The organism is Actinomadura kijaniata NBRC 14229, from assembly GCF_001552175.1.
Classification (GTDB): Bacteria; Actinomycetota; Actinomycetes; order Streptosporangiales; family Streptosporangiaceae; genus Spirillospora; species Spirillospora kijaniata.
The window spans coordinates 1-55,220 of the sequence record NZ_BCQR01000057.1; the positions used below are offsets into that span (position 1 = coordinate 1).

52 protein-coding genes, 1 tRNA gene and 2 pseudogenes (1 of these 55 running past the window's edge) are annotated in these 55,220 nt (G+C 74.7%); 27 read left to right on the forward strand and 28 right to left on the reverse strand.

Features of this window, described 5'->3' with window-relative positions; translation table 11 throughout:
- Positions 1-255 precede the first annotated feature (255 nt).
- A tRNA-Pro gene (locus tag AKI01S_RS18835) sits at positions 256-329 on the reverse strand.
- Positions 330-434: 105 nt separating this feature from the next.
- Between AKI01S_RS18835 and AKI01S_RS18840 the strand changes: the two genes are divergently transcribed.
- Positions 435-1,340, forward strand: coding sequence for a serine hydrolase (locus tag AKI01S_RS18840; RefSeq protein WP_245681689.1), 906 nt, complete (start codon positions 435-437; stop codon positions 1,338-1,340).
- Here AKI01S_RS18840 and AKI01S_RS18845 read toward each other — a convergent pair whose 3' ends face one another.
- Both AKI01S_RS18845 and AKI01S_RS18850 read right to left on the reverse strand, forming a co-directional pair.
- A complete protein-coding gene (locus tag AKI01S_RS18845; protein WP_067819167.1) occupies positions 1,341-1,838 on the reverse strand; it encodes a GNAT family N-acetyltransferase in 498 nt (165 codons plus the stop codon).
- Positions 1,839-1,842: 4 nt separating this feature from the next.
- Positions 1,843-3,228, reverse strand: coding sequence for a pyridoxal phosphate-dependent decarboxylase family protein (locus AKI01S_RS18850; RefSeq protein WP_067819170.1), 1,386 nt, complete (start codon positions 3,226-3,228; stop codon positions 1,843-1,845).
- Between the two features lie 214 nt (positions 3,229-3,442).
- Between AKI01S_RS18850 and AKI01S_RS18855 the strand changes: the two genes are divergently transcribed.
- From AKI01S_RS18855 to AKI01S_RS18895, 9 genes are all read left to right on the forward strand, one after another.
- Positions 3,443-5,320, forward strand: a complete 1,878-nt coding sequence (locus tag AKI01S_RS18855) for a PP2C family protein-serine/threonine phosphatase (protein WP_067819172.1) — start codon at positions 3,443-3,445, stop codon at positions 5,318-5,320.
- Positions 5,321-5,394: 74 nt separating this feature from the next.
- Positions 5,395-6,576 (forward strand): acyl-CoA dehydrogenase family protein, encoded by a 1,182-nt coding sequence (locus AKI01S_RS18860; RefSeq protein WP_067819175.1) that lies wholly within the window; start codon positions 5,395-5,397, stop codon positions 6,574-6,576.
- Entirely contained in the window at positions 6,573-7,352 is a 780-nt protein-coding gene (locus AKI01S_RS18865) for an SDR family oxidoreductase (protein WP_067819178.1), read from the forward strand. The genes AKI01S_RS18860 and AKI01S_RS18865 overlap by 4 nt, the downstream gene beginning before the upstream one ends.
- Before the next feature lie 30 nt (positions 7,353-7,382).
- Positions 7,383-8,012 carry a TetR/AcrR family transcriptional regulator gene (locus tag AKI01S_RS18870; RefSeq protein WP_067819180.1) on the forward strand — a complete coding sequence of 210 codons (630 nt, stop codon included), beginning with the start codon at positions 7,383-7,385 and terminating at the stop codon, positions 8,010-8,012.
- Between the two features lie 10 nt (positions 8,013-8,022).
- The gene (locus AKI01S_RS18875; protein WP_067819184.1) at positions 8,023-9,177 is read left to right on the forward strand and encodes an acetyl-CoA C-acetyltransferase; all 1,155 of its coding nucleotides are present in this window, start codon (positions 8,023-8,025) and stop codon (positions 9,175-9,177) included.
- A 148-nt stretch (positions 9,178-9,325) separates the two neighbouring features.
- Positions 9,326-10,483 carry a CoA transferase gene (locus AKI01S_RS18880; RefSeq protein ID WP_067819187.1) on the forward strand — a complete coding sequence of 386 codons (1,158 nt, stop codon included), beginning with the start codon at positions 9,326-9,328 and terminating at the stop codon, positions 10,481-10,483.
- Positions 10,480-11,286 (forward strand): HTD2 family dehydratase, encoded by an 807-nt coding sequence (locus tag AKI01S_RS18885; protein ID WP_067819189.1) that lies wholly within the window; start codon positions 10,480-10,482, stop codon positions 11,284-11,286. The genes AKI01S_RS18880 and AKI01S_RS18885 overlap by 4 nt, the downstream gene beginning before the upstream one ends.
- Before the next feature lie 19 nt (positions 11,287-11,305).
- The gene (locus AKI01S_RS18890; protein ID WP_067819192.1) at positions 11,306-12,226 is read left to right on the forward strand and encodes an aminoglycoside phosphotransferase family protein; all 921 of its coding nucleotides are present in this window, start codon (positions 11,306-11,308) and stop codon (positions 12,224-12,226) included.
- Positions 12,227-12,287: 61 nt separating this feature from the next.
- Positions 12,288-13,463: an acyl-CoA dehydrogenase family protein gene (locus tag AKI01S_RS18895; protein ID WP_067819194.1), complete on the forward strand. Its 1,176-nt coding sequence runs from the start codon at positions 12,288-12,290 to the stop codon at positions 13,461-13,463.
- A 15-nt stretch (positions 13,464-13,478) separates the two neighbouring features.
- Here AKI01S_RS18895 and AKI01S_RS18900 read toward each other — a convergent pair whose 3' ends face one another.
- The 4 genes from AKI01S_RS18900 to AKI01S_RS18915 all read right to left on the reverse strand — a co-directional run bounded on the left by AKI01S_RS18900 (position 13,479) and on the right by AKI01S_RS18915 (position 17,008).
- Positions 13,479-14,243, reverse strand: coding sequence for an ABC transporter ATP-binding protein (locus AKI01S_RS18900; RefSeq protein ID WP_067819197.1), 765 nt, complete (start codon positions 14,241-14,243; stop codon positions 13,479-13,481).
- Positions 14,243-15,289 (reverse strand): FecCD family ABC transporter permease, encoded by a 1,047-nt coding sequence (locus tag AKI01S_RS18905; RefSeq protein WP_083999815.1) that lies wholly within the window; start codon positions 15,287-15,289, stop codon positions 14,243-14,245. The genes AKI01S_RS18900 and AKI01S_RS18905 overlap by 1 nt, the downstream gene beginning before the upstream one ends.
- Entirely contained in the window at positions 15,282-16,352 is a 1,071-nt protein-coding gene (locus AKI01S_RS18910; protein WP_067819200.1) for an ABC transporter substrate-binding protein, read from the reverse strand. The genes AKI01S_RS18905 and AKI01S_RS18910 overlap by 8 nt, the downstream gene beginning before the upstream one ends.
- A gap of 77 nt (positions 16,353-16,429) precedes the next feature.
- Positions 16,430-17,008, reverse strand: coding sequence for a hypothetical protein (locus tag AKI01S_RS18915; RefSeq protein ID WP_067819203.1), 579 nt, complete (start codon positions 17,006-17,008; stop codon positions 16,430-16,432).
- An 88-nt stretch (positions 17,009-17,096) separates the two neighbouring features.
- Between AKI01S_RS18915 and AKI01S_RS18920 the strand changes: the two genes are divergently transcribed.
- From AKI01S_RS18920 to AKI01S_RS54275, 4 genes are all read left to right on the forward strand, one after another.
- Positions 17,097-17,948: a helix-turn-helix transcriptional regulator gene (locus AKI01S_RS18920; RefSeq protein WP_067819206.1), complete on the forward strand. Its 852-nt coding sequence runs from the start codon at positions 17,097-17,099 to the stop codon at positions 17,946-17,948.
- Between the two features lie 86 nt (positions 17,949-18,034).
- Positions 18,035-18,787 (forward strand): SDR family NAD(P)-dependent oxidoreductase, encoded by a 753-nt coding sequence (locus AKI01S_RS18925; protein ID WP_067819209.1) that lies wholly within the window; start codon positions 18,035-18,037, stop codon positions 18,785-18,787.
- Positions 18,788-18,818: 31 nt separating this feature from the next.
- On the forward strand, positions 18,819-19,832 hold the full coding sequence (locus AKI01S_RS18930; protein WP_067819212.1) for an aldo/keto reductase: 1,014 nt from the start codon (positions 18,819-18,821) through the stop codon (positions 19,830-19,832).
- On the forward strand, positions 19,832-20,782 hold the full coding sequence (locus AKI01S_RS54275; protein WP_067819215.1) for a quinone oxidoreductase family protein: 951 nt from the start codon (positions 19,832-19,834) through the stop codon (positions 20,780-20,782). The genes AKI01S_RS18930 and AKI01S_RS54275 overlap by 1 nt, the downstream gene beginning before the upstream one ends.
- A gap of 23 nt (positions 20,783-20,805) precedes the next feature.
- Here the strand turns inward: AKI01S_RS54275 and AKI01S_RS18940 are convergent, their stop codons facing one another.
- On the reverse strand, positions 20,806-21,402 hold the full coding sequence (locus AKI01S_RS18940) for a peroxiredoxin-like family protein (protein WP_067819218.1): 597 nt from the start codon (positions 21,400-21,402) through the stop codon (positions 20,806-20,808).
- 79 nt (positions 21,403-21,481) lie between these two features.
- Here AKI01S_RS18940 and AKI01S_RS18945 point away from each other — a divergent pair, with 79 nt between their 5' ends.
- Together AKI01S_RS18945 and AKI01S_RS53545 are read left to right on the forward strand one after the other, a co-directional pair.
- Positions 21,482-22,126 (forward strand): TetR/AcrR family transcriptional regulator C-terminal domain-containing protein, encoded by a 645-nt coding sequence (locus tag AKI01S_RS18945; protein ID WP_067819318.1) that lies wholly within the window; start codon positions 21,482-21,484, stop codon positions 22,124-22,126.
- 46 nt (positions 22,127-22,172) lie between these two features.
- Positions 22,173-22,541: pseudogene (locus AKI01S_RS53545) on the forward strand (SAM-dependent methyltransferase); the annotation flags it as partial.
- 120 nt (positions 22,542-22,661) lie between these two features.
- Here the strand turns inward: AKI01S_RS53545 and AKI01S_RS18955 are convergent.
- From AKI01S_RS18955 to AKI01S_RS18970, 4 genes are all read right to left on the reverse strand, one after another.
- Positions 22,662-23,651 (reverse strand): NAD(P)H-dependent flavin oxidoreductase, encoded by a 990-nt coding sequence (locus tag AKI01S_RS18955; RefSeq protein ID WP_439951676.1) that lies wholly within the window; start codon positions 23,649-23,651, stop codon positions 22,662-22,664.
- Between the two features lie 68 nt (positions 23,652-23,719).
- A complete protein-coding gene (locus AKI01S_RS18960) occupies positions 23,720-24,490 on the reverse strand; it encodes a CoA-transferase subunit beta (protein ID WP_067819221.1) in 771 nt (256 codons plus the stop codon).
- Positions 24,487-25,353 (reverse strand): CoA transferase subunit A, encoded by an 867-nt coding sequence (locus tag AKI01S_RS18965; protein ID WP_067819224.1) that lies wholly within the window; start codon positions 25,351-25,353, stop codon positions 24,487-24,489. The genes AKI01S_RS18960 and AKI01S_RS18965 overlap by 4 nt, the downstream gene beginning before the upstream one ends.
- Positions 25,350-26,102: an enoyl-CoA hydratase family protein gene (locus AKI01S_RS18970; protein ID WP_067819227.1), complete on the reverse strand. Its 753-nt coding sequence runs from the start codon at positions 26,100-26,102 to the stop codon at positions 25,350-25,352. The genes AKI01S_RS18965 and AKI01S_RS18970 overlap by 4 nt, the downstream gene beginning before the upstream one ends.
- A gap of 65 nt (positions 26,103-26,167) precedes the next feature.
- Between AKI01S_RS18970 and AKI01S_RS18975 the strand changes: the two genes are divergently transcribed.
- Together AKI01S_RS18975 and AKI01S_RS18980 are read left to right on the forward strand one after the other, a co-directional pair.
- Positions 26,168-26,974, forward strand: a complete 807-nt coding sequence (locus AKI01S_RS18975) for an SDR family oxidoreductase (protein WP_067819230.1) — start codon at positions 26,168-26,170, stop codon at positions 26,972-26,974.
- The gene (locus tag AKI01S_RS18980) at positions 26,971-27,879 is read left to right on the forward strand and encodes an SDR family oxidoreductase (protein ID WP_067819233.1); all 909 of its coding nucleotides are present in this window, start codon (positions 26,971-26,973) and stop codon (positions 27,877-27,879) included. The genes AKI01S_RS18975 and AKI01S_RS18980 overlap by 4 nt, the downstream gene beginning before the upstream one ends.
- Here the strand turns inward: AKI01S_RS18980 and AKI01S_RS49295 are convergent.
- Positions 27,862-28,695, reverse strand: a pseudogene (locus AKI01S_RS49295) (AraC family transcriptional regulator); the annotation flags it as partial. The gene AKI01S_RS18980 and the pseudogene AKI01S_RS49295 sit on opposite strands and share 18 nt — an antisense overlap.
- 329 nt (positions 28,696-29,024) lie before the next feature.
- Here AKI01S_RS49295 and AKI01S_RS18990 point away from each other — a divergent pair.
- Both AKI01S_RS18990 and AKI01S_RS18995 read left to right on the forward strand, forming a co-directional pair.
- Positions 29,025-29,699 (forward strand): ferric reductase-like transmembrane domain-containing protein, encoded by a 675-nt coding sequence (locus tag AKI01S_RS18990; protein ID WP_218009725.1) that lies wholly within the window; start codon positions 29,025-29,027, stop codon positions 29,697-29,699.
- Positions 29,696-31,183, forward strand: coding sequence for an NADH-quinone oxidoreductase subunit NuoF family protein (locus tag AKI01S_RS18995; protein ID WP_067819242.1), 1,488 nt, complete (start codon positions 29,696-29,698; stop codon positions 31,181-31,183). Before AKI01S_RS18990 ends, AKI01S_RS18995 begins: the two co-directional genes overlap by 4 nt.
- On the opposite strand, the gene AKI01S_RS54280 is transcribed toward AKI01S_RS18995, so the two are convergent.
- Positions 31,168-32,658 (reverse strand): serine/threonine-protein kinase, encoded by a 1,491-nt coding sequence (locus AKI01S_RS54280; RefSeq protein WP_169813976.1) that lies wholly within the window; start codon positions 32,656-32,658, stop codon positions 31,168-31,170. The genes AKI01S_RS18995 and AKI01S_RS54280 overlap by 16 nt on opposite strands.
- 252 nt (positions 32,659-32,910) lie before the next feature.
- On the opposite strand from AKI01S_RS54280, the gene hrpA reads away from it, so the two are divergent.
- Both hrpA and pip read left to right on the forward strand, forming a co-directional pair.
- Entirely contained in the window at positions 32,911-36,870 is a 3,960-nt protein-coding gene (gene hrpA, locus AKI01S_RS19005; RefSeq protein WP_067819250.1) for an ATP-dependent RNA helicase HrpA, read from the forward strand.
- Positions 36,871-36,893: 23 nt separating this feature from the next.
- Positions 36,894-37,850: a prolyl aminopeptidase gene (gene pip, locus AKI01S_RS19010; RefSeq protein WP_067819253.1), complete on the forward strand. Its 957-nt coding sequence runs from the start codon at positions 36,894-36,896 to the stop codon at positions 37,848-37,850.
- Here the strand turns inward: pip and AKI01S_RS19015 are convergent.
- Together AKI01S_RS19015 and AKI01S_RS19020 are read right to left on the reverse strand one after the other, a co-directional pair.
- Entirely contained in the window at positions 37,845-39,437 is a 1,593-nt protein-coding gene (locus tag AKI01S_RS19015; RefSeq protein WP_067819256.1) for an ABC transporter permease, read from the reverse strand. The two genes, pip and AKI01S_RS19015, sit on opposite strands and share 6 nt — an antisense overlap.
- The gene (locus AKI01S_RS19020; protein ID WP_067819259.1) at positions 39,434-40,357 is read right to left on the reverse strand and encodes an ABC transporter ATP-binding protein; all 924 of its coding nucleotides are present in this window, start codon (positions 40,355-40,357) and stop codon (positions 39,434-39,436) included. The genes AKI01S_RS19015 and AKI01S_RS19020 overlap by 4 nt, the downstream gene beginning before the upstream one ends.
- A gap of 101 nt (positions 40,358-40,458) precedes the next feature.
- Between AKI01S_RS19020 and AKI01S_RS19025 the strand changes: the two genes are divergently transcribed.
- Positions 40,459-40,965: a GbsR/MarR family transcriptional regulator gene (locus tag AKI01S_RS19025; RefSeq protein ID WP_218009726.1), complete on the forward strand. Its 507-nt coding sequence runs from the start codon at positions 40,459-40,461 to the stop codon at positions 40,963-40,965.
- A 75-nt stretch (positions 40,966-41,040) separates the two neighbouring features.
- Complete coding sequence (locus AKI01S_RS19030; protein WP_245681692.1) at positions 41,041-42,660, forward strand: coiled-coil domain-containing protein; 1,620 nt, start codon at positions 41,041-41,043, stop codon at positions 42,658-42,660.
- A 30-nt stretch (positions 42,661-42,690) separates the two neighbouring features.
- Here the strand turns inward: AKI01S_RS19030 and AKI01S_RS19035 are convergent, their stop codons facing one another.
- The 3 genes from AKI01S_RS19035 to AKI01S_RS19045 form a co-directional block, all read right to left on the reverse strand.
- On the reverse strand, positions 42,691-42,954 hold the full coding sequence (locus AKI01S_RS19035) for a hypothetical protein (RefSeq protein WP_067819265.1): 264 nt from the start codon (positions 42,952-42,954) through the stop codon (positions 42,691-42,693).
- Between the two features lie 88 nt (positions 42,955-43,042).
- Entirely contained in the window at positions 43,043-43,732 is a 690-nt protein-coding gene (locus tag AKI01S_RS19040) for a hypothetical protein (RefSeq protein ID WP_067819268.1), read from the reverse strand.
- A 149-nt stretch (positions 43,733-43,881) separates the two neighbouring features.
- Positions 43,882-44,397 carry a hypothetical protein gene (locus AKI01S_RS19045; RefSeq protein WP_067819271.1) on the reverse strand — a complete coding sequence of 172 codons (516 nt, stop codon included), beginning with the start codon at positions 44,395-44,397 and terminating at the stop codon, positions 43,882-43,884.
- A 136-nt stretch (positions 44,398-44,533) separates the two neighbouring features.
- Between AKI01S_RS19045 and AKI01S_RS19050 the strand changes: the two genes are divergently transcribed.
- Entirely contained in the window at positions 44,534-45,328 is a 795-nt protein-coding gene (locus AKI01S_RS19050; protein ID WP_174567395.1) for an ABC transporter ATP-binding protein, read from the forward strand.
- Positions 45,329-45,331: 3 nt separating this feature from the next.
- On the opposite strand, the gene AKI01S_RS19055 is transcribed toward AKI01S_RS19050, so the two are convergent.
- The 4 genes from AKI01S_RS19055 to AKI01S_RS19070 form a co-directional block, all read right to left on the reverse strand.
- Entirely contained in the window at positions 45,332-46,642 is a 1,311-nt protein-coding gene (locus AKI01S_RS19055) for an AAA family ATPase (RefSeq protein ID WP_067819274.1), read from the reverse strand.
- Entirely contained in the window at positions 46,639-48,120 is a 1,482-nt protein-coding gene (locus AKI01S_RS19060) for a hypothetical protein (RefSeq protein ID WP_067819277.1), read from the reverse strand. Before AKI01S_RS19060 ends, AKI01S_RS19055 begins: the two co-directional genes overlap by 4 nt.
- Before the next feature lie 274 nt (positions 48,121-48,394).
- Entirely contained in the window at positions 48,395-49,492 is a 1,098-nt protein-coding gene (locus AKI01S_RS19065) for a hypothetical protein (protein WP_067819280.1), read from the reverse strand.
- A complete protein-coding gene (locus AKI01S_RS19070) occupies positions 49,489-50,406 on the reverse strand; it encodes a hypothetical protein (RefSeq protein WP_067819283.1) in 918 nt (305 codons plus the stop codon). The genes AKI01S_RS19065 and AKI01S_RS19070 overlap by 4 nt, the downstream gene beginning before the upstream one ends.
- Before the next feature lie 136 nt (positions 50,407-50,542).
- Here AKI01S_RS19070 and AKI01S_RS19075 point away from each other — a divergent pair, with 136 nt between their 5' ends.
- Entirely contained in the window at positions 50,543-50,959 is a 417-nt protein-coding gene (locus AKI01S_RS19075; protein WP_067819286.1) for a CBS domain-containing protein, read from the forward strand.
- A gap of 24 nt (positions 50,960-50,983) precedes the next feature.
- Here the strand turns inward: AKI01S_RS19075 and AKI01S_RS19080 are convergent, their stop codons facing one another.
- A complete protein-coding gene (locus AKI01S_RS19080; protein ID WP_067819289.1) occupies positions 50,984-51,373 on the reverse strand; it encodes a VOC family protein in 390 nt (129 codons plus the stop codon).
- Positions 51,374-51,470: 97 nt separating this feature from the next.
- Between AKI01S_RS19080 and AKI01S_RS19085 the strand changes: the two genes are divergently transcribed.
- Positions 51,471-52,154 (forward strand): histidine phosphatase family protein, encoded by a 684-nt coding sequence (locus AKI01S_RS19085; protein WP_067819330.1) that lies wholly within the window; start codon positions 51,471-51,473, stop codon positions 52,152-52,154.
- A 4-nt stretch (positions 52,155-52,158) separates the two neighbouring features.
- On the opposite strand, the gene AKI01S_RS19090 is transcribed toward AKI01S_RS19085, so the two are convergent.
- From AKI01S_RS19090 to AKI01S_RS19105, 4 genes are all read right to left on the reverse strand, one after another.
- Entirely contained in the window at positions 52,159-53,025 is an 867-nt protein-coding gene (locus tag AKI01S_RS19090; RefSeq protein WP_067819291.1) for an NAD(P)-dependent oxidoreductase, read from the reverse strand.
- A gap of 45 nt (positions 53,026-53,070) precedes the next feature.
- Positions 53,071-53,664: a TetR/AcrR family transcriptional regulator gene (locus AKI01S_RS19095; RefSeq protein WP_067819294.1), complete on the reverse strand. Its 594-nt coding sequence runs from the start codon at positions 53,662-53,664 to the stop codon at positions 53,071-53,073.
- Positions 53,665-53,705: 41 nt separating this feature from the next.
- Positions 53,706-54,773 (reverse strand): phosphotransferase enzyme family protein, encoded by a 1,068-nt coding sequence (locus AKI01S_RS19100; RefSeq protein ID WP_067819297.1) that lies wholly within the window; start codon positions 54,771-54,773, stop codon positions 53,706-53,708.
- Positions 54,774-54,875: 102 nt separating this feature from the next.
- Positions 54,876-55,220, reverse strand: partial view of a Sco1979 family transcriptional regulator gene (locus AKI01S_RS19105; protein ID WP_067819300.1) — the final stretch only. The gene runs 522 nt beyond the window's last position; 345 of the gene's 867 nt are visible here — the last part of the coding sequence; its start codon lies off the right edge, out of view — the gene reads right to left on this strand; its stop codon occupies positions 54,876-54,878.

The window sequence follows — 55,220 nt, forward strand, 5'->3', positions numbered from 1 at the left end:
AGCCCAGGAGGCCCCGGCCGTCACAGGCCGGGGCCTCCGCTGCGCGGCTCACGGCGCTCACCCGCCCCAGCACTGACCGGTTCCGCGCGGGTGGGGCGACGAACGAGAGGAGGCACCAGCGACCGAACCGGAGGACCGCACGTTCAGGCCCGGCCTTGCCGCACGACCGACCGGGGCGCCGCCGACGAGGAGGCGTCCGTGGGAAAAGCGAAAGCCCCGTCTCGTGATCGAGATCAGGGCTCTGGCCTTACCGTGTCGGGACGGCGGGATTTGAACCCACGACCCCTTGACCCCCAGTCAAGTGCGCTGCCAAACTGCGCTACGTCCCGGTAGCCCGCTCGCTGAGCGGGCGTGACAACTCTAGCGCAGTCCCGGTGGCGATGCGTACTCGGTTATCGCGGACCCGGGCGGGGTCATCTGGTAGGCATGGCCGGGTGTTGACTTCAGTGGTGCGGGCCGGGGCCGTCGTGGGGCTCCTGCTGGCCGTGTGCGCGTGCGAGTCCGGGAACGGGCCCGCCGTGGCGCCCTCGGACGGGGCGGGGACGGAGACGCGGCCGTCCCCTCGGCCGTCGCGGTCCGCGGCGGCCGCGCCCCGGGCGCCGAAGGGGACGCTGGCCTCGTTCGTCGTGTTCGACCGGGGGACCGGGCGGACGCTCCTGTCGCACCGGCCCCGGGAGGTCTTCCGGTCGGCCTCGGTCGTGAAGATCCTCATCGCGCTCGACCATCTGGAGCGGAACGGCCTGCGGGCGGCGGACCGGCCCCTGTTGCAGGTGATGCTCCGGTCCAGCGACGACAGGGCGGCCACCGCGTTCTGGAAGCGGGGCGGGCAGGGCGAGATCGTGCGGCGGACGGCGCGGAGGCTCGGGCTGACCGAGACCGCGCCGCCGCCCGCCGACAAGCCCGGGTTCTGGGGCTACACCGCGCTCAGCGCCGGGGATCTCGTGAAGACCTACCGGTACCTGCTGGACCGGGCGCCCAGGGGGCACCGGGACTTCGTCATGGGGCAGCTGCGGCGGGCCACGCGGTGCGGGACCGACCGGTTCGACCAGTCGTTCGGGATCCCGCGGGCGCTGCCCAGGCCGTGGGCGGTGAAGCAGGGGTGGTCCGGGTTCGGGCTGCGGCCCGCCGAGCCGTGCCGGGCCGGAGCGGCGAGCGGCGCCTCCTTCCGGAACGTCGATCTCGGGATCGGCCGGCCCGTGCTGCACACGACGGGGGTGGTGGGCCGGAACGACCGGCGGATCGTCGTGGTGCTGACCCTGCACCCCGCCGGGACGTCGTTCCGGACGGCCACGGCCCGGCTGACCGCGCTGACCCGCGAGGTCCACCGGGCCGCCGGGTGATCAGGTCTCGGTGTCCCGTTCCTCGACGCGGTACGGACGCAGGCCCCGCTTGCGGTAGTTGGGCAGCGCGTTCGGGTGGTCGAGGGTGGAGGTGTGCAGCCACACGCGGGTGACGCCGGGGAGCAGCTCCCAGGCGCGGCGCAGCGTCAGCGTCAGGGCGTGGCCGCCGATGCCGGTGCCCACGTGCTCGGGGAGCAGCCCGAACGTGAGCACCTCCACCTCGGTGGGGGAGTGGACCTTGTGGACCGCGACCCCGGCGGGCTCGTCCCCCTTGGCGATCAGCCAGGGGTGGACGGCGGGATCGCTCAGGTGCGCGGCCCACCGGTCGTCGGACCAGTGGTTGGTGCCCCAGTGGTAGGGGCCGCCGACGCGCTCGATGACGTCGCGGGCCAGCGCCGGGTCGTCGGCCAGGGAGGTCAGGACGACGTCGGGGCGCGGGTCCGCCGGGACCAGGTCGGCGGGGGAGGTCATCTCCAGATAGGTGGCGGTGTGTCTCATCCCCCTACAAGATCACTTTGGTGTGGGCGTCGGCCAGTGCCGCCGCGACGCGGGGGACGTCGGCGTCGGTGGTGCGCCAGTTGCTGAACGCCGCCCGGATCGCCGGGACGCCGTCGTGGACGGTCGCCGTGAGGAACGTCGTGCCGGTGGCGGCCACCTCGCGCAGCAGCGCCGCGATCCGCCCGGGGTCCGGGTCGTCGGCGAGGGTGAAGCAGACGATGTTGAGGCGGACGGGCGCCAGCAGGCGCCAGCGGGCGTCGGCCGCCAGCAGGTCGCCCAGCAGGCGGGCCTGGGCGATGTTGCGTTCGACGATGGCGCGGTGGCCGGGCGCCCCGTAGGCCCGCAGGGCGAACCAGGCCGGCAGGGCCCGCAGGCGGCGGGAGTTCTCCGGGGTGAGGTGCACGAAGTCCGGGTCGCCGGCAGGGTCGGTCAGGTAGGCGGCGTTGTTGCGGAAGACCCGTAGTTGCAGGTCGCGGCGGCGCGTGAACTGGACCGCCGAGTCGTAGGGGACGTTCAGCCACTTGTGCAGGTCCACGCACACCGAGTCGGCCTCGGCCAGGCCCGCCACCAGCGGGGCGTGGGCGGGGGAGAGCGCCGCCAGGCCCCCGAACGCCGCGTCCACGTGCAGCCAGAACGGGTGCCGCTCGCGCAGCGCCACCAGGGCTTGGAGATCGTCGAAGTCGCCGGTGTTCACCGTGCCCGCGTTGGCCACGACGACCGTGGGGCGGCCGTCCAGCAGGCGCGCCAGGGCGGCGACGTCGACCGCCTCGCGGCCGGGGAGCGTGGGCACGGCGCGCAGCGCGTCGCGCCCCAGCCCGAGCACCGACAGGGCCTTGAGGACGCTGGAGTGCGCGGTCCCCGACAGGACCTGGACGTCGCCGAGCGCCGCCACGCCCGCGTCCGACACCCGGACGCCGGCGCGCTCGCCCAGCCACTCGCGGGCGATCGCCAGGCCCACGGTGTTGGACTGCGTCGCGCCCGACACGAACGCGCCGGTGTGGGCGCCGCCGAGGCCGAGCAGGTCGCGCAGCCAGGCGAGGGTCTCGCGTTCCAGGGCGGGGGCGGTGGAGTCCAGGTCGACGGCCGGGTTCTGGTCCAGCACGGGGGTCAGCCAGTCCCCGGCCAGGGCCGCCGGGGTCGTGCCGCCGGTCACGAACCCCAGGTAGCGGGGCCCGGCGCTGCCGGAGAACCCCGGCTCCCACCGTTCGGCGAACTCGGCGAGCGCGCCCTCCAGCCCGACGCCCTCGGCCGGTGGCCGCGGCTCCACCGGGTCCGGCGGGACGGCCGCGGGCCGCTCGTCCAGGCCCGCGAGCAGGTCCGCCGCGTAACGGCGGATCCGGTCGAGGCGGTCGGACAGGTGAGAAAGATCATTTTCTGGACGGTGGTCCACGCGCGTCTCCCCAGGGTCGGCTGTCTCGCACGCTAGGACGCCCGCCGCGCACGGGTCTCGGGCCAATCGCGGGAAGTGGCCCGCGACACACCCCGCCGTCGGGAAAGTCAGGGCAAAGAGATGGCCGGTGAAAGAAATGGCCGCCCTTCGGCGTTCATGACGCTATGTACCTTTTCATGGATGAGGTCATGAAAAGCCGAGGGGGAGACGACGGGTGACGGAGGTCGACGGCGCGGCGCTGCCGACGGAACTGGCCGGTCTGCGGGACGCCGCGCGGGACCGGGCGCTGCTGGCCGAGGCGCGGGCCGCGCTGGCCGCGCGCCTCGGCTGCCCGTCCGGGGAGGCGTTGCAGCACCTCATCTGGCTGGCCCGGGACCTGGACGTGGAGCTGCCGGAGGCGGCGGCCGTCCTGGTCGGCGAGGTCGGCGCCCCCGAGGACGGGGAGGCGGCCGTGCCCGCCCGCAGCCGCCGGGCCGCCCGCGCCACGCTCGCCGCGCCGCCGTCGGACTCGGCGCGCGCCGAGGTCCTGCGCCGGGTCAACGCGGTGGACACCCCCGACGACGCCGAGATCCTCGACACGCTGCCCGACGACCCGCAGGCGCGGGCCGCCATGGACGCGTCCCTGGACGGCGCGGCCCACCTGGTGCCGGTCCGGTCCCCCGACGGGCGGGTGGTCGACTTCCTGTACGCCGCGCTGAACGACTCCGCCCGCGACCTGTTCGGGCGGGGCGCGGCCGACCTGGCGGGGCGGCGGCTGCTGCACACCGACCCCGGCTCGGCCCTGTCGGGCCTGTTCGACGCCTACGTGGCCGTGCTGGAGACCGGCGAGCCCTACGCGCGCGGGCCGTTCGCCTACTCCACCGCCCAGGACGGCGTCCCGCGCTCGTCCCGGATGACCCTGCGGTGCGTACGGGTGCCCACCGGCGTGGTGGTGGCCTGGCACTACCACCGCGAGGAGGACCGGATCCGCTACCGGCACGACAGCGTCGAGCGCCTGGCGCAGATCGGGTTCGGGGAGTGGGACCTGGTCACCGGTGAGGCGTTCTGGTCGCCCCGGATGCTCGCCAACTACGAGCTGGCGGAGGCCCCCGGCTCCCCGTCCGACCTGCCCAAGACCGTGGCCGAGGAGGACGTCCCGCTGGTCGAGGACGCGATCTCCACGCTGCTGTCGCGCCGCGAGTCGGTCGAGTTCGAGCACCGCGTCGCCACCCCCGGGGGCCGCCACCGCCACCTGTGGGTGTTCGCCGAGCCGGTCGTGGACGGCGCGGGCCTGCCGGTCGCGGTCAACATCGTCTCCCAGGACATCACCCGGCGGCGCGGCATGGAGCGCGCCCTGGCCGAGACCCGCCGCGCCATGCTGCGCCAGCAGCTGCGCACCGCGCAGGAGCACCGGGTCGCGGCCACACTGCGCCGCGCGATCCTGCCCGACCCCGGGGACCTGGAGCGCCTGCCGGGCCTGCGGGTCACGGTGCGGAGCCTGGCCGCCGAGAGCGCCGCGCGGATCGGCGGCGACTGGTTCGCCACCCGCGCGCTGGCCGACGGGCGCGGCCTGTTCGCCGTCGGCGACGCCGCCGGGCACGGCCTGCCCGCCGCCGCCGCGATGGCCCGGACCCGGGGCGGCCTGCTGGGGCTCGCCTACACCGGACGGCCCCCGGGCCGCCTGGTCGCCTGGCTGAACGAGCTGGTCGGCGATCTGGAGCCCGCCGCCACCGGCACCGCCGTGGTCGCCCGGTTCGACCCGGAGAGCCGGATCCTGGAGTGGACCAGCGCCGGGCACCCGCCGCCGATCCTGGTGCGCGACGGCCAGGCGGTCTCCCTGGAACACGACCCCGACCCCATCCTGGGCGCGCTGCCGGGCCTGGAGTACACCACCCACACCGTGCAGCTGCGCTCGGGCGACCACGTGCTCCTCTACACCGACGGCCTGGTGGAGCGGCGCGGCGTGGACCTGGACGAGGGCATCGCGCGGCTGGTCGGCATCCTGGGCCGCTCCGCCGCCGGCTCGGGGCCCGACCTGGACCGGATCCTGGCGGAGATGGGGCACGACCGCGCCGCCGACGACACCACCCTGTTCTGCCTGCGCGTCGAGTAGCCACCGGCGCGCGGCTCCCCTCCGGGGGAGTCCGCGCCCATTCTTTCTAACAACCGTTTGGTAGAGTCCGGGGCGTGAACCACAACGAGTCCCCTGCGGACCGGGACTTCCGGTCCGAGGTCCGCGACTGGCTGGAGACGCACCTGTCGGGAGAGTTCGCGCACGCGCGCGGGCTGGGCGGGCCGGGACGCGAGCACGAGGCGTTCGAGGAGCGGCTGGCCTGGGAACGGCACATGGCCGCCGCCGGCTGGACGTGCCTGGGCTGGCCGGCCGAGCACGGCGGGCGCGGCGCGACCGTCGGGCAGCAGGTCATCTTCCACGAGGAGTACGCCCTCGCCGACGCCCCCGCGCGGGTCAACCACATCGGCGAGAACCTCCTCGGCCCCACGATCATCGCGTTCGGCACCGACGAGCAGCGCCGCCGCTTCCTGCCGCCGATCGTCGCGGTGGAGGAGCTGTGGTGCCAGGGCTACTCCGAGCCCGACGCCGGGTCCGACCTGGCCAACGTGCAGACCCGCGCCGAGCTCGTCGACGGCGGGTGGCGGATCACCGGCCAGAAGGTGTGGACGTCCCTGGCGACGGAGGCCGACTGGTGCTTCGCGGTCTGCCGCACCGAGCCCGGCTCCGCCCGCCACCACGGCCTGTCCTACCTGCTGGTCCCCATGCGGCAGGAGGGCGTGGACGTCCGCCCGATCGTCCAGATGACCGGCACCTCGGAGTTCAACGAGGTGTTCTTCGACGGCGCCCGCACCGACGCCGCCAACATCGTCGGCGCGCCCGGCGACGGCTGGCGGATCGCGATGGCGACCCTGGGGTTCGAACGCGGCGTCGCCACCCTCGGCCAGCAGGTCGGGTTCCGCCGCGAGCTGGAGGGCGTGATCGCCCTGGCGCGGGAGACCGGTGCGATCGACGACCCGCTGCTGCGCGACCGCCTCACCCGGTCCTGGACGGGCCTGGAGATCATGCGGCTGAACGCCCTGCGCACCATGGCCGGGGTCGCCGCCGGGGCGCCCGGCCCCGAGTCGTCGATCTCCAAGCTGGTGTGGGGCACCTGGCACCGCGAGCTCGGCGAGCTCGCCATGGACGTGCTCGGCGCGGCCGGGCTGGTCGCCGACGGCGCGCCCTACGACCTGTCGGACTGGCAGCGGCTGTTCCTGTTCTCCCGCTCCGACACCATCTACGCCGGATCCAACGAGATCCAGCGCAACATCATCGCCGAGCGCGTGCTCGGGCTGCCGAGGGAGGCACGCGGATGACCCCACCCCCCTACGTTCCGGGCCACGGGCTGCTGCGCGACCGCGTCGTCGTGATCACCGCCGCCGCCGGGGCCGGGATCGGCGGCGCGACCGCCCGCCGCTGCCTGGAGGAGGGCGCGGCCGTGCTGGTCTCCGACACGCACGAGCGCCGCCTGGCCGCCTCCGCCGCGGAGCTGGAGAAGGAGTTCGGGGCGGACCGCGTGGCCGCGCGGGTGTGCGACGTCACCGTCGAGGAGCAGGTCCAAGCCCTGTACGCCCTCGCCCTGGAACGCTTCGGCCGCCTCGACGTCGCGGTCAACAACGCAGGTCTCGGCGGCACCGCCGACCTGGCCGACATGACCGACGAGCAGTGGACGCGGGTCCTGGACGTCACCCTCAACGGCACGATGCGCTGCACCCGCGCCGCCCTGCGGATCATGCGCGGGCGGGGCGGCGGGGTCATCGTCAACAACGCCTCGGTGATCGGCTGGCGCGCCCAGCGGGGGCAGTCCCACTACGCCGCCGCCAAGGCCGGGGTGATGGCCCTCACCCGGTGCGCCGCGCTGGAGGCCGCCGAGCACGGCGTGCGGATCAACGCGGTGTCGCCGTCGCTGGCGATGCACCCCCACCTGGTGAAGGTCACCTCGCGGGAGCTGCTGGAGGAGCTGACACGGCGCGAGGCCCAGGGCCGCTACGCGGAACCGTGGGAGGTCGCCAACGTTATCGTCTTCCTGGCCAGCGACTACTCGTCCTACATGACGGGCGAGGTCGTCTCGGTCTCCTCACAACACCCGTGACGCAGCATTCCCGGAAAGAGCCACCACACCATGAGTCCACGACGGCGTGACGCCGAGGGCACCGCCGCCGCCCGTGCCGAACGGCGGGCCGAACTGCTCGCCACCGCCGCCGAGGTGTTCGCCTCGCAGGGCTACGCGGCCACCACGATCCGCCAGGTCGCCGACGCCGCCGGGATCCTCGGCGGGAGCCTCTACTACCACTTCGACTCCAAGGAGTCGATGGCCGACGAGATCCTGTCGACGTTCCTGAACGACATGTGGGCGGCCTACGACCGCGTGCTGGCCGCCGGGCTCGGCGCGCGCGACACCCTGGAGGCGCTGGTCGTGGAGTCGTTCCGGTCGATCGACCGGCACCGGCCCGCCGTCGTGGTCTACCAGAACGAGTCCAAGCACCTGGCCACCAGCGAGCGCTTCCGCTACCTGCTCGACTCGCACCGCCGCTTCGAGGAGATGTGGACCTCGCTGCTGGAGCGGGGCGTGGCCGAGGGCGCGTTCCGGGCGGACCTGGACCGCGGCCTCGTCTACCGGTTCATCCGCGACACCGTGTGGGTCGCGGCCAACTGGTACCAGCGCGGCGGACGGCTGTCCGCCGAGGAGATCGCCAAGCAGTACCTCGCGATGGTCCTGGAAGGGATCCAGGCGAGCCGACCCCCCGAATGAGGAGACCCCCATGGCCGAGGCGTACATCGTCGAAGCGGTCCGCGCGCCGGTCGGCAGGCGCGGCGGCGGCCTGTCCGGCGCCCACCCCGCCGACCTGGGCGCGCACGTGCTGACCGCGCTGATGGACCGGACGGGGATCGATCCGGCGGCGGTGGAGGACGTGGTGTTCGGCTGCGTGGACGCCGTCGGCCCGCAGGCCGGGGACATCGCCCGCACCTGCTGGCTGGCCGCCGGGCTGCCCGAGGAGGTGCCCGGCGTGACCGTGGACCGGCAGTGCGGCTCCTCCCAGCAGGCCGTCCACTTCGCCGCGCAGGCCGTGCTGGCGGGAACGTCCGACCTGGTCGTGGCGGGCGGCGTGCAGAACATGTCGCAGATCCCGATCGCCTACGCGATGACCGCCGCCGAGCCCCTCGGCTTCGACCGGGGGCCGTTCGCCGGGTCCAGGGGGTGGGTGCGGCGGTACGGCGACGGCGAGGTGTCGCAGTTCGCCGGGGCCGAGATGATCGCCAGGGACTGGGACATCTCCCGCGAGGAGATGGAGGCGTTCGCCTACGAGTCGCACCGGCGGGCGATCCGCGCGATCGACGAGGGCCGCTTCGAACGGGAGATCGTGCCGTTCGAGGGCGTCACCACCGACGAGGGGCCGCGCCGCGACACCAGCCCCGGGAAGATGGCGGGCCTGAGGACCCTCGTGGAGGGCGGCCGCCTCACCGCGGCGGTGGCCTCGCAGATCTCCGACGGCGCGGCGGCGCTGCTCATCGCCTCCGAGCGGGCCGTCCGCGACCACGGCCTGACGCCGCGCGCCCGCGTCCACCACCTGTCGGCGCGCGGCGAGGACCCGATCCGGATGCTGTCGGCCCCGATCCCGGCGACCGCGCACGCGCTGAAGAAGACCGGCATGCGCATAGACGACATGGACGCGATCGAGATCAACGAGGCGTTCGCGTCGGTCGTGCTGGCCTGGCTGAAGGAGACCGGCGCCGACCCGGCCCGCACCAACCCCAACGGCGGCGCGATCGCCCTCGGCCACCCGCTCGGCGCGACCGGCGCGCGGCTGATGACGACGCTGCTGCACGAGCTGGAGCGCACCGGCGGCCGGTACGGATTGCAGACGATGTGCGAGGGCGGAGGCCAGGCCAACGTGACCGTCATCGAATGCCTCTGACCGCGTCGTCGCAGGTCCGCGGCGCACACCCGGGCCGGCCGTCCCCGCCCCCCGCCCGCCCCCTCCCGGCCGGTACCCGCCGCCCTCTGACCGCGGCGCGGTGAACGTCCGGCATACTCGGGCGAAATCGCCGACAACGGGATGGTCGATGCTCGAAGGACTGCGGATCGTCGAGATCTCCAGTTTCGTCGCCGCGCCGCTGGGCGGCATGACCCTCGCCCAGCTGGGCGCGGAGGTGATCCGCGTCGATCCGGTCGGCGGGGCCGCCGACCTCGGACGCTGGCCCCTGGCGCCGTCCGGGGCGAGCCTGCTGTGGACCGGCATGAACAAGGGCAAGAAGTCGGTCACCGTCGACTTCCGGTCGCCCGAGGGCCGCGAGGTGGTGACGCGCCTGGCCGCCGACGCCGGGATCGTCCTCACCAACGCCGTCGGCCGCGACTGGCTCACCCACGAGGCGCTCTCGGCGGTCCGCCCCGACCTGATCCACCTCCAGATCGAGGGCCGCCACGACGGGACGCCCGCCGTCGACTACACCGTCAACGCCGAGCTCGGCTTCCCCCTGGTCACCGGCCCCGCCGACCACGCCGCACCCGTCAACCACGTCCTGCCCGCCTGGGACGTGGCCTGCGGCCTGTACGCGGCGGTGGGCCTGCTGGCCGCCGAACGCCGCCGGTCCCGCACCGGCGAGGGCGCCCGCATCCGCCTGCCGCTCCACGACGTCGCCCTGGCCACCGCCGGCAACCTCGGCTTCCTCGCCGAGGCCCAGCTCGGCGGGCGGCGCCCCCGCATCGGCAACCACCTGTACGGCGGCTTCGCCCGCGACTTCACGCTCGCCGACGACACGCGGATCATGGTCGTCGCCCTCACCGGACGCCACTTCGCCGACCTGTGCCGGGTCACCGGCCACACCGGGACCGTGGCCGAGCTGGCCCGCCTCCTCAACGCCGACTTCGCCGCCGACGGCGACCGCTACCGCCACCGCGAGGCGCTCGCCGCGCTGTTCGCGCCGTGGTTCGCCGGCCGCGCGCTGCCCGACGTGGAGCGGGAGTTCACCGGAACCTCGGTCCTGTGGGCCCCCTACCGGCGCTTCCACGAGATCGACCTGACCGGCAACCCGATGCTGGGGGAGATCGACCAGCCCGGCGTCGGCCGGCTGCGCGCCCCCGCCAGCCCCCTGGACACCGGGGACCGCGCGGCACGGCGAGCGCCCGTGCCCGCGCCCCGGCTCGGCGAGCACACCGACGCCGTTCTCACCCGACTCGGCCTCGACGCCGGGTCCCTGCGCGCGAAGGGAGTCGTGGCGTGATCGATATCGAGGGGTGGAGCCCCGCGCCGCACGAGACCACCGAGACCATCGACGCGGCCCCCGCCGCGGCCCTGGCCGGACTGCTCGACACCGACCCGCCCGGGCCCGAACTGCCGCCGCTGTGGCAGTGGCTCCACTTCCTGGACCGCCCGCCGCAGCGCGACCTCGGCCCCGACGGGCACCCGCTGGCCGGGCGCCACCTGCCGCCGATCCCCGACCGCCGCCGCATGTTCGCCGGGGGCCGCCTCATCGTGCGCGAGCCGCTGCGGATCGGCGACACCGTCACCCGCCGCGCCGAACTGGTCTCCACCGCCGTCAAGGAGGGCCGCAGCGGCGAGCTGCTGTTCGTCACCGTCCGGCACACGTTCCTGCGCGACGGCACGAAGATCGCGGTGGAGGAGCAGGACCTGGTCTACCGCTGCGGCGACCAGGTCGGCCGCCCGGCGCGGCCGTCGTTCAAGATCCCCGAGACGGACGCGCCCTGGACGCTGCGCATGACCGCCGACCCGGTGCTGCTGTTCCGCTTCAGCGCCCTGACCTACAACGCCCACCGCATCCACTACGACGAGACCTACGCGACCCAGGTGGAGGGGCACCCCGGCCTGGTCGTCCACGGTCCCCTGCTGGCGATCCTGTGCCTGGAGCTGCCGCGCCGCGAGGGCCACAAGGTGACGGAGCTGTCGTTCCGCTCCCGCCGCCCGGTCTACGCCGACCAGCCGTTCGCGGTGACGGGCTCGCCGGACGGGGAGCTGGCGGTGGTGGCCCCGGGCGGGGTGACGGCGATGACGGCCACGTTCTCCTGACCCTCTAGCCTGTACGGCGATGATCGACTACATCGACGTTCCCGACGCGTTCGCCGCGTCCTACGGCACGAACGGCGCCGGGGCGCGCGCCTGGCTGGCCGGGCTGCCCCGGCTGGGCGGCGACCTGATGGACCGCTGGCGGCTGCGGCCCGACGGCCCGGCCGCCCACGGCATGGCCTCGCTGGTCCTGCCGGTGCTCCGGGAGGACGGGACGCCCGCCGTCCTCAGGCTCCAGGAGGTCCGCGAGGAGTCCGCCGGCGTCGTCCCCGGCCTGCGGGCGTGGCGGGGCGAGGGCGCCGTGCGGCTGCTCGACCACGACGAGGAGGGCGGCGCGCAGCTCCTGGAACGGCTGGACGCGACCCGGACCCTGGCCTCGATCGCCGACGACGACGCCGCCATGCGGGTCCTGGCCGGGATCATGGCCCGCCTGACCTCGGTGCCCGCCCCCGAGGGAGTGCGGCGGCTGGCCGACATCGCCGCCGCCATGCTCGACCAGGTCCCGGCGGCGGTCCCGGCCCTGCGCGATCCCGACGAGCGGCGGCTGGTGCGCACCTGCGCGTCGGCCGTGGCCGAGCTGGCGGGCGAGCCCGGCGACCGCCTGCTGCACTGGGACCTGCACTACGGCAACGTCCTGGCCGGGGAGCGGGAACCCTGGCTGGCCATCGACCCCGAGCCGCTGGCGGGCGACCCCGCGTTCGAGCTGTGGCCCGCGCTGGACAGCGAGTGGGAGCGAGTGGAGGCCACCGGCGACGTGGCCCGCGCGGTGCTGCGCCGCTTCGACCTGCTGACCGAGGCCCTCGGCCTGGACCGCGGGCGGGCGGTCGGCTGGACCCTCGGCCGCGTGCTGCAGAACGCGCTGTGGGACGTCGAGGACGGCAAGGCGGCGCTGGAGCCCGCCCAGGTCGCGCTCGCCACGGTCCTGCTGCGTCACCGGGGATAGCGAGCCGTAGGGTGGCCGCAGGGTTGTAAGCGGGCACTTGCCCCGTGCGCGGAGGTGGTCGATGAGCAGGCTGCAGCAGACCTACGGGCTCAGCGAGGAACAGCGGGAGATCGTCGCGGCGGTGCGGGCGTTCGTGGACAAGGAGATCCTCCCCGTCGCCACCGAGCTGGAGCACGCCGACGAGTACCCGCAGGCCATCGTGGACGGGATGCGGGACCTCGGGCTGTTCGGGCTGATGATCGGCACCGAGTACGGCGGGCTGGGGGAGTCGCTGCTGACCTACGCGCTGGCGGTGGAGGAGCTGTCGCGCGGCTGGATGAGCGTGTCGGGGATCGTCAACACGCACTTCATCGTCGCCTGGATGCTCACCCACCACGGGACCGAGGAGCAGAGGGCCCGCTACCTGCCGAGGATGGCCGCCGGGGAGATCCGGGGCGCGTTCTCCATGTCGGAGCCGGGGTGCGGGTCGGACGTGGCGGCGATCCGGACGCGGGCCGTGCCCGACGGCGACGACTACGTGATCGACGGCCAGAAGATGTGGCTGACCAACGGCGGCACCGCGCACCTGGTCGCCACGCTGGTGAAGACCGACCCGGACGCCGGGCACCGGGGGATGACGACGTTCCTGGTGGACAAGACGCCCGGGTTCGGGGAGGTCGCGCCGGGCCTGACCGTCCCCGGGAAGATCGACAAGATGGGGTACAAGGGCGTCGACACCACCGAGCTGGTCTTCGACGGGTACCGGATCCCCGCCACCCAGATCCTCGGCGGCGCGCCGGGCCGGGGCTTCTACCAGATGATGGACGGCATCGAGGTCGGGCGCGTCAACGTCGCCGCGCGCGGCTGCGGGGTCGCGCGCCGCGCCTACGAGCTGGCGGTGGGGTACGCGCGGCGGCGGGAGACGTTCGGCAGGCCGATCGCCGAGCACCAGGCCGTGCTGTTCCGGCTGGCGGAGATGGCCACCAAGGTCGAGGCCGCGCACCAGATGATGGTGATGGCCGCGCGCCGCAAGGACGGCGGCGACCGCAACGACCTGGAGGCGGGGATGGCCAAGTACCTGGCCAGCGAGTACTGCAAGGAGGTCGTGGAGGACTCCTTCCGCATCCACGGCGGCTACGGCTACTCCAGGGAGTACGAGATCGAGCGGCTGTACCGGGAGGCCCCGATGCTGCTGATCGGCGAGGGCACCGCCGACATCCAGAAGATGATCATCGGGCGGCGGCTGCTGGAGGAGTGAGCCGCCGCCCGACGCTCACAGCGACGCGACCGCGATGTGCGGGCGCCCGGTGAGGGGGTGCTCGCCGACGTGGGCGCGCACCCCGAACACCTCGGCGATGAACGCCGGGGTCAGCACCTCCAGCGGCGGCCCCGCGGCGCGGACCCGGCCGCGTTCCAGCACCACCACCTCGTCGCAGTAGGCCGCCGCGTGGTCCAGGTCGTGCAGCGCGGCCAGCAGCGTCAGGCCGAGCGAACGCACCAGGTCCAGCAGGTCGAGCTGGGCGCGCACGTCCAGGTGGTTGGTGGGCTCGTCCAGGACCAGCAGCGGGGCCCGCTGCGCCAGGGCGCGGGCGACCAGCGCCCGCTGGCGCTCCCCGCCCGACAGCGTGCCGAACAGCCGGCCGGCCGCCCACGCCAGGTCCACGCGCTCCAGCGCCTCGGCGACGGCGGCCCGGTCGGCGGCGCTCTCCCGGTCCAGCGGCCCCTGGTGCGGGGCGCGGCCCATCGCGACGACCTCCCGGACGGAGAACTCGCCGCCGACGTCGCCGTGCTGGGTCACCACCGCCCGGCGCCGCGCCGCCCGCCGGGGCGGCATCCGCCACAGGTCCTCGCCGTCCAGCGACACCACGCCCGCCGAGGGCCGCAGCGAACGGTAGACGGTGCGCAGCAGCGTCGACTTGCCGCTGCCGTTGGGCCCGATCAGCCCCACGAACCGGCCCGGGGCCGCGGCCAGGTCCACCCCGCGCAGGATCGGCGTCCCGTCGATGGCGGCGGAGACTCCCGCCAGGTCCAGCCGCATCAGCGCGCACCTCCCCGCCGCCGCAGCAGCCACAGGAAGAACGGCACCCCGAGCGCGGTGGTGAACACCCCGACCGGCAGCTCGTCGGGCCGGTCCACCGTGCGGGTCGCCACATCCACCACGACCAGGAACACCGCGCCCATCAGCAGCGCCACCGGCAGCACCCGGCGGTGGTCGGAGCCGACCAGGAACCGCGCCGCGTGCGGCACCATCAGCCCCACGAACCCGATGCCGCCGACCACGCTGACCGCGGTCGCCGTCAGCAGCGACCCGGCCAGCAGCAGCCAGATCCGCAGCGCCGCGACCGAGGTGCCGAGGCCCGCCGCCGCGTCCTCCCCGGCCAGCAGCGCGTTCATGTCCCGGCCCCGCAGCAGCAGGAACGCCGTGCACACCGTGATCACCGCGGCGGGCAGCCCCAGGTCGTCCCAGGTCGCGCCCGCGATGCTGCCCATCAGCCAGAACATCAGCCCGTGCAGCTGGGACGCGTCGATCTGCAACTGGACGTAGCTGGTCGCCGCCGACGCCAGGTAGCCGACCGCGACGCCCGACAGCACCAGCCGCGAGTCCAGCAGCCGCCCGCCGCGCTGCGCCAGCGCGTACACCGCCAGCACCGTCGCGGTCGCGGTCGCGAACGCCGCGCCCGCCACCCCGAGCCCGCCGAACGCCGTCGCGCCGACCGCCACGACCAGCACCGCGCCCAGCGACGCCCCGGCCGACACGCCCAGCACGTAGGGGTCGGCGAGCGGGTTGCGCACCAGCGCCTGGAACGCCACCCCCGCCACGCTCAGCCCGGCCCCGACCAGCGCCGCCACCAGCACGCGCGGGGTGCGGATCTCCCACACCACCTGGTCGCGCAGCGGATCGGGGCTGTCGGCGCCGGTCAGGTGCGCGGCGACGACCCGCCAGACGGTGCCGACCGGCAGGGTCACCGACCCGATCGAGATCGCCAGCACCGACGCCCCGACCAGCGCCACCGCCAGTCCCGCCAGCAGCACGGCCGTCATCGGCCCCGACACCAGGTGCGGGCCCCTGTCCCGGTCACGCATCGGGGTGCACCGCCTTGGCGATCCTCTCGACGGCCCAGGCGTTCACCGGCCCGACGAACGCGCCGTCGGCGACCGTCACGTACGTGCGCGTCCGCGACGCCTCCCACTGCGGGAACTTCGCGAACAGGTCGCGCGCCATCGCCTCGGCGTTCTCGTCCGGCCGGAACAGCCCGACCGCGACGACGTCCACCCGCGCGGTGGCGAGCTGCTCGCGGTTGAGGGTGGCGGTCACGTCGCGGGAGCGTCCGGCGAACGCGTTCACCCCGCCCGCCGCGCGGACCACCTCGTCGGTGATGCGCCCGGTCATCACCGCGGGCAGGCCGTTGGCGTTCATCATCGCCATGCCCGGATACACGACCAGGACCCGCTTGGCGGGGCGGCCCGCCACCCGCGCGCGGACGGCGTCCACCCGCCGCCGCAGCTCCCGGCCGACCTCGGCGGCCCGGTGCTGGGCGTCGAAGATGCGGCCGAGCAGCGTCAGGAACTCGTGCGACGACTCGATCGACAGCCTCTCGTGGGCGCGCCTCTCGGCGTCGGTGGCGGCGGGCTTGCCGAGCGCGCAGTTGACGGGGTTGACCAGGGTGTTGATCCCGGCGGCGGCGAGCTGCTCGCGGGTGGCCAGGCCCCGCTTGGCGTCGAACCCTCCCGACCAGTGCGAGACGACCAGGTCGGGCTTGGCGGCCAGCACCTGTTCCGCGGGCACCTCGAAGTTCTTGTTGGTGGTCAGCCCGCCGGTCGGCAGCGACCGGATGCCGTCGACCATCGACGGGTGGTCGGAGACGCCGTAGCTCTGGGCGTTGGCGAGGATGTGGCGGTGCAGGCCGAGCAGCACGAAGCTCTCGACCTCGGCGACGGAGGTGCCGTTGAGGATCAGCACCCGGCGCGGCGGCTGCCTGAACGTCACCTTCTGCCCGCAGTTGTCCAGGGTCAGCGGGTAGGAGGTGCGGGCGGGCGGGGCGGCCGGGTCGTGCCCGGCGACGGGCGCCGGGGAGGAGGCGCAGCCGGTCAGGACGGCGGCGAGGCACGCGGACGGCGCGGCTCGCCGCACGAGGCGGTCGAACATGGAGGGTTTCCCTTGTGTGTTCCGGTTCCGGGCGGGCGAGGGCACGCCGCACCGGCCCACCGGTCAACGGGGCGGGCTCAGCGGGCGTGCGCCGGAACCACGGGAGGACCGCGCCTCCGCACCGCGCGGGCGAGCAGCACGCCGCGCCGGGGCGTGCGCTCGGCGGACAGCACCACCGTCCACGGCGCCGGAGGGGGCGAGACCGGGCGGGGCGTCAGCCAGGGGAGCACGACCGCGAGCACCACGCCGCACAGCCACCACAGCGCGGCGTCGGCCCGCGCCAGCACCGCCGCCGCGACGACGGCCGCCACCGCGTGCCCGGCGATCATGTCCGGGCCGAACCCCGCCGCCGGGGCGGCGCCGACCGGCGGCGCGTGGTGGGCGGGACCGGCGGCGGCCACGGAGAACGCGAGGTGGAAGGCGAGCTGGGACCAGCCCACGACGGTCAGCGTCCGGCCGAACGTCAGCGCCCGCCGCGCCAGCGCCGTGCTCAGCGTCCCCACCACGCCCCCGGTGAGCAGCACGGCGGGCAGCGGCGGCACGCAGCACCCGCCCTCGCCGCCCAGCACGTGCCCGACGAGCGCGATCAACGTGCACACGGCGGCGAGGAACGCGCCCCGCGCGCACCGCGGCACCGCCGCCCCCGGATCGCTCACGCCCGACAGCCTAGGGGACGCCCCACGGGGACCCTCATCGACCTCTTCGTCCCGGGGCCACCCGGAAACGGTCGATATCGTGGGGGGCATGGCCAGCGTGAGTTCTCCCCGTTCCGACCGCCGCCGCGAAGAGCTGCGCGAGTTCCTGCGCACCCGCCGGGCCCGGCTCACCCCCGCCGACGTGGGGATGCCCGACGTCGGGAGGCGGCGCACCCCGGGGCTGCGCCGCGAGGAGGTCGCCGTGCTGGCCGGGGTCGGGGTGTCCTGGTACACCTGGCTGGAGCAGGGACGCGACATCAAGGTCTCCGGCGACGTGCTCGACGCGATCAGCCGGGCGCTGCGGCTCGACGAGGCCGAACGCGCCCACCTGTACCTGCTGGCCGGGCTGAACCCGCCGGTCGCCGAGGCCGCCCCCGCCATCCCGGTCACCCCCGGGCTCCAGCGGATCCTGGAGGCCTGGTCGCCCCGGCCCGGCTACGTCCGCGACCGCTACTGGAACTTCCTCGCCATCAACGACTCCGCCCGCGAGGTCTTCGGCTACGGCGACACCGACCACAACTGCCTGGTCAGCTTCTTCACCAACGTCCGCTACCGGGCGCTGCACGCCGAGTGGTCCGCGGCGGCGCCCGGCGTGGTCGGCCGGTTCCGCGCCGACGCCGCCCGCTACCCCGACGACCCCGGGTTCGACCGGCTGATCGAGGACCTGCTGGCGGCCAGCCCCGAGTTCGCCGAGCTGTGGGCGCGGCACGACGTCGGCGGCGAGAGCCAGGTCCGCAAGGCGATCCGCCACCCCGAGGCCGGGGACCTGGTCTTCGAGTCGACGCTGCTGCCGCTGCCCGACCGGCCCGGCCACAACCTGATCCTGCACAACCCGTTGCCGGGCACCCTGGAACGCCTCGAACGGCACATGGCCAGCATCAGCCTGTCCCGGGCGAGCTGACCCCGGGGGCCGCCGAGGGTGGTGGTGGCACACCCAGGATGAACCGACACTGTCGGAGGGCCCGCCCCGTCGGCAGGATCATGGTCATGAACCGATTCGCCGACAGAGTCGCCCTGGTGACCGGCGGGGGCAGCGGGATGGGCCTGGCCACCGCGCGCCGCCTGCTGGCCGAGGGCGCACATGTGATCATCACGGGGCGGGACGCGGCCCGCCTGGACGCCGCCGCCAAGGACCTCGACGGCGGCGACCGCGTCCTGGCCGTCCCCGGCGACGTGTCCTCCCCGGCCGACCTCGACGCGCTGATGGCCGCGATCGGCGACCGGCACGGCCGGCTGGACGTGGTGTTCGCCAACGCGGGCGTCGGGACGTTCAAGCCCACCGCCGACCTCACCGAGGCCGACGTCGACCACACCGTCGGCGTCAACTTCAAGGGCGTGTTCTTCACGGTCCAGAAGGCCGTCCCGCTGGTGCCGCGCGGCGGCGCGATCGTGATCAACGCCTCGTGGACCATGAACCGCGGCCTGGCGCTCGCCTCGGTCTACGCGGCGACCAAGGCCGCCGCGCACAACCTGGCGCGCACCTTCGCCGCCGACCTCGCGCCCCGGGGCATCCGCGTCAACTCCGTCAGCCCCGGCTACATCGACACCCCCATGTACCCGGAGGCGGCGCTCCCGGCGGAGGAGGCCGCGCGGCTGCGCGCGCAGGTCGCCGCCGGGCGCTTCGGGCGCCCCGAGGAGGTCGCCGCCGCGGTCGCCTTCCTGGCCTCCGACGACGCCTCCTATGTCAACGCCCAGGACCTCGTCATCGACGGCGGCCTCGTCGGCGCCGTCCCCGCCTGACCGACCCGCCCGACCGAAAGGACCCTTTCCAATGCGCACTCGTGACTTCCACGGCACCCCCGTCGGCGCGGTCGGCCTCGGCTGCATGGGCATGAGCTGGGCCTACAGCCCCGCCGAACGCGACGACGACGCGTCGATCGCGCTGATCCGCGAGGCCCTCGACCTCGGCGTGACGTTCCTGGACACCGCCCAGGTGTACGGCGACGGCCACAACGAGACCCTCGTCGGCCGCGCCCTGAGGGACCGCCGCGACCAGGCGGTCGTGGCCACCAAGACCGGGCTGGTCGTCGACGACGCCGCCACCCACGCCATGCACCGCGACGCCTCGCCCGAGCACGTCCGGCGGTCCGCCGAGGAGAGCCTGCGCCGCCTCGACACCGACGTCATCGACCTGTTCTACCTGCACCGGATCGACCCCGAGGTGCCGCTCGCCGAGTCCTGGGGCGCGATGGCCGAGCTGGTCGAGCAGGGCAAGGTCCGCCGCCTCGGGCTGTCGGAGGTGACCGTCGCGCAGGCCGAGGAGGCCCATCGCATCCACCCGGTCGCGGCCATCCAGTCGGAGCTGTCGCTGTGGACGCGCGACGCGCTCGGCGCGCCCGGCGCCCTGGCGGGCGGCGGCATCGACTCCGGCGCCACCGCCGCGAGCGAGGGCGTCGGCGACGTGGTCGGCTGGTGCCGGGACAACGGCGCGGCGTTCGTGCCGTTCTCCCCGCTGGGCCGCGGCTTCCTCACCGGGACGGTCACCAGTGCCGGTTTCGGCGACGGGGACTTCCGCTCCGGCAACCCGCGCTTCCAGGAGGAGGCGCTGAAGGCCAACATGCGGATCGTGGACGTCGTCAAGGCGGTCGCCGAGCGGCACGGCGCGACGACCGCGCAGGTCGCCATCGCCTGGACGCTCGCCCAGGGCGACCACGTCATCCCGATCCCCGGCACCAAGAAGTCCCGCTACCTGCGCGACAACGCGGGCGCGGCCGACCTGGACCTGACGGCGGAGGACCTCGCCGAGCTCGACGCGGTCCCCGCCCCCGAGGGAAGCCGGTACTGATGCGCGCCGTCACCATCCCCGCGTTCGGCGACGCCGGCGTCCTGACCGTCGCCGACGTGAAGGCCCCAGAGCCCGGCCCCGGCCAGGTGTCGATCGACGTGGCCCACGCGGGCGCGAACTTCGCCGAGATCCTCTACCGGCGGGGCCTGGCGGACGTGCCGCTGCCGTTCGTCCCCGGCATCGAGGTGTCCGGGCGGATCCGCGCCGTCGGCCCCGACGTGGAGGGGCTGCGGCCCGGCCAGCCGGTCGCGGCGCTGACGATCGTGGACGGCGGCGGCTACGCCGAGGTGGCGGTCACCTCCGCCGACCTGGTCGCGCCGCTGGACGGCCTTCCGCTGGACGTCGCGGCGGGCGTGCCGTCCAACAGCACCACCGCGTTCCTGGTCCTGGACCGGGTCGCGCGGATCGAGCCGGGCGAGAGCGTCCTGGTGCACGCCGCCGCCGGGGGAGCGGGCAGCCAGCTCGGCCAGGCCGCCCGCCTGCTCGGCGCGGGCCGCGTCGTCGGCACGGTCGGCAGCCCGGCGAAGGTCGAGGCGGCGCGGGCGTTCGGCTACGACGAGGTGGTGCTGCGCGACCGGGGCCCGGACGGGCCGTTCGACATCGTCGTGGATCCGGTCGGCGGCCCGTCCCGCCGCGCGAGCCTGGACCTGCTGGCCCCGATGGGCCGCCTGGTCGTGATGGGCAACGCCTCGGACGCCGCCGACGTGGGCCTGCCCGCCAACGAGCTGTGGCTCACGAACAGGACGGTGTCGGGCTTCAACCTGGCGGCGTTCTCGGCGGCGTTCCCCGGGGACGCGGGCCGCGCCCTGCGCCGCGCGGTCGCGGCGGCCGAGTCCGGCGACCTGCGCCTCCAGGTGGAGACGCTGCCGCTGGAGGAGGCCGCCGAGGCCCACCGCCGCATCGAGTCCGGCGCGACGACCGGCAAGCTCGTCCTCGCCGTCGATCCGTGACCCGGCCCCGCCGGGCGCCTTCCTCAGGGAACGCGCCCGGCGGTGTCCCGTCCGACCGCGTCGCGTCCGGCGCGGGCGGCCAGGGACAGTAGCTCGTCGACCGTCCACTGGTCACCGGCGTGCTCGCCGTACCTGGCGGCGACGATCCGGCCGTCGGGGGCGATGAGGAAGTCGCCGGGCAGCCCCAGGCGCCCGCCGTGCGGGCTGCGGGCGGGTGGCCGTTCGCGGCGGAGCAGGATGCGCCAGGTGCCGACCAGCACGGCGCGCGCGATCACCGGCCAGGCGCGCGGGTCGCGCAGGGCGCGCGGCGAGGACTCCACGCCGAACTCCCGGTACAGCCGCCGGTCGGGGTCGGCGACGGCGGGGAACGGCAGGCCGGCGGCGTGCTCGCGCAGCTCCCCGGCGGGGGAGTGGAACACCACCACCTCGGCGACCCCGGCCGCCTCGATCTCGGCGTGCCGGGCCGCCACCGACCGCAGGTGCAGGTTGCACACCGGGCATCCGGCGAAGCGGCGGAACTGCAGGTGGACGAGGCGGCCGGGGTCGGGGAGCGGAACGGGCGGGCCGTTGACGGCGTCCAGCTCGCGGGCGGGGACGGGATCGCCGGGACGCAGGCGCATGGAGACCTCCGGTAGGTGCATCTGTAGGTGTACGCCGTACGCTCACCAGCGTAGGCGTATGCCGTACGCTGTCAAGGCCATGCCACGACCCCGTTCGCTCACCACCGGGCAGATCGCCGCCGCCGCCCTCGCCGTCGCCGACCGCGACGGCCTGGCGGGCATGACCATGCGCGCCGTCGCCAGGGAGCTCGGCATGAGCACCATGGCGCTCTACCGGTACGTCGCCGACCGCGAGGAGCTGGAGGGACACGTCCTGGAACTGGTGCTCGGCGCGGTCGACACCGTCCCGCCGCCCGGCGCCCACTGGCGGGAGCGCCTGGCCGTCCTGGCCGAGCGCATGCGCGCCGCCGTCGCCGGGCATCCGCGCGTCCTGCCGCTGACGGTGACCCACCGCCACCACGCGCCCGGCGTGCTGCGCTGGGGCGAGGCCGTGCTCGGCGTGCTGACCGAGGCGGGCGTCACCGGCACCGCGCGCGCCGTCGCGCTGCGCGCCCTGACCGCCTACGTGATCGGCGCGACCCAGCAGGAGCACCTGGGGCCGCTGTCGGGCGCGGGCACCGAGGCCATCGCCGCCCTGACGGCCGCCGACTTCCCGCTCATGGCCGCGACCGCCCGGGACGCGCGCGGGCTCACCGTCGAGCGGGAGTTCCGGCGCGGCCTGGAACTCCTGCTCGACGGGATCGGCGGTTCGCTGGGGGAACGGCCCTCCGCCGGGGCCGAATGATCTTCGGTTCCCTCCGGCCGCGGCCCGTCATCCGACGGAACGGACGTTGACCCCCGACGAGAAGGCGCCCCCCGGCGTCGACCCGACCATCCCGAGCGTCGCCCGCATGTACGACTACTACCTGGGCGGCAAGGACAACTTCGCCGCCGACCGGGAGGCCGCCGAGAAGGTCATCGCCATCAGCGTCGAGGTCGGCAACGACGTCCGGGTGGCCGCGCGCCGCAACCGGGAGTTCCTCGGCCGCGCGGTGCGGATGCTCGCCGAGTCGGGGATCCGCCAGTTCGTCGACGTCGGCGCGGGGCTGCCCACGCAGGAGAACGTCCACGAGGTCGTGCTGCGGGCCGCCCCCGACGCGCGCGTGGTCTACGTCGACAACGACCCGATCGTGCTCGTCCACGCGCGGGCCCTGCTGGCGGGCGCCGGGCCCGTCCCGCCCGGCGTGGCCCCGGTGGAGGAGTGGCGGCCCGGACCCGGCCTGGAACCGGACTTCACCACCCCCTCCTACCTGGGCGTCGTCGGCCGCGTGCCGTGACGGTCAGGCCAGCAGGCCCTGCTGGGCGGCGATGCGCTCGGCGGCCTGCCGCACGATCTCCCCGATCAGCTCCGCGCAGCCCGGCAGGTCGTCGATCACCGCCACGGCCTGCCCGGACGCCATCACGCCCAGGTCGGGGCGGCCGTCCACCATCGCGGCCCTCAGCAGCATGGGCGTGTTGGCGGCCATGAGGACCTGCGACCAGGACAGGTCCTTGCCGTGCTTCATGGCCCGCCCGTCGGCGATCATCGCCCGCCACGACAGGCCGGAGATCCGCCGGAACGCGGCGGCGTTGCGCAGCGCCCGCGCCAGGCCGGTGACGCGGCCGGAGCGTTCGAGCGCGTCCACCAGCTCGCTGCGCAGCACCCGGTGCGGCATCCCGTCGACCTGCCGCGTCACCACCGTCTCGGCCGTGCGCAGGTAGACCCTCTTCACCTCGTCGGGCACCGGGCTGTCGGAGGTGAGCAGGAACCGGGTGCCCATCGCCACGCCCGCCGCGCCGTAGGCCAGCGCGGCGGCCAGGCCCCGCCCGTCGAAGAAGCCGCCCGCCGCGATCACCGGGATGTCCACGGCGTCCACGACCTGGGGCAGCAGCAGCGTCGTGGCGACCGGCCCGGTGTGGCCGCCGCCCTCGCCGCCCTGCACCAGCACCGCGTCCGCGCCCCACGCCGCGACCTTCTCGGCGTGGCGGCGCGCGCCCACCGACGGGATCACGACGACCCCGGCGTCCTTCAGCCGGGCGATCAGCTCCGGCTTCGGGGCCAGCGCGAACGAGGCGACCCGCACCCCCTCCCGGACGAGCAGGTCGATGCGGTCGCCCGCGTCGGCGGCGTCGGCGCGCAGGTTCACGCCGAACGGCGCGTCGGTGCGGTCCCTCACCTCGCGGATCGCCTGGGCGAGCCGGTCGAGGGTCATCGTCGCCGACGCCAGGATCCCGAGGCCGCCCGCCTCGGCGACCGCCGTGACCAGCCGCGGCCCGGCGACCCACCCCATGCCGGTCTGCACGACCGGATGCCGGACGCCGACCAGCCGCGTCAGCGGCGTGTCCAGGACCTGCGCGGTCACGAGGGCACCTCGCGTTCCCGTAGGCCCTTCGGGTCGAGGACCTCGCGCATGATCCGCAGCTCCTCGCCGGTCGGCGTCCGGGTGAGGGGGACCTCGCCGGGGACCGCCAGGTCGAAGCCGGTGGCCGCGACGACCTCGTCGAGGGTGACGCCGGGGTGCAGCGACCGCAGCCGCATCCGCCGGTCGGGCGTGGCGAAGTCCAGCACCGCCAGGTTCGTCACGACCGCGCGCAGCTCGTGCGCGCCCCGGTCGGTGCCGACGCCGCCGACGAAGTCGACCTTTTCGGTGAACACGCGGGGCGAGTGCCGGGGCACCCAGAAGCTCGTGGTGTTGAGCCGGGTGTTGCCGGGGGCGCCGCGCACGCCGAGCAGCTGCCGAGACGGGCGCTCCCAGTCGCCGACGCAGGAGATGTTCATGTTCCCGAACCGGTCGATCTGGCTCGGCCCCATGACCACGTGCCGCCGCCCGTTCAGCACCAGCCACAGGTGGTCGCGGAACGGCAGCCACCCCTCCACCCCGCCCTCGCCGGAGCCCGCCCGCGCGCCGAGCGGTACCGGCTCGGCGGTCAGCGCCGGTCCGCCGTCGGTGGTCAGCAGGTCGGGCTCGAACGTCGCCCGCGCCAGCCGCGCCCCCAGCATCGGCACGAACCCGGCGACCGCCGCCGCCACGATCTCCCCGTCGCCCCGGAACAGCTCGGCGCACGCCACCGCGCACACCTCCGCCCGCGTCGCGGTGCCCGGGGCCTCGCCTCCGCCCACGGCGCTCATCGCCCCGCCTCCTCTCGCCACGCCCGGACGGCGTCCTGGTAGGCGGCCTCGTCGCCGGACAGGAAGCGCTCCCGGAACGCCTCCCACTCCCGCGGGTCGGCCGCCGCCGCGGCGTACAGCCGCTGGAACGCCTCGTCCCGCTCGTGGTCGGGCTCGCAGGCGGTGAAGTGCGCGCCGTTCGGGGTCTCCACCACGCCGGTCACGTGCGCCCGGCTGATCAGCAGCGACTGCGGCGGGCCCTCCTTCAGCAGGTCGGCGGTGTCGACCAGGCGCTCGCACGACACGTAGGTCCGGTCGGCGGCCTTGGCGAACAGGTCGTCCATGTACGGGTCCGGGCCGAGGTACTGGGCGTTGCCGCGCGCGTCGGCGCGGTTGAGGTGGACCAGCGCCACGTCCATGCGCAGCGCCGGGACCGCGACCAGCTCCTCGCCGTCGCCGTAGGGGGAGCGCACCGTCCGCAACCCGGGGTTGACCCTCAGCACGTCCGAGCCGAGCCCGGCGGGCGTGGGCAGGAACGGCAGCCGGTGCGCCGCCGCGTACAGCCCGAACATGAACATGCCCTCGTCGTACTCGGTCAGCTCGATCCCGGCCTCCTGCCGGGCCCGCCGGAAGTGCGGCTCCAGCGGGATCGAGTCGAGCGTGACGAACGCGGTCACCAGCCGCCGCACCTTGCCCGCCGCGCACAGCAGCCCCACGTCCGGGCCGCCGTAGGAGACGACCGTGAGGTCGGTCAGGCCGGAGGCGCAGATCGCGCGGACCAGCGCCATCGGCTTGCGCCGCGACCCCCAGCCGCCGATCCCCACCGTCATGCCGCTGTCCAGCGACGCGACGACCTCCTCGACGGTCATGGTCTTGCCGCTCATCCGGCCGCCCCCCTGCGCACGAACGCCTCGCGGTGCGCGTCGCCCGCGCCGACCAGGTTCAGCTCGAACGTGAAGCCCTGCTCGTACCGGTAGCTGCGGCGCACGTCGACCGGGTCGATGCCGTTCAGCGACTCCTTGGCCCGCCGGATCACGTACCGGTCCTTGGCCGCGATCGACCCGGCGACCTCCAGCGCCGCGTCCCGCAGCGCCTCGGCGGGCACGACCTCCAGCACCGAGCCGTGCCGGTGGAGCTCGGCGGCGGTGACGTTGCGGCACGTGTAGACCATGGCGCGCATGAGGTGCTGCGGGACCAGCCGCGCCAGGTGCGTGGCCGCGCCGAGCGCGCCCCGGTCCACCTCCGGCAGCCCGAAGTAGGCGTCCGGCGAGGCCACGACGACGTCGGCGTTGCCGACCAGCCCGACGCCGCCGCCCAGGCAGAACCCGTGCACCGCCGCCACCACCGGCACCTCGCACTCGTAGACGGCGGCGAACGCGGCGAAGCAGCCCCGGTTGGCCCCCACCAGCGCGGCGTGCCCCTCGGTCTCCTGCATCTCCTTGATGTCGACGCCCGCGTTGAACCCGCGTCCCTCGGCGCGCAGCACGACGGCGCCCACCGCCGGGTCGCGCCCGGCCGCCAGCACGGCGTCGGCCAGCTCGAACCAGCCCGCCACGGCCAGCGCGTTGACCGGGGGCGCGTTCACGACGATCTCGGCGACCCCGTCGGGGTGGGTCGTGGTGGAGATTCCCATGCGTTACCTTTCCACCAAACATTTGTTAGAACGGACGGTAGCAGCAGCGACCGGGAAGGAGAACCGTGCTGACGCTGGATCTGAGCGGCAAGACGGCCGTCGTCACCGGAGGCGTGCGCGGCGTCGGGCTCGGCATCAGCCGGGCGTTCCTGGAGGCCGGGGCCGAGGTGGTCGCGGTCGCGCGCCGCGCACCCGACCGGCTCCCCGAGGCGGGCGGCCGCACCGCGCGGTTCGTCCCGCTGGACGTGCGCGACGCGGCCGCCGCCGAGGCGTTCTTCGCCTCGCTGGGCCGGGTGGACGTGCTGGTCAACAACGCGGGCGGCACCCCGTTCCTGCCGGTCGCCGAGGGTGAGGCCCGCACCCACGCCCGGATCATCGAGCTGAACCTGACGTCCGCGCTGGTCATGTCCCGCGCCGCGCACGCCGTGATGACCGGTGCGGGCGGCGCGGGCGGCTCGATCATCAACATCGGCAGCGTCAGCGGCGCCCGGCCCTCGCCCGGCACCGCCGCCTACGGCGCGGCCAAGGCGGGCCTGGACAGCCTCACCGCGTCCCTGGCCGTCGAGTGGGCCCCCGCGATCAGGGTCAACGCGGTCACCCTCGGCATGGTCCGCACCGAGCGGTCCCACCTGCACTACGGCGACGAGGACGGCGTCGCCGCCGTCGCCCGCACCGTCCCCCTCGGCCGCCTGGCCGACCCCGCCGACGCCGGCGCGGCCTGCGTGTTCCTGGCCTCCGACCTGGCCGCCTACGTCAGCGGCTCCAGCCTGCTGCTGCACGGCGGGGGAGAGCGGCCCGCCTTCCTCGACGCCGCCACCGCCAACCGGGAGACCGGCCACAGGGCGCCGACCGAAAGGACCGAACGACCGTGATCTGCAAGGACCGCGTGGTCATCGTCACCGGGGCCGGCCGCGGCCTCGGCCGCGCCCACGCCCTGGAGTTCGCCCGGCAGGGCGCGAAAGTCGTCGTCAACGACCTCGGGGTGGAGCGCGACGGCGGCGGCGCGGCCTCCTCGGCCCCCGCCGGGCGGGTGGTGGAGGAGATCCGCGCGCTCGGCGGCCAGGCCGTGGCCAGCCCGCACGACGTCGCCGACGGCGCCGGCGCGATGGCGCTGGTCGCCACCGCCATCGAGCACTTCGGCCGGCTGGACGCGCTGGTCAACAACGCGGGCTTCCTGCGCGACCGGATGCTGGTCAACCTCGCCGAGGACGAGTGGGACGCGGTGATGCGCGTCCACCTCAGGGGCCACTTCCTGCCGCTGAAGCACGCCGGGGCCTACTGGCGCGCCGAGGCCAAGGCGGGCCGCCCGGTGGACGCCCGCGTGATCAACACCTCCTCCGGCGCGGGCCTGCTCGGCAGCGTCGGCCAGGGCAACTACTCGGCCGCCAAGGCCGGGATCGTCGGCCTCACCCTGGTCGCCGCCGCCGAACTGGGCCGCTACGGCGTGACCGTCAACGCGATCGCGCCCGCCGCCCGCACCCGCATGACCGAGCAGGTCTTCGCCGAGACGATGGCCAGGCCCGCCGAGGGCGGGTTCGACGCCATGGCCCCCGAGAACGTCTCACCCCTGGTCGTCTGGCTCGGCTCGGCCGAGTCCGCCGGGATCACCGGCCGGATCTTCGAGGCCGAGGGCGGGCGGATCTGCGTGATGGACGCGTTCCGCCACGGCCCCGCCGCCGACAAGGGCGCCCGCTGGGACCCCGCCGAGCTCGGCCCGGTCGTCAAGGACCTGCTCGACCGGGCCCCCGCCCCCGAGCCCGTCTACGGCGCGGGCTGAGCGCAGCACCTCGCTCGGCGCGACGCCCCGCACCCGCTTGAAGGCGTTGCTGAAGGCGAACCCGTCGGAGTAGCCGACCTTCCGCGCCACCGCCGCGACGCTCGCGCCCGGCGCGCGCAGCAGGTCGGCCGCCAGGACCATCCGCCACTCGGTCAGGTACGCCAGCGGCGGCCGGCCCACCAGCGCGGTGAACCGCCGGGCGAACGCCGCGCGCGACAGGCCCGCCTCGGCCGCCAGCGACGCCACCGTCCACGGCCGGGCGGGCCGCTCGTGCAGCGCCCGCAGCGCCCGCCCGATCCGGGGGTCGTCCAGCGCCCGGTACCCGGCGGGCGGCTCGGCCTCGGCCCGGGCGAACCACGACCGCAGCGCCCGCACCAGCAGCAGGTCCAGCATCCGGTCCAGCACCACCTGCCGTCCCGGCTCCGAGCCGGCGGCCTCGGCCGCCATCAGCGCCAGCAGCGGCTCGAACTCCGGCTCGCGCGGCACCACCGCCAGCTCCGGCAAGGCCTCCAGCAGGCACTCGCACACGTCCCCGCGCATCGCGTACTCGGCGCTGACGAACGCGCCCGCCCCGGCCCCCGGGAGATCACCGGCGATGATCGGCCCCTCGCCCCGGAACAGCGCGATGTCGCCCGGCCCCACCTCCACCGGCGGGCCGCCGCCGCGCGTCACCCAGCCGCGGCCCTCCAGCATGGCGCCGAGCACCAGCGGCGCGCCGGTGTGGCAGGCCATCGTCCACGGCGGCTCGGTCTCGGACCGGCAGAACGCCGCGCCCCGCGCCCGCACCTGGTCCAGCATGTCGTCCAGCAGATCCACACCGAGACGATCTCACATGTGATCGCGTTCTGGGGCCGTGGAACGTCTCGATCGTCCGGGCGACCGTTTCCGGACGTGCGGATGCCCCTCCTTTGCCCGGGGGAGGTCGCGGAACCGGGAGGCGGCGTGCGAACGTAGATGTCACCGAACCGACCAGGACGTCAACGCGTCGTAATGGCCGAGGTTTCGCCGTAGCCGATTCCGAAAGGCCGGTGCAGATGGTTCCCGACCGTCGGCCCGAACACCTGGAACGCCGGGCAGGGCCGGAACACGAGCTGACGACGGGGTTCGGGGTGGGCGTCGGAGGCGTCCCCATACCCGCCCCGGGGGTGGTCCCCGGGCAGGCGCCCCGCTCCCCGTGGCCGCGACGGCCGAGCACCTGGACCCTGCTGTACGGCGCGGCCATGGTGGCGGCGGGCATGGCGCTCGGGATCGCCATCTCGTTCGGCTGGGTCGGCCCGGCGGCGCGCTGGGCCGGCTGGTTCCTCGACTTCTACGCGGGCGTGTTCGCGCTGGTCGCGCTGTCGCTCGCCGTCATGATCGGGCTGCTGGCCACCGACCGGACGATCCTGCGGCCCCGGCACCGCGTCCACGCCCAGGCCGTGCACCGGGCGTTCGCGTTCGTCGCGGTGGCGATGCTGCTGGTGCACGTGGCGACCAAGCTGCTGCGCGACCGGGTGGGGCCGCTGGAGACGCTCGTGCCGTTCGCCGGAGACCACCTGACCACCTACGGCGCGGGCACCGCCGCGTGCTACCTGATGATCATCGCGGTGGGCGCCGGGATCGCGCGCGGCCGGTTCGCGCTCACCGCGCACCCCCGGATGTGGCGGATCCTGCACCTGAGCGCCTACGCCGCCTGGCCGCTCGGCGTCGCGCACGGCCTGACCTCCGGCCGTACCCCCGCCGCCTGGGTGACCGCCGGCTATCTGACCTGCCTGATCGGCGTGGCGCTGGCCCTGGCCGCCCGGCCGTTCCTGACCCGCCGGGCGAGGCGGGAACCGTGACCTCGATCGACGTCCGCCAGGTCGGCCCGCCCCGGCTCACCGCGGGCCTGGAACGCGGCGACCGGCTCGACTGGGGCGCGCACCGCCGCCTGCACCCCGACCCCCACCCCCTCACCGCCGAGCAGCTCATCGCGCTGGCCACCGAGGGGCGGCTGCACGGCCGGGGCGGCGCGGCGTTCCCGTTCGCCCGCAAGACCCGCGCCGTCGTCGACAGCGCCGTCAAGCGCCGCAGGCGCACCGTCGTGGTCGTCAACGGCACCGAGGGCGAGCCCGGCAGCCTCAAGGACAAGGTGCTGCTGTGCCGCGCCCCGCACCTGATCCTGGACGGCGCGGTGCTGGCCGCGACCGCGCTGGGCGCCCGCGAGATCGTCGTCGCCGTCACCGACGCCACCGCCGCCGCCTCGGTGCGCCTGGCGATCACCGAACGCGACCTGGACTCCCGCGCCCGCGTCGTCGTGCTGGCCGAGCGGTTCATCACCGGCGAGGGCGGCGCGCTGGTGCGCGGCATCAACGGCCGCCGCCCCATCCCGCCCGGCCGCAAGGTCCGCGCCGCCACCCGGGGCGTCGACGGCCTGCCGACGCTGCTGTCCAACGCCGAGACGTTCGCGCAGCTGGCGGTGCTGGCGGGGCGGGGCCCGCGCGACTACGGCCGGATCGGCACCCCCGACGAGCCCGGCACGGTCCTGCTGACCATCACCGGGTCGGCCCGCTTCCCCGCCGTCGTCGAGACCCCCGCCGGGGCCCCGCTGGCGCACCTGCTGGACCTGTGCGGCGCCCGCGCGGGCGAGGGCGTGCTGGTCGGCGGCTACCACGGGGCCTGGCTGAGCGGCGAGACCGCCACCCGCACCCGGATGTCGCGGGCCGGGCTGGCCGAGAGCGGCGGCACCCTCGGCGCGGGCATCGTCATGCCGCTCGGCCGGGGCACCTGCCCGCTGGGGGAGTGCGCCCGCGTCGCCCGCTACCTGGCCGCCGAGTCGGCCGGGCAGTGCGGCCCCTGCCGCCTCGGCCTGCCCGACGTGGCCGGGGCGTTCGCCGCGCTGGCCGCCGGACGCGACGGCGCCGCCGCCCAGGACGCGATCCGCCGCGCGGTGCGGATGGCCGTGGGCCGGGGCGCGTGCGGGCACCCCGACGGCACCGCCCGGTTCGTGCTGTCGGCGCTGGAGGTGTTCGCCGACGACGTCGCCGCGCACGTCGCGCGCGGCGGCTGCGGCCGTCCCGTGCTGGGCGTGCTGCCCGCCGAGACCGAGGCACAGCTGCGGCTGGAGGTCGACTGGAGCCGCTGCGACGGGCACGGGCTGTGCGCCGACATCCTGCGCGGCACCGTCCGCATGGACGAGTACAACTACCCGGTCATCCCCGACGAGCCGATCCCGGCCCGGCTGGAGGCCGACGCCCGCCGCGCCGTCGCCATGTGCCCGGAGCTGGCGCTGCGGCTGGTCCCACGCACCCCGCACGAGGCGCAACGCCGTCAATTGGGTCGATAGTCGGCGATATAACGCCGCACCTTCCCGGTGTACGGCCGGACCCGTTCGGGCACGCCCCGGGCCTTGACGACCGCCTTGGCGGAGGTGCGGTAGGTGGCCGCCAGGTTCAGCGCCGGGTCGCCGGGCACGCCCGCCACCTCCCGGCCCCAGTGGCACAGGAAACGGCCCATGGCCGGGATCGACAGGTCCGGGGTGATGTCGGCGGGGTGCGGCTCGGGGTTGTCCAGCCCGCCCGGCTGCCAGTGCGCCAGCACGCCGGGCTTCCAGCGGGCGATGCCGTACTCGCCCCTGGCCGGGTCCGACAGGTTCGGGTCGAAGCCGCTCTCGGCCTTCAGCATCGCCGCGACCAGCGCCGGGCTGAGGCCCCTCAGCTCGCACCACGTGCCCGCCCGCACGATCAGCCGGCGGTACTGCACCGGGATGTCGCGGTCGGTGCGCAGCCACCGGCCGTGCGGGTCGCCGGGGCCCGAGTCGTCGCCGCGGTGCTCGCCGGGCCCGCGCCGGGGCCGGACCTCGTTCCCGGACGAGGTGTCGATCCGGTCGTCCTGGGCGGTCAGCACCGCCACCCCCGTCCCGAACGCCACCGCGGCGGCCGCCCCGATGATCAGCAGGGTCCGGCGGCGGGGCCGCCGGACCCGGCCGCGCCGGTCCCGGTGGCTCCGGCCGTCGGGCAGCGGGTCGGTGTCGATCCTGCTCAGGGTGCGCGACAGCGCCTGCTCGAACGCCTCCGCCGACGGCCAGCGCCGCTCCCGGTCGGGCTCCAGGGCGCGCAGCACCACCTGGTCGACCGCGGGCGGCACGCCGGGGCGCAGCGTCGACGGCGGCGGCGGGTGCTCGCGGGGCGGCTCCCCGGTGAGCAGGTGGTAGGTCAGCGCGCCCAGCCCGTAGACGTCGGCGCGGTGGTCGGGCGCCCCGTCCACCAGCGCCTGCTCGGGGGCCATGTAGCCGGGCGACCCGGCGGGCAGGGTGAGGCTGGACAGCCGGTCTCCGGTGCGCGCGATCCCCAGGTCGGAGATCATGACGCGCTCCTCCTCGCCCTCGGCGCCCGAGCGGATCAGCACGTTGGACGGCTTGAGGTCGCGGTGCACGATCCCCCGGGCGTGCAGGTCCCGCAGGCCGTGGGCGATCTCGCGGGCCAGCCACAGCGCCCGGTTCAGCGGCGGCGGCCCGGCGGCCAGCAGGTCCTCCAGGCTGCCGCCGTCGGCGAAGGTCATCACGAAGTACGGGCGCCCGTCGGGCAGCTCGCCGACGTCGAACACCTGGACGAGCCAGTGCGAGTCGACCCGGCGCAGCATGCGGGCCTCCTGCGTGAACCGCTCGCGCACGTCCTCACGGGGCACCCAGTGCTCGGCCAGGATCTTGATCGCGACGGGAGAGGCCAGTTCCTCGTCATGGCCGAGCCAGACGGCGGCGAAGGCACCAGTGCCCAGGAGCCGGTCGATCCGGTAGCGCCCGGCGGCGATCGGGATCTCCATCTCCTCCATCATGGTCGATCCGGCGCCCGCGCGGGAGGGTCTTGGCAGTGATTGGCCGCTGTCCCGACCGGTGGAATGCCGGACCGCTGCACACCGTTGAACGATCAAGGCCCCCCGCGCGGCCCGCCGGAAAACGGTTCGCGTCGCCCCGGCCGGGCGGCTACCGTGCCGTGGGGTCGCGGGACCGGCCGCCCGGCCGGGGACGGCCCGGCGCGCGCCGCCGCGGCCGGGAAACTATCCTGTTCGATGGTTATGAGGACGCCTGTGACTTCGCCGCTCGCCGATCTGCGCGCGCGCCTTCCCGAGCTGACGACGCTGGACCGGCACCGGTTGCGCCGCCGCATCGACGGCGTGGCCAAGATGCGCGACGCGTCCCGCCGCGACCGGGTCGCCGCCCAGATCGCCGCCGACGTGGAGGCCGCCGAACGCCGCGTCGCCCGCCGCCGCGCGGCGGTGCCCGCGATCACCTACCCCGCCGAGCTGCCGGTCAGCCAGAAGCGGGACGACATCCTCGCGGCCGTCCGCGACCACCAGGTCGTGATCGTCGCGGGGGAGACCGGGTCCGGCAAGACCACCCAGCTTCCCAAGATCTGCCTGGAGCTGGGCCGGGGCGTGCTCGGCACCATCGGCCACACCCAGCCGCGCCGCCTGGCGGCCCGCACCGTCGCCGACCGCATCGCCGAGGAGCTCGGCACCGACCTCGGCGACGTCGTCGGCTACAAGGTCCGCTTCACCGACAAGTCGGGCGACGACACGCTGGTGAAGCTGATGACCGACGGCATCCTGCTGGCGGAGATCCAGAACGACCGGCTGCTGCGCCGCTACGACACGTTGATCATCGACGAGGCGCACGAGCGCAGCCTCAACATCGACTTCCTGCTGGGGTACCTGCGGGAGATCCTGCCGCGCCGCCCCGACCTCAAGGTGATCATCACCTCGGCGACCATCGACCCCGAGCGGTTCTCCCGGCACTTCGACGACGCCCCGATCGTGGAGGTGTCCGGCCGCACCTACCCGGTCGAGGTGCGCTACCGCCCGATCGCCGACGAGTCCGACGGCGACGCCGACCGCGACCAGGTCCAGGCGATCATCGACGCGGTCGACGAGCTGGCCCTGGAGGCCCCCGGCGACGTCCTGGTGTTCCTCAGCGGCGAACGCGAGATCCGCGACACCGCCGACGCCCTGGACAAGCACCTGCGGGGCGGCCGCGGGCCCCAGACCGAGGTGCTGCCGCTGTACGCGCGGCTGTCGGCCGCCGAGCAGCACCGGGTGTTCCAGCCGCACCGGGGCCGCCGGATCGTGCTGGCCACCAACGTCGCCGAGACCTCGCTGACCGTCCCCGGCATCAAGTACGTGATCGACCCCGGCACCGCCCGCGTCTCCCGCTACAGCCACCGGCTGAAGGTGCAGCGCCTGCCGATCGAGCCGATCTCGCAGGCGTCGGCCAACCAGCGCAAGGGCCGCTGCGGCCGCGTGTCGGAGGGCATCTGCATCCGGCTGTACTCGGAGGAGGACTTCGAGTCCCGCCCCGAGTTCACCGACCCCGAGATCCTGCGCACCAACCTCGCCTCGGTCATCCTGCAGATGACCGCCCTCGGGCTGGGCGACATCGCGGCGTTCCCGTTCGTGGAGCCGCCGGACCGCCGCAACGTCAAGGCGGGCGTGGACCTGCTGCACGAGCTCGGCGCGATCGACCCCCAGGAGAAGGACCCCCGCAAGCGCCTCACCGAGCTGGGCCGCCGCCTGGCCCAGCTGCCGATCGACCCCCGGCTGGCCCGCATGGTGCTGGAGGCCGACAGGAACGGCTGCGTCCGCGAGGTGCTGGTCATCGCGTCGGCGCTGTCCATCCAGGACCCCCGCGAACGCCCCGCCGAGCACCAGCAGGCCGCCGACGAGCGCCACCGCCGCTTCGCCGACCCGACCTCGGACTTCCTGTCCTACCTCAACCTGTGGAACTACCTGCGCGAGCAGCAGAAGGAGCTGTCGGGCAGCCAGTTCCGCCGGATGTGCAAGAACGAGTTCCTGCACTACCTGCGCGTCCGCGAGTGGCAGGACCTGCACGGCCAGCTCAAGCAGGTCGCCAAGACCCTGGGCGTCACCCTCAACACCGCCGACGCCGAGCCCGACCGGATCCACCAGTCGCTGCTGGCGGGCCTGCTGTCGCACGTCGGCCTGATGGACGCCGAGAAGAAGGACCGCAAGGACGAGGCCAACCCGCGCCGCCGGGGCACCGAGTACCTGGGCGCGCGCGGGGCGAAGTTCGCGATCTTCCCCGGGTCGGCGCTGTTCCGGAAGCCGCCGCGCTGGATCATGTCGGCCGAGCTGGTCGAGACGTCCCGGCTGTGGGCGCGCACCAACGCCAGGATCGAGCCGGAGTGGATCGAGCCGCTCGCCGAGCACCTGGTCAAACGCGCCTACAGCGAGCCGCACTGGTCCAAGAAGCAGGCCGCGGTCATGGCCTACGAGAAGGTCACCCTCTACGGGGTCCCGATCGTGGCGCAGCGCCGCGTCAACTACGGCCGCATCGACCCCGGGCTGTCGCGCGAGCTGTTCGTCCGGCACGCCCTGGTCGAGGGCGACTGGGAGACCCACCACCGGTTCTTCCACGAGAACCGGGCCCTGCTGGAGGAGGTCGAGGAGCTGGAGCACCGCGCCCGGCGCCGCGACATCCTCGTCGACGACCAGACCCTGTTCGACTTCTACGACGAGCGCGTCCCCGAGGACGTGGTGTCGGGCCGCCACTTCGACGCCTGGTGGAAGAAGGCGCGGCGCGACGAGCCCGACCTGCTCAACTTCGAGAAGTCGATGCTCATCAACCAGGGCGCCGACGACGTCCGCGAGGACGACTACCCCGACGTGTGGCAGCAGGGGCCGCTGCGGCTGAAGCTCACCTACCAGTTCGAGCCGGGCGCCGACGCCGACGGCGTGACCGTGCACGTCCCCGTCCAGATCCTCAACCAGGTGAAGAGCGCCGGGTTCGAGTGGCAGGTGCCGGGGCTGCGCGCGGAGCTGGTCACCGAGCTGATCCGCTCGCTGCCCAAGCCGCTGCGCGTCAACTTCGTGCCCGCCCCCGACTACGCCCGCCGCGTGCTGGAACGCGTCTCGCCGCGCACCGAGCCGCTGCTGGACGCCGTCGAGCGCGAGCTGACCCAGCTGACCGGCGTGCCCCTCGCCCGCGAGGCGTGGGACCTGTCGCGGCTGCCCTCGCACCTGCGGATCACCTTCCGGGTGGTGGACGAGCGCAAGCGGACCATCGCCGAGGACACCGACCTCGACGCCCTCAAGCGCAAGCTGGCGGGCGAGATGCGCGGCACCCTGTCGCGGGCCGCCTCCGCCGCCGGCGTCGAACGCGAGGGCCTGCGCGAGTGGGACTTCGGGGAGCTGCCGCGCACCTACGAGCGGCGCCAGGCCGGATACGAGGTCAGGGCGTTCCCGGCGCTCACCGACGAGGGTGACGGCGTCGCGGTCCGCATGTACGAGACCGAGGCCGAGCAGCGGCGCGCCATGTGGCGGGGCACCCGCCGCCTGATCCTGCTCAGCGCCCCCTCCCCGGTGAAGCTCATCCAGAAGAACCTCACCAACCAGGGCAAGCTGGCGCTCAGCCACAACCCGCACGGCTCGGTGCCGGCGCTGTTCGACGACTGCGTCACCGCCGCCGCCGACCGGCTGATCGCCGAGGCCGGGGGACCGGCGTGGGACCAGGAGGGCTTCCAGCGGCTGTACGACCGGGTCCGCGCCGACCTGTACGACGCCACCGCGCAGATCGTCGCGCACGTGGAACGCGTCCTGGCCACCGCCCACGAGGTGGACCGGCGGGTGCGCGGGACCGCCAGCCTCACGCTGGTCCCCGCCCTCACCGACATCCGCGACCACCTGGGAACCCTGGTCCACCGGGGGTTCGTCACCGAGACCGGCTGGCAGCGCCTGCCGGACCTGCTGCGCTACCTCAGGGCCCTGCTGGTCCGCCTGGACAAGCTGCCGGAGAACCCGAACCGCGACCGGCTGCTGGCCAACCAGGTCCAGGTCCTCCAGAACGAGTACGAGCAGGTCCTGCGCCGGCTGCCCCCGGTGCGCCGCGACGACGAGCCCGCCCGGCAGGTCCGCTGGATGCTGGAGGAGCTGCGGGTCAGCCTGTTCGCCCAGCAGCTCGGCACCCGTTTCCCGGTGTCGGACAAGCGCATCCGCAAGGCGATGAACCAGCTCACTTCTTGATCGTTCTCGGGTATCAAGGGGGGATGGAACGGCACACGCTCTATCCCCCCGTCGAGCCCTACGACCACGGCTGGCTGGACGTCGGCGACGGCTCGGAGATCTACTGGGAGACCTGCGGGAACCCCGACGGCCGGCCGGCGCTGTTCGTGCACGGGGGCCCCGGCGGCGGCCTGCTGCCGGACTTCCGCCGCTTCTTCGATCCCGAGGCGTACCGGATCGTGCTGTTCGACCAGCGCAACTGCGGGCGGAGCCGCCCCGGCGTCGCCGAGCCCGGCGTCTCGCTGAAGACCAACACCACCTGGCACCTGGTCGCCGACATGGAGCGGCTCCGCGAGCACCTGGGCATCGACCGCTGGCTGGTGTTCGGCGGATCCTGGGGCAGCACCCTCAGCCTCGCCTACGCCGAGACCCACCCGGAACGGGTGGGCGCGCTGGTGCTGCGCGGGATCTGGCTGATCCGGCCCGCCGACCTCACCTGGACGTTCACCGGGGGCGGCGCGGCACGGCTCTTCCCCGAGGAGTGGGCGGCGTTCCGCGACTTCCTTCCCGAGCCCGAACGCGACGACCCGTTCGCCGCCTACGGCCGCCGCCTGTTCGACCCCGATCCGGCGGTGCACGTCCCGGCGGCACGGGCCTGGGCCGGGTGGGAGCTGTCGGCCAACACGCTGCTGCCCGTTCCCCCGCCCGCGGTGGACGACCGCTTCCTGCTGACCTACGGCCGCCTGCTGCACCACTACATCAGCCACGAGGGTTTCCTGGAGCCGGACCAGCTGCTGCGCGACGTGGACCGCGTCCGCCACATCCCCGCCGTGATCGTGAACGGCCGCTACGACATGAAGACGCCCCCGGACGCCGCCTGGGACCTGCACCGGGCGTGGCCGGAGGCCGGGTTCCACATCGTGGAGGGCGCCGGGCACGGTGGTTCCGAGCCCGGCACCCTCTCCCTGCTGGTCGAGGCGACCGACCGGTTCAGGTCATGACGTGGTGACGTCGCGGCGGCGGAACCCCGCCAGCCCGGCGGCGACCAGCGCCGCCACGACCGCCGTCATCACCACCAGCGGGGTGGCGGTCAGCTCCGCGCCGGGCAGCTTGGGCGTGTGCGTGAACGGCGACACGTCCAGGACCGCCTGGTCCAGGTTCAGCGCCGGACCGAGGATGCCCAGCAGCAGGAACGCCCCGACCACGCCCCACGCGGCGTAGGACAGGCGCGGCAGCAGGCCGAACAGCGCCACCGCCACGCCGGTGGTCACCCACGCGGCGGGCGCCTGCACCAGCACCGCGCCGAGCGCGTCGCCGAGCCTGCCGGGCACGTCGCCGGCGGTCAGCCCGTGCACGACCCCGATCGCCAGCCCGGTCGTCAGCAGGATCACCGCGACCCCGGCCAGCGCGATCAGCAGGTGCCCGGCCGCCCAGCGGACCCGGCCGAGCGACAGCGCCAGCAGCGGTTCCAGCCGCTGCGCGCCCTCCTCGCCGCGCAGCCGCAGCGCGGCCTGCACCCCGTAGACGGCGGCGAACGCGCCCAGCATCCCCGCGGCGGTCGACAGGAACGCGTCGGCCAGGCCCTGCTGCCCGCCCATCCTCTGGATGATCTCCTTGGTCTCCGGGCTGTCGCCGACCAGGTCGCCCACCCCTTCGAGGACCCCGCCCATGATGGCCCCGTACAGGGCCAGCCCGACGGTCCACGCCAGCAGCATGCCGCGCTGGAGCCGCCAGGCCAGGCCGAGCGCGCTGCGCAGCCCGCGCCCGGCCGACGCCGGGCCGAGCCGGGCGGCCAGCACGCCCGCGCCGAGGTCGCGCCGCCCGGTCAGGGCATAGCCCACGCCGACCAGCGGCACCACCAGCGCCGCCGACAGCGCCAGCACCCACAGCCGGTCCTCGTCGAAGGGCCGCAGCTGCTGGTTCCAGCCGATCGGCGACAGCCAGGACAGCCAGCGGGCGCTCTCGGAGGCGTCGGCGACCGTCCGGACCAGGAACGCCGCGCCCAGCACGGCGAACCCGAGCAGGCGCGCGGTGCGGGCGTTCTCGCTGAGCTGGACGCAGACCGCGGCGACGGCGGCGAACACCGCGCCCAGGGCGAACCAGCCCAGGGCGAACGTCAGCGCCCCCACCGCGCCCTGCCCGACCAGGGCGACGAACCCCAGCAGCGCCACCAGCGCGTCGGCGACCAGCGCCGCCAGCAGCGCGGCGGTGAGCGGCGCGCGGCGGCCCACGACCCCGGCCCCGACCAGTTCGAGGCGTCCGTCCTCCTCCTCGGCGCGGCTGTGCCGGACCACCAGCAGCACGGTCATCACCGCGACCATGGCCGCCAGCGCGGTCCCGAGCCGCCAGGCCGACAGCGCGCCGACCGAGGTGCCGTGTACCGGGCCGTAGAAGGCCATGGTGCTGGCGTTGCCGTTGATGCCCCTGATGAACGACAGGCGCTCGGCCTCGGTGTCGTACAGGCCCGCGTAGCTGGAGACGGTCGACAGCGCCAGCGACCACAGCACCAGCGCCCAGACCGGGATCATGACCCGGTCGCGGCGCAGCGCCAGCCGCAGCAGCGCGCCGGTTCCGGTGAAGGCGCTCATCGCGCCACCTGCTCCCGGCCGTTGCCGTTGGCGGCCAGGTCGTCCTGGTAGTGCCGCAGGAACAGCTCCTCCAGCGTGGGCGGCTGGCTGGTGAGCGAGCGCACGCCGACCTCGGTGAGCCGCCGCAGCGCCGCGTCCAGCCGGGGCGTGTCCACCTCGAACCTCACGCGGACGCCGTCGACCTCCAGGTCGTGCACGCCCGGCAGGTCGGCGATGCCGTCGGCGGGGGCGGCCAGCTCGGCGTGGATGGAGGTGCGGGTCAGGTGCCGCAGCTCGTCCAGGGTGCCCGACTCGACGGTGCGGCCCTTACGGATGATCGTCACCCGGTCGCACAGGGCCTCGACCTCGCTGAGGATGTGGCTGGACAGCAGGATGGTGCGCCCGCCGCGCTTCTCCTCCAGCACGCACTCCTGGAAGACCTCCTCCATCAGCGGGTCCAGCCCGGAGGTCGGCTCGTCCAGGATGAGCAGCTCGGCGTCGGAGGCGAGCGCCGCGACGAGCGCGACCTTCTGCCGGTTGCCCTTGGAGTAGGCGCGCCCCTTCTTGCGCGGGTCCAGCTCGAAACGTTCCAACAGCTCCTGGCGGCGGCGCGGGTTCAGCCCGCCGCGCAGCCGGCCGAGCAGGTCGATGACCTCGCCGCCGGACAGGTTGGGCCACAGCGTCACGTCGCCGGGGACGTAGGCCAGCCGCCGGTGCAACCCGGTGGCGTCGCGCCAGGGATCGCCTCCCAGGAGCTCGGCGGTGCCGCCGTCGGCGCGCAGCAGTCCGAGCAGGACGCGGATGGTGGTGGACTTGCCCGCCCCGTTGGGGCCGAGGAAGCCGTGGACCTCACCGGTCTGGACGACCAGGTCGAGTCCGTCGAGGGCGCGGGTCCGGCCGAAGGTCTTCACCAGACCGGACACGGAGAGAGCCGTTGTCATAGTTCAGAACATACTCCGATTTCATGAATCTGTGAACTCTCTGAATCGAATGAAGTTCATATACACTGTCGGAACCGACCGGACCTGGGGAGATGATGCGCGTGACGGACCTGACCGCTCCCGAGCGGGACCAGGAGGAAGTGCTGAGGTTCATCGAGCGGTTCGCGGTGCAGATGACGGACGCGGGCTGGCAGCGGATGCCGGCGCGGGTGTTCGCCGCTCTGCTGGCGTCCGACGACGGTGCCCTCACGGCCGCCGAACTGGCCGAGCAACTGCAGGTCAGTCCGGCGGCGATCTCGGGCGCGGTACGGCACCTCACCGGCATCCACATGGCCGTCCGGGAACGTGACCCCGGCTCGCGCCGCGACGTCTACCGGGTGCGCGACGACGTGTGGCAGGACGCGCTCCTGGGGCGCAACCGCGTGCTCGACATGTGGGAGGAGAGCCTGATGGACGGGGCGCGGGCGGCCGGGCCCGGCACTCCCGCGGGGCGGCGGCTCGTCGAGTGCGCCGAGTTCTTCACCTTCATGCAGAACGAGCTGGAGGACCTGATGGCGCGCTGGCGCGAGCATCGCGACAAGCTGCGGGCGTCCTACGACGCAAAGTGACGGCGGCGGGTGGGGTGCGCCTCACCGCCCCGCAAGTCACTGCGGCCCCACGCGTGAGGCCGTAAGGTGCATTGCATGCCTAACAGCGAAGAGCGCGACAATACCGGCCTCGGGGAGGAGGCCGTGTCCTCCGCGGCCGATCCGTCCGACGGTCCGGCGACTCCCGCCGAGCGTCCCCCCTCCATGGGGGTGACGCGCGTCCCCGGCGGGGGCGGCGGCGGGGAGGTGGCGCGCGTGGGCGACCCGGTGACGGTCTGGCCGTGCGCCAACTGCGGCCGTCCCGTTCCGCAGCCGGTGGGGGCGGTCCGTGCGATCCGCTATTGCCAGGACAACGACGGCGCGTGCGCCCGCGAGGCGCGCGACCGCCGCGACCGCGGCCGCGAGGCCCCCGGCCTGACCGGGCAGGTGGCCTCCACCTGGGAGATGGTGGAACGGCTGGAGAAGGCCGCCGACCTGCTGGCCGACTCGCTGACGGCCGAGCTGAGCGTGGCCGGGGTGGAGCGGCGCGTCGCCGAGGTCCGCGCCGAGGCCGCCCGGGAGCTGGCCGTCGCCCAGTCCGAACGCGAGGCGTCGCTGCGGCAGGCCGAGGAGGCGCGCCAGGAGGCCGGCGCCGCCCGCCAGCGCGCCGACGCGGCCGAGAACGACGCCGCCCGCGCCCGCGAGGAGGCCAAGGCCGCCCTCGCCAAGCGGGACGCCGCCCAGCAGGCCTGGGAGGAGGCCCACCAGATCGCCCAGCAGGCGGTGTCGGCCAAGCTCGCCGCCGAGAGCGAGCGGGACCGGATCGCCGCCCGGGAGACCGAGCTGCTGGCCGCGCTGGAGGCCGCCCGCGCCGAGGTCGTCGCCCTGCACGCCAAGGTCGCCGAGACCGAGAGCGCCGCCGAGACGCAGCGGGTGGAGGCCGCCGTCGCCAAGCAGGGCGCCGAGGACCTGCGCAACGCCATGCGCGACGCCGAGGCGTCCCGGCAGCGGGCCATGCAGTCGGCCAGCAAGGCCGAGGCCGAGCGCGCCGCCGCCGTGCGGGCCCGTTCCGAGGCCGAGGCGGAGGTGGTGCGCGCCAACGCCCGCGCCGACGAGGCCGTCAAGGAGCGCGACGCAGCGCTGGCCCAGGCCCGGTCCGCCGCCACCGAGCGCGACGAGGTCGCCACCAAGATCGGTGAGCTGGAGACGCAGGTGCGGAGCCTGTCGCAGACCGTCGCCGAACAGCAGGCCGCGCTGGCGGCGCTGGCCGAGGAGCGCGACGCCGCGCGCGCCGAGGCCGACCGCGCCCGACGCCAGGTCGACCAGTTCACGCAGAACACGCTGTCGTCCAACCTGCCGCCGGTCGGGCGGCCCCCGGCCGCGGGCGGCGTGCTGCCGATGTCCCCCCTGCCCGGCGGGCCCCTGTCCACCGGGCCGCTGCCGAGCGGGCCCCTGTCCACCGGGCCGCTCCCCGGCGACCCGTCCCCGGCCCCCGGCGGCGGGATCATGGGCGCGCCCGAGCCGACCGGCGGGCACCCGCTGCCGGGCGGCCCGATGGGGGCGCCGGGCGGCCCCATGCTCGGCGGCAACCCGGTGAACCCTCCGGTCGGCACCCCCTCGGGTGGCCCGGTCGGCGGCCCGTTCGACGGCCCGCCGGGTACCGGCCCGGTGAACGGCCGGGTCAACGGTTCCGGTGACGGCCCCGATCGGGACGACCCCCTGTTCAGGGGGCCGTGACCCGGCGTCCGGGACACCGCGCGCGGATCGTCACCGGTTTCTGGCGATCATGAAGATGACGAACAGCGAACCGGTGACGATCAGGATCGCGTGGAACCGTTCCCGCATGGCCGTCTGCCGCAGGTTCTGCACCCGCTTGCGGCTGACCCGGACATCGAAGATGGCCCGGCGGGCACGCTCCCAGGACATGCCCATGTAGGCGGCGAGTGCCGCGATGGCGATGATCAGGAGTCCGCTGCCGTTCATCTGGCCCGACCTCCGGTTGGTGCGGAGACTCAGATTGAACGCGACCATACCCACACATTCCGTGTCCGGTGACACATTCAGCGTTACCGGCTGGTGGCGCCGGAGGAAGGGCGGGCGAACCCCGTGGCGGGCCTGGTCACCCGCCGAACAACCGGGGATCGACCTCGATCCAGATCTGCTCGGACCGGCCCAGCAGCCGCCCGTCGGCCCCGTACATGGCGGTGGCGGCGTGCATCTTGCGGCCCTCGCGGGTGCGGGCCAGCCCCATCACCACGCACGGCTCGCCCGCCTCCGGGACGTCCACGACCTGCGCGGTCATGGTGCCGAGCACCGAGGGACGGCCGACGATGTCGAACGACCAGCCGCCCGGGCAGTCCAGCGCCGCCCACATGACCGCGTGGGAGGGGACCTCGGCGGGCGTCCACGGCGCGGCGACGGTGCCCTCGCCGACCCGGCCCGGCTCCAGCCGCAGCCCGTCGCCGGGCTCCCGGTCCGGGCCGCACACGAAGCAGCCGGGGAACGGGTGGTGCTCGTGGGCCCGGAACTTCTCGGCCGCCTCGGCCGCGACCTCCAGCGGCACCGGGGACACCGGCGGCACCACGATCGCCCCGGCCAGGGCCTCGGCGACCAGCACGTCGTCATGCCACAGCCAGGCCCCCAGGCCGTGGTCGTCGGCGGGGGAGACCCGCAGCTCGGTGTCCAGCGGCGGCGGCTTGCGCAGCGTCACCGTCACCGTGTCGGCCGTCAGGTGCGCCGCCAGCAGCCCGGCCGTGTAACCGCCGTTGCCCGAGCCCTCCGGGCCGTGAAACCGCGTCTCAATGATCACTTGTACCCCCCGGAGGCCGTCGTGTCCCGAACCGGAGGAATCATAATGTTGGTGACCGACGGTTCAGGTGGCCCGGATGGCGATTCCGGTCACAGTGGAACCGGCCACGCCTGGATTCCGGCGCGGCGGAAGCCGGGCGGCGCGGTCCCTCAGACGGCGCGCGAGGGCTGGGGACGTCCCGGCCGGGTGGTGAAGAACACCGACAGCGACCCCCGCAGGCGCGCGCGGACCACGTCCTCCCCGACGGGACCGTCGGCGGGGACCGGGGTGCGCTCCAGCGCCCGGACGATGATCTGCTCCATGTTGCGGTCGGCGACCAGCACCGAGCAGGTGTCGCAGGCGTACCAGGGATAGAGCATGTTCAGCACGGCCGTCGCCGTGTCGTCGTCCGACAGGTGGGTGGTGTCCAGCTCGACCTCGAACACGTCGGTGTCCTCGGGGTCCAGCGTGGGGTAGTAGAGCCAGCCCGGCGCGGCCTCGCCGCAGAAGTCGCAGTCCGGCGTGCCGGGGTCGGGGGCGCCGACCGCGAGCTCCAGCTCGTGGTCCCACGGCTCGACCCGCCGGTTGTGGCGGTAGCCGACCGCGTCGAGCTCCCCCTCGCGGTTGTGCGTCACGTCGTGCACCTCGCCGCCGCAGCGGGCGCACATGAAGCCGAGGTCCTCCATGTCCCTCCCCTGATCGCTGAGGCACCGATCCCACCGTATCCGCCCGCGCGCCGTTCGCGCGCCCCTGTTTCGACTCCGCCGCCGTGACGTTTCGGTGCACCCGATAACGTGCCGGGGGACCCGGGAGGTGGAATCCGTGACCGACACGCGCGCCGAGGTGGTGCTGAACGCCGACAAGATCGACCTGGTCCGGGAGCGCAGGACGCTGCTGGACCGGGTGTCGCTGACCGTCCTCGCCGGCGAGCACTGGGCGCTGATCGGCCCGAACGGCGCGGGCAAGTCGACGCTGCTCGGCATCCTGGGCGCCTACACCCACCCCACCCGGGGGACCGCCGAGATCCTCGGCCACCGGCTCGGCCGCGTCAACGTGCACGACCTGCGCGCGCTCATCGGCCAGGTGAACCCGCGCCACCCGCTGGAGTCGGCGCGCACCGTCCGGGAGATCGTGCTGACCGGCGCGACCGGCACCATCGAACTGGTGCCGCGCTGGACGCCGAGCGCCGACGAGCTGCGCCGCGCCGACGAGCTGATCGCGTTGATGGGGCTGACCGCGCGGGCCGAGGCGCGCTGGCCGCACCTGTCGCAGGGCGAACGCGGCCGGGCGCTGATCGCCCGCGCGCTGATGCCGGACCCGCGCCTGCTGCTGCTCGACGAGCCCGCCACCGGCCTGGACCTGGCCGCCCGCGAACGCCTGCTGGCGGCCCTGGACGAACTGCGCCGCAACCGCCCCGGCCTGACGTCGGTGCTGGTCACCCACCATCTGGAGGAGCTGCCGACCAGCACCACCCACGCGCTGCTGCTGCGCGAGGGCCGGGTGCTGGCCGCCGGACCGGCCGACGAGGTGATCACCACCGGGCTCGTCAGCGCCTGCTTCGACCACCCGGTCTCCATCGCCCGCGCCAACGGCCGCTGGACCGCGACGGCGGGCTGACCCTCAGGCCGGCACCCGGTGCCGGGCCAGGTGCGCCAGGACCGCCTGGTTGGCCTCCCACCCGTCGGGGAACTTCACCGGGACGCCCAGGTGCACCGGCTCGGTCGACGGGTGCGCGTCCAGCAGCTCGGGGATCCCGGCGCGCGCGACCACGACGCACGCGTGCCGGTGCCGCGACGTCAGCACGCACAGCCGCCCCGACTCCAGATGGAACGCGGTGGCGTCGCGGCGGCCCGACAACGGGTGCAGCACCACCGTCACGTCGTACTCGCGGCCCTGCAGCCGGTTGGCGGTGTCGACGGTGATGCCCTCGCCGTGCGGGCCGAGCGCCGCGCGGATCGCGGTGACCTGGTCGCGGTGCGCCGCACCGATCGCGACCCGGTCGGCGGTCACCGGCGTGCTCCCCTGCTCGGAGTGCGCGACGGGACCGCGTTGCAGCAGCCGCACCGCGAGCGCCGCGGTGGCGCGGACCGCCTCGGCGTCGGTGCGGAGCGTGTGCCGGGCCGGCAGCTCGTACAGCGCCCACCCGGACGCGGCGGCCTCGTCCAGCGCCCGGTCGTAGGTGGTGCCCATACCGCGCGCCCCGTACTCCAGCAGCCGGTCGCCCGGCCCCGTGCCGGACCGGAACCCGGTGAACGGGTAGAACGCCTTCGACACCACCGGCGCGGCCGAGGCGGGCAGCCGCCACGACACCGGCAGCCGGTGCACCGGAAGGTCGGGGTTGTGGGCCAGCAGCACAGACACGGCGCTGCGCATCGGGTCCCACGCCAGGCCCGCCCAGCGTTCCACCTCCACGGTGGAGAACGGGTCGAGCTGGCCGGGGTCGCCCACGAACAGCGCCTTCTCGAACCGGCTGGCGATCCGCAGCAGCATGTCCGAGCGCATCTGGTACGCCTCGTCCACGATCGCCCACGGCCATGACCCGTCCGACAGCGTCGCCCACTTCGCGGCCGTCGCGATCACCACGGCGCGGTCGGCGAGGTCGTCGGCCTTCTGCGCGACCCGCACCGAGGCGTGGCCGGTCACCCGGTCGCCGGGCACGTAACCCGCCGCCGACAGCCGCCCCACGGCGATGTGCGGATGCCTGGTGGCGATCCGGTCGATCAGGTCGTCGACCTGCTCGTTGGTCTGCGCCACGATCATCATGCGCTCGCCGGTCTCAGCCAGGTGCGCGGTGGCCCGCACCACCAGGGTGGACTTGCCCGCGCCGGGCGGGGAGTCCACGATCACGCCGCGGTGCCCGCCGTCCAGGTCGGCCAGCACTGCCGCGACGACCCGGTCGGCCGCCGCGCCCGGATCGGCGATGTCGGTCATGACCAGTCCTCCGCCGCGTCGTCGTCGGTCGGTTCGTAGTCGGCGGGCGGCCCGCCGTGCGTCCAGGGCGTGTTCTCCTTGTCGGGGAACCGGCTCGGCCCGAACGACCCCAGCGTCAGCGACGTGAACACCACCCGGTCGCCCACCTGCGGCACCGTTCCCGGCTCGGGGGTCAGCTTGCGGCCCATCCCACCGGTCAGCTCCACCAGGACCGCCCCGTCCGGGCCGATCTCCACGACCGTGCCCTTGATCTTCGGGTTGGCGGCGCTGCACACCGTCGTCCCCGGATCCAGCCGGACCGGGTCCCCCGTGCGGACCCACACGTGCGGACGGAGCTTGGGGCGCTTGCCGGACTCGTCCTTGCGGGTCGGGTCGCAGCCGGTGACCTCCCCGCCGAACGCCAGCCCGTTCAGCCGGTGCTCGGCCATCACCAGCGGGTCGTCGAACGCGCGCTGCGCGTCGTAGGCGTCCTGGGCGCGCTCCATGTCGTGCAGCCGCTTGGCCGCCCGCACCGGGGAGTCCCGGCGCGCCTGCGGGTACGCCTCGCCGAACGTCTGGTGGAAGTAGGTGAACGAGTCGCGGTCGCGTTCCCACCGCTGCGGCACGCTCGCGCCCTCCGGCAGCCCGCGCAGCAGCCCCACCGCCCGCCACATCAGCTCCCACGTCGGGGCGAGCTGGGTCTCCAGGACCGCGCGGACGCGCTCCTCGGCGCGGTCGCGGGCCGGGCCGCGCGCGGCGTCGTAGGCGGCGACGGCCGGGGCCAGGACCTCGTTGTCGAAACCGGGGTCGGTGGTGGGCCCGGCGGGCGGCGTGGCGAGCGGATCCTCGGCCAGCGCCGCCGCCTGCGGCCCGGTCAGGCCCTCCGGCGGGTCGATCCAGCCGACCAGCGCGGCCAGGTTCCCGTCCTCCAGCGCCGACTGCCCGGTCGCCCAGTGCAGCCGCAGCGTCTCGGTCATCGTCAGCAGCAGGCACGACCCGGGATGGTCGTACCGGTCGGTGAACCACGTCAGCCAGCGGCCCAGCACCGGCACCGACGGCTCCACCGCGTACGGCCCGTCGGTGCGGCGGAACCGCGTCGACCGCCCCAGCATCCGCAGGAACGCCACCCCGCCCCGGTTCGGCACCAGCAGCTGCGGGGCGTCGCTGTAGCGGATGCGCTCCTCGCCCTCCTTGCCCGGCGGCAGCTCCTCGACCTGGCCCCGGCTGGACTCGATGTACTTGAGCGCGACCCGCGCCAGGTCGGCGGCGAACGCGAACCGCTGATCCCGGTTGCGCGGCTGCGGAACCACCAGCAGCGTCGGACTCCCCGGATCGGACCCGAGCATCACCGCCAGCGGCGCGGCGGCCTCACCGGCGAGCTTGAGCGGCACCATGACCAGCGGCGCCTCGGCCAGATGGCAGTGCCGCACGGTCGCGAGCGGCTGCGCGACCCCGGAGGCGACCGCCTGGAGCTGCGCGAGAGAGGTCAACGTACTCACCCAACGCCCCCGCCCACCCACGGACCACCAAGAAGGCGCCACCGCCCCCGGCCACTCCGCGCCCGCGACCCGGCCCAGACGACGCCAAGGAGGCGCCGTCTTCCCTCGTCGCTCTGGTCGCTTCGCTCCCGCTGCGCTCGTTCCGCGTGGGCACATTGCCCATCGGCTCGCTGCGCTCGCGGGTCAGCCCAGACGGCGCCGCGCCCCTTCAGCGTGCTCACACTGTGCTCCCCGCACGTTTGGGGGGCGCCGAGAAGGCGCCCCTTCAGCGTGCTCACGCCACCCCCGCCAGGGCCTCGCGGCGGAGGCGGGCGGCCAGGCGGAGCTGCTCGGCGGTCTCGGCGAGGTCCTCCGACGGCTCCAGGACGCCCTCGGCCAGTGCGAGGGCGGTCTCGACCGAGTCCACGCCGCCCAGGTCGTCGCGGACCGACCGGCCCAGCGCCCCGGTCGCGCCGCAGGCGCGGGCCTCGGCGCGGCAGAAGAACGCCATCTCGCAGCTCGACATGCACTCGGGCGCGTACCGGGCCTCCACGGTGCGCACCGCCTCCTCCAGGGCCTCGCCCAGGTCGAAGGTGATCTCCTCGGGGAGCTGCGCCACGATCGTGTCGACGCGGGTGAGGCGGGCGAGCTGCCGCTCCAGCACCGCCAGCTGCGGGCGGATGTCGACCGGGGTGGCGGTGGGCCGGTTGGAGAAGTTCTCCGGGCACACCAGGAACACCTCGTGCGCCACCTTCTCGACCGGGTCGTGGCCCAGCTCGGCGACCAGCCGCCGCAGCGCCAGCACGTACACCGCCGACTGCCGCGCGGCCGCGGCCACCTGGTCCGCCTCGGCCTGCCCGTCGATCACCGCGAACGACTTGATCTCCACGATGTGGAACCGCCCGCCGAGCTGGAACGCGATCACGTCGGGCTCCAGGTAGGCGGGGCGCCCGGCGATGTCCAGCCGCAGCAGCGGATGGTCGAACAGCGTGCCCTCGCCGGTCTCCAGCGCGCGCTGGACCAGCTTGCGGGTACGGGCGTGCCGCACCTCGCGGCCCTCGTTGTCGCCGACCGCCCCGAGGTCGTCGTAGGCGACCTCGGGCACCTCCAGGCCGAGCCGGTCGCGCAGCAGGGTCAGCAGCTCGGCACACCCGTCGGCCTTGACCTGCGCCTCGAACGTGTTCCCCCGGGTGATCGCGAACTGCGACTGGCCGAACGGCACGCCGAAGCCCAGATGGCGGGCGACGGCGTCCTTGTCGACCCCGGCGGCGTCCATCACGCCCCGCCGGGCGCAGCCCGGATTGGCGGTCAGCGCGGCGATGGTGCGGGCGTCGTGGTTGCGCGGGGCGGCCACCCCGCGCAGCCGGTCCAGGTCCGGCGCGGTCATGCTCATCGGTCGTCTTCTCCGTCGGTGGTGCCGGTGGCGCTGCGCATGGCGCGCAGCCGGGCGCCGAACAGCCGCCCGGCGTCGTCGAGCTGCGCGCGGGCGCGGTCGGCGGCGCGTCTGCGCTGCCGCCGGTCGGTCTCGGCGTGCACGTCGAGTTCCGCGCGGGCGGCCGCGATGAGCGCCCCCGGCTCGACTGTACCGACCGCACCGGTGGCAGCACCGGGAATGTTGGCCGCGAAACGCCACAAGAGTCGCTGAACGTCCGGAGAGTCGGGACGGCGCTCGGCGTGCTCGGCGATCCGGATCGCGGCGGTGAGGAAGTCGGTGCGGGCGCTGAGCGGCCCGGAGATCCGCTGCTCCAGCGGCCAGGTGCTCACGGTGAGCAGCCCGCGGGCCGGTGCCAGCAGGTCGGCGGTGAGTGCCGCGCACAGGTAGTAGGGGCGGGCGTAGGGGGCGCTGCGGAACGAGCGTTCCTCGTCGCGGCGCAGGCTCGTCAGCCGCGCGGCGGGGAGCTGCCCCGGCAGGAACGCCGCGTACACCGACGCGATCAGCTTGGGCGCCGCGGGCGCGCCGATCAGCGTCAACGCCTGGTGGACCCGCTCGCGCACCGGCACCAGCCCGCGCGGCACGGCGGCGCGCGGCGGGGGAGGGGGCGCGGGGCGCTCGCCGGAAGGCGCGTCGTCCGCGGTCTCGTCAGGCGCCGGTTCGCCGAGCGCGGTGTCGCCGAGCGCGGTGTCGCCGAGCGCGGTGTCGCCGAGCACGGCCTCGTCCCAGGCCCCCTCGGCGGCGCGCAGCTCGGCGCGGTGCGCGCGGGCGGCCTGCCGGTCCCCGGCCGCCATCGCCCGGCGCACGGCGGTGCGCAGCTCGGCGATGCGAGCCTCGAGCTCCTCCGGGGAGGGGGCTCCGGGTGACGAAGGCATGACGGAGAGGGTACCGCAGCTTCCTGAAACTTCCAGCTTTTTCCAGTTTTGGTGCGGGGATGGTGTCGGGTTTGCCCGCCGTTGCGCCGCCCGGGGCATGGGTGGGATTGCGACGCGATCCGGGGGAGGAGCAGCATTGGCCACCGCACGCGACATCATGACCTCCGGCGTCGAGGGCGTCGGCGCCGACGACACGCTGTCCGCCGCCGCGCGGAAGATGCGCGACCTGGACGTGGGAGCGCTGCCGGTCCTGGGGCCGGACGGGCGGCTGCGCGGCGTCGTCACCGACCGCGACATCGTGCTCCGGGCCGTCGCCGAGGGCCGCGACGCCGAGCGGACGACGGCCGGGGAGGTGGCCGGGCCCGACCTGCACACCGTCGCCGCCGGGGACGACGCCGAGACGGTGGTGCGCACCATGGGCGAGCACCAGGTCCGGCGCGTCCCGGTGCTGGACGGCGACCGCCTCGTCGGCATGATCAGCGAGGCCGACCTGGCGCGGCACCTGCCCGACGAGCTGATCGCCCGGTTCGTCGAGCGGGTCTACGCCCCGTGACCGGCTGGTCGGGGTGACGGCCGGTCAGGAACGCGGGTCGCGGCGCAGCACGTGGTCGTCCGGGACCTCCACCAGGACGATCCGGACACCGTCGGGATCCTCGATCCACATCTCGACCAGTCCCCACGGCTCCGGCCGCGGCTCGCGGGTGACCGTCACCCCGGCCGCGGCGAGCCGCCGGTGCTCGGCCCGCACGTCGCGCACCTGCAACCAGAGCATCGGCGACGATCCGGCGCGCCCCGCGCCGTGCCCCGACACCTCCAGGAACCCCGAGCCGAGGAAGAACACCAGCCCCGGATCGTCCGGCGGGCCGAACTCCCGGTACACCGCCAGCCCCAGCACGTCGCGGTAGAAGCGGCGGCTGCGCTCCGGATCGGCCGGGCGCAGCAGGATCCGGCTGCTCAGCACTTCCATCGGTGTCCCTCCGTGACTCGTGTCCCACCCTCTTCCTGTCCGGGGCCGCGCTCTTCCGAACGTTCCGTCCGCGTGCCAGCCTGGGGACGTGATCGAGATGACGGGTGCGCGGGTCTGGATGATCCGGCACGGCCAGAGCGAGTCGAACGCCGGACTGCCCACCAACGGCCCCGGGGCCGCGCCGCTCACCGCGCGCGGCCGGGCCGAGGCCGCCCGGGTCGCCGCCGCCCTCACCGGCCCGCCCGCGCTGGTCGTCGCCTCGCCGTTCGTGCGGGCCCGGCAGACCGCGCTGCCCACGCGGGAGCGGTTCCCCGACGTCCCCTACGAGGAGTGGCCCGTCCAGGAGTTCACCTACCTGGGGAGGCTGCACGGCCCGCAGACCACCAACGCGCAGCGGCGGCCGTTCGCCGAGGCGTACTGGGACCGCGCCGACCCCCGCCACGTCGAGGGCGGGGACGGCGAGTCGTTCCAGGGCCTCATCGACCGGGCGCGGGCGTTCCTGGACCGCGCGGCCGGGCTGCCCGGGCCGGTCGCGGTGTTCACGCACGGGCTGTTCATGAAGGCCGTGACCTGGACGCTCACGACGGGGATCACCGAACCGGACGCGGCGGCGATGCGGGCGTTCCGCCGCCACGTCGACGTCACCGTGGTCCCCAACGGCTCGGCGATCGAGCTGCGGCCGCACGGCCCGGACACGTTCGGCGTGGTGGCCGGCGCGACCGGGCACCTGGGGGCGGCCGAGCCGGAGCAGGACCCGGGCCGCCCGGTGTTCGCGGACTGACGCCTCAGGACTCGAAGCTGGCGAAGTAGTTGGCGGCCATGTCCTCCTCGCCGTGGCCGCTCTCGACGGCGCGCCGCAGCCGCTCGCCGGTCGCCTCGTTCAGGTCCGCCCGGACCCCCGCCGCCGCGGCGGCCTCGCCGATGAGGCGGGTGTCCTTGCGGGCGTTGCGGGCGGTGAAGCTCGGCGTGAAGTCGCCGTCGGCGATCGCCCTCATCTTCGCCTGGAGGTACGGGCTGTCCAGGGGGCCGCCGGTGACGACCTCGGCGAACAGCGCCGGATCGACGCCGAGCCCCTTGGCCAGCCCCAGCGTCTCCCCGACGAGCCCGGTCATCGAGATCGCGTAACTGACGGCGACCAGCTTGAGCCGCTGCGCCGCCCCGCCCGCGCCGTCGGTGTCCAGCCACAGCGTCCGGCGCCCGACCGCCCCGAACACCGGCTCCAGGGGCGCGCGCACGCTCTCCGGACCGGCCGCGAGCACGACCAGCTGCCCCTGCTCGGCGGGCTGCCGGGTGCCCTGCACCGGCGCGTCCACGAACGTGACGCCGTGCTCGGCGGCGAGCTTGGCCATGGGCCCGACGGCTTCCAGCCCGACCGTGCTCATCTGCGCCCAGACCTGCCCGGAACGCAGCGCGGAGGCGGCGTCGTCCATGACGGCGAGCACGGTGCCGCCGTCGTCGAGCATCGTGATGACGACGTCGGCGTCCGCGACGGCCTCGGCGGGCGTCGCGGCGACGGTCGCGCCGTCGGCGGCCAGGGGCTCGGCGCGTTCCCGGGTGCGGTTCCACACGGTGACGTCGAGCCCGGCCCGCAGGAGGTTGCGGGCCATGGCGGCTCCCATGATGCCGGTGCCCAACAGTGCGACGGAGGTCATCGTCGACTCCAATTCTTGACTATTCGTTACAGATAACGGCACGGGTCAGGCCGGGGGCGCGTCCAGGACGCGCAGCGCGGTGTCCACCACGGTGGTCAGGCGCCGCCGGTCGGCGCCGGCCTTGCCCTGCACGCGCAGCCCCTGGACGGTCGTCACCAGGAAGTCGGCCAGCGCGGCCACGTCGGCGTCGGGCGGCAGCTCGCCGCGGGCGCGACCGCGGCGCAGCGCCGCGGTCACCGCGTCGGTGAGACGGTCGAGCGCGCCGCCGACGACGCGTCCCGCCGCCGGGTCGCGGGGAAGCCGCTCCACGGCGGTGTTGGTGATGAGGCAGCCGCGCCGCGCCGGGTCGGCGACGGTCTCCTCGACCATGCCCACCAGCAGGTCCCGCAGGACGACGCGGACCGGCCCGTCGCCGTCCAGCCGCTCGGCGGCCCCGCCGACCGAGCGTTCCGCGTACCGGGCGAGGGCGGCCTCGTACAGGCCGTCCTTGCTGCCGAACGCCGCGTACAGCGAGCCGCGCCCGACGCCGGTCGCCTCGACCAGGTCCTGGATCGAGGTGGCCTCGTAGCCGCGGCTCCAGAACACCTGCATCGCGGCCTCGACCGCCGCGTCGGTGTCGAACTCCCGGGTGCGTGCCATGGCTCGACCCTAGGTTATCTGTAACGAGCGGTCAAGATTGGTCAGCCGTAGGCGGGGCTGTCCTCGGCCGGGGCCGCGTACGGGGCGGGGAAGACCTCCAGGGTGCGGTCCAGGTTCGCCGACCACCAGGCCACCAGCCCGGCCGCCCCGGCGGAGCCGCGGTCGCCGCCCGTCCCGCCCGCCGGGTCGTCGCCGAGGTAGCGGTGCCGCAGCGGGCGGACGTCGCACAACCGCTCCCACCACTCGCGGTGGACCGCCCCCTGGATCTGCCCGGCGTCCAGGGGGAACGCGGCGCGGTGGCCGCGCACGAAGGACTGCACCCGCTCCAGGTCCAGGCCCCGGTCGTCCTCGAACGTGAACAGCGCGACCGCCGCGCGCACCAGCTCCCCGGCGACCGGGCCGGTCGTCAGCGAGTCCCAGCCCAGCACGGCGGTGACGTTGCCGGAGCCGCCGTAGCGCAGGCAGCCCGGACCGAACGAGCCGTGCAGGTGCCCGACCGTACTGACGTCCAGCTCCGGGGGACGGAAGTCGGCGTACTCGTCCAGCAGCGCGCGCCGCTCCCGAAGACGCCGTCCGGTGAGCGCGGCGAAGTCGGTCCCGTCGTCGGGCACCGAGTCCAGCAACGCGTCGACCGCCTCGGCCGCGTCGGCCGCGCGCGGCGTCGGCACCAGCATGCTCTGCTGCACCGGGGGAGTGCAGGCGTCCAGTTCGGCGTGGAGACGGCCGAGCAGCTCGCCGAGCGCCTCGCACTGCCCGTACGTCAGCTCCAGGCCGCCGCGCCGCCGCCCCGACACCCACGAGTACAGGACGAAGCCGTGGCCGCCGGCCGTGACCAGGGTCCTGCCGGTGCGCGCCGGAACCGGCGCCAGCACCGGCAGGCCCGCCGCGTCGAGCGCGGCGGTCACCTCGTGCTGGAACAGGAGCCGCCGCCGGTCCGGTCTCGGGTACTCCGCCAGAAGGAACGGGCCGTCGCCGGAGTCCACCCGCCAGCAACGGCGGTCACGGCCCTCCGCCACCGGCCCGGACACCCGGGCCTCGGCCAGATCCCACCGCCGGGGCAGCCGGGACGGTGTCGGGTCGGTGTCGCAAGCGCTCTGGGAGGTCGGCACCTCAGCACCTCGGGGCCTCGACGGACAGTGGTCGAACGGATGTTCTCACACGACGCTACCGCCCGAGGCGGGTCCGATGGAAGGAACCGCCGCGCCCGCCGGTCACATCTCGCGCAACAGGTCGCGCATGAAGTCCACGGTCAGGTCGGGCCGGGAGGCGGTGACGCACAGATTGTTCATCGCCTGCATGTAGATGTCGACGTCGCTCGCCTTGTCCAGGTACAGCGCGCTGGTGAGCTGCTCCAGATAGACCACGTCCGAAAGGCCCGGCTCGGCGAACCGCAGGATCGTGAACGGCCCGCCCGCCGCCGCGTGGCCGCCCGCGCCGAACCGCACCACCTGCAGCGTCACGTTCGTCAGCTCGGTCATCGCGATGAGGTGCTCCAGCTGGCGGCGCATCACCGCCGGGCCGCCGAGCGGACGGCGCAGCACGCCCTCGTCCACCAC

What these genes read in the sequence shown, in the direction of transcription:
- AKI01S_RS18845 (WP_067819167.1), bottom strand. Translation starts at nt 1,838, where the DNA reads ATGAGACACACCGCCACCTATCTGGAGATGACCTCCCCCGCCGACCTG.
- AKI01S_RS18865 (WP_067819178.1), top strand. Translation starts at nt 6,573, where the DNA reads ATGACCCCACCCCCCTACGTTCCGGGCCACGGGCTGCTGCGCGACCGC.
- AKI01S_RS18870 (WP_067819180.1), top strand. Translation starts at nt 7,383, where the DNA reads ATGAGTCCACGACGGCGTGACGCCGAGGGCACCGCCGCCGCCCGTGCC.
- AKI01S_RS18875 (WP_067819184.1), top strand. Translation starts at nt 8,023, where the DNA reads ATGGCCGAGGCGTACATCGTCGAAGCGGTCCGCGCGCCGGTCGGCAGG.
- AKI01S_RS18880 (WP_067819187.1), top strand. Translation starts at nt 9,326, where the DNA reads ATGCTCGAAGGACTGCGGATCGTCGAGATCTCCAGTTTCGTCGCCGCG.
- AKI01S_RS18890 (WP_067819192.1), top strand. Translation starts at nt 11,306, where the DNA reads ATGATCGACTACATCGACGTTCCCGACGCGTTCGCCGCGTCCTACGGC.
- AKI01S_RS18895 (WP_067819194.1), top strand. Translation starts at nt 12,288, where the DNA reads ATGAGCAGGCTGCAGCAGACCTACGGGCTCAGCGAGGAACAGCGGGAG.
- AKI01S_RS18900 (WP_067819197.1), bottom strand. Translation starts at nt 14,243, where the DNA reads ATGCGGCTGGACCTGGCGGGAGTCTCCGCCGCCATCGACGGGACGCCG.
- AKI01S_RS18905 (WP_083999815.1), bottom strand. Translation starts at nt 15,289, where the DNA reads ATGCGTGACCGGGACAGGGGCCCGCACCTGGTGTCGGGGCCGATGACG.
- AKI01S_RS18910 (WP_067819200.1), bottom strand. Translation starts at nt 16,352, where the DNA reads ATGTTCGACCGCCTCGTGCGGCGAGCCGCGCCGTCCGCGTGCCTCGCC.
- AKI01S_RS18920 (WP_067819206.1), top strand. Translation starts at nt 17,097, where the DNA reads ATGGCCAGCGTGAGTTCTCCCCGTTCCGACCGCCGCCGCGAAGAGCTG.
- AKI01S_RS18925 (WP_067819209.1), top strand. Translation starts at nt 18,035, where the DNA reads ATGAACCGATTCGCCGACAGAGTCGCCCTGGTGACCGGCGGGGGCAGC.
- AKI01S_RS18930 (WP_067819212.1), top strand. Translation starts at nt 18,819, where the DNA reads ATGCGCACTCGTGACTTCCACGGCACCCCCGTCGGCGCGGTCGGCCTC.
- AKI01S_RS54275 (WP_067819215.1), top strand. Translation starts at nt 19,832, where the DNA reads ATGCGCGCCGTCACCATCCCCGCGTTCGGCGACGCCGGCGTCCTGACC.
- AKI01S_RS18940 (WP_067819218.1), bottom strand. Translation starts at nt 21,402, where the DNA reads ATGCGCCTGCGTCCCGGCGATCCCGTCCCCGCCCGCGAGCTGGACGCC.
- AKI01S_RS18945 (WP_067819318.1), top strand. Translation starts at nt 21,482, where the DNA reads ATGCCACGACCCCGTTCGCTCACCACCGGGCAGATCGCCGCCGCCGCC.
- AKI01S_RS18955 (WP_439951676.1), bottom strand. Translation starts at nt 23,651, where the DNA reads ATGGGGTGGGTCGCCGGGCCGCGGCTGGTCACGGCGGTCGCCGAGGCG.
- AKI01S_RS18960 (WP_067819221.1), bottom strand. Translation starts at nt 24,490, where the DNA reads ATGAGCGCCGTGGGCGGAGGCGAGGCCCCGGGCACCGCGACGCGGGCG.
- AKI01S_RS18965 (WP_067819224.1), bottom strand. Translation starts at nt 25,353, where the DNA reads ATGAGCGGCAAGACCATGACCGTCGAGGAGGTCGTCGCGTCGCTGGAC.
- AKI01S_RS18970 (WP_067819227.1), bottom strand. Translation starts at nt 26,102, where the DNA reads ATGGGAATCTCCACCACGACCCACCCCGACGGGGTCGCCGAGATCGTC.
- AKI01S_RS54280 (WP_169813976.1), bottom strand. Translation starts at nt 32,658, where the DNA reads ATGGAGATCCCGATCGCCGCCGGGCGCTACCGGATCGACCGGCTCCTG.
- hrpA (WP_067819250.1), top strand. Translation starts at nt 32,911, where the DNA reads ATGAGGACGCCTGTGACTTCGCCGCTCGCCGATCTGCGCGCGCGCCTT.
- pip (WP_067819253.1), top strand. Translation starts at nt 36,894, where the DNA reads ATGGAACGGCACACGCTCTATCCCCCCGTCGAGCCCTACGACCACGGC.
- AKI01S_RS19015 (WP_067819256.1), bottom strand. Translation starts at nt 39,437, where the DNA reads ATGAGCGCCTTCACCGGAACCGGCGCGCTGCTGCGGCTGGCGCTGCGC.
- AKI01S_RS19020 (WP_067819259.1), bottom strand. Translation starts at nt 40,357, where the DNA reads ATGACAACGGCTCTCTCCGTGTCCGGTCTGGTGAAGACCTTCGGCCGG.
- AKI01S_RS19030 (WP_245681692.1), top strand. Translation starts at nt 41,041, where the DNA reads ATGCCTAACAGCGAAGAGCGCGACAATACCGGCCTCGGGGAGGAGGCC.
- AKI01S_RS19035 (WP_067819265.1), bottom strand. Translation starts at nt 42,954, where the DNA reads ATGGTCGCGTTCAATCTGAGTCTCCGCACCAACCGGAGGTCGGGCCAG.
- AKI01S_RS19045 (WP_067819271.1), bottom strand. Translation starts at nt 44,397, where the DNA reads ATGGAGGACCTCGGCTTCATGTGCGCCCGCTGCGGCGGCGAGGTGCAC.
- AKI01S_RS19055 (WP_067819274.1), bottom strand. Translation starts at nt 46,642, where the DNA reads ATGACCGACATCGCCGATCCGGGCGCGGCGGCCGACCGGGTCGTCGCG.
- AKI01S_RS19065 (WP_067819280.1), bottom strand. Translation starts at nt 49,492, where the DNA reads ATGAGCATGACCGCGCCGGACCTGGACCGGCTGCGCGGGGTGGCCGCC.
- AKI01S_RS19070 (WP_067819283.1), bottom strand. Translation starts at nt 50,406, where the DNA reads ATGCCTTCGTCACCCGGAGCCCCCTCCCCGGAGGAGCTCGAGGCTCGC.
- AKI01S_RS19080 (WP_067819289.1), bottom strand. Translation starts at nt 51,373, where the DNA reads ATGGAAGTGCTGAGCAGCCGGATCCTGCTGCGCCCGGCCGATCCGGAG.
- AKI01S_RS19085 (WP_067819330.1), top strand. Translation starts at nt 51,471, where the DNA reads ATGACGGGTGCGCGGGTCTGGATGATCCGGCACGGCCAGAGCGAGTCG.
- AKI01S_RS19090 (WP_067819291.1), bottom strand. Translation starts at nt 53,025, where the DNA reads ATGACCTCCGTCGCACTGTTGGGCACCGGCATCATGGGAGCCGCCATG.
- AKI01S_RS19095 (WP_067819294.1), bottom strand. Translation starts at nt 53,664, where the DNA reads ATGGCACGCACCCGGGAGTTCGACACCGACGCGGCGGTCGAGGCCGCG.